We start from the raw sequence: 43,584 nt of genomic DNA on the forward strand, positions 1-43,584 counted from the left end.
ATCCGAGGTCTCCGCGCTCGAAGCTCCTCCGTGCTCATTCTCACCCATCTCAACACCTCCGTCGGCCCAAATTAAGCCGTCTGGGATGTCTCAAGAAACCCTGGGGCGGAGGACTTCGACCCGCATTTCCGGGGCGTACGCAAGGCGATCGACGATGGCACCCTCGGCGAGGTCGAGATGGTCACGATCGTCTCCCGCGATCCCGGCGCGCCGCCGATCTCCTATATCGAGCGTTCGGGCGGCATCTTCCGCGACATGACGATCCACGATTTCGACATGGCGCGCTTCCTGCTCGGCGAGGAGCCGGTGGCGGTGACGGCGCATGGCGCGGTCCTGACCGACAAGGCGATCGGCGAGGCGGGCGATTTCGACAGCGTGAACGTGCTCCTGGAGACCGCGAGCGGCAAGCAATGCGTGATCTCGAACTCGCGCCGTGCGACCTACGGCTATGACCAGCGCATCGAGGTGCTGGGCTCGAAGGGCATGGCCGCGGCCGAGAACCAGCGCGCGGTCTCGATCGAAGTCGCGACCGGCGATGGCTTCACCCGGCCGCCGCTGCTCGACTTCTTCATGGATCGCTACCCCCAGGCCTATTCCGCCGAGATCGCGAGCTTCATCGACGCGCTCGCGAGCGGCGAGCCGATGAGCCCGAGCGGCGAGGACGGCCTTCTCGCCCTCGCGCTCGCCGACGCGGCGGTGAAGTCGGTCGCGGAAGGCCGCAAAGTGAAGGTCGCCGAGATCACCGGCTGACCGGCCCGCCTGGCGGCACGTGAAACAGGGGCGGGCGCTCTACAAACCGCGCCCGCCTCTTTCCGATCTTCAGACCGCGGCGCCGGGAGCGGAACTCGCCGCGGGGGACTCGCTCGGCCCTTCATTCGGCGCCTCGTTCTCGACCTCGCCCGCCAGCGCCTTGCGCAGCGCATCCTCGCGGGTGTGGTCGAGCGAGGTCTGCAGCACGGTGCCACCGACGCCCCGCAGCGCGTCCAGCACCTTGTCCCCGGTCATCTTGCGGACCAGCACGAAGAGGACCGCCTGGCCCGCCTCGAGCTTCTGCTGGGCGAGGTCCTTCATGAACGCGTCGTCCACGCCGACATCGCTCAACGCGCCCGCGAGTGCGCCACTCGCGGCACCCGCCGCGACGCCGACCAGCGGATTGAGGAACAGGATCCCGATCAGCAGGCCCCAGAAACTGCCGCCGGCCGCTCCGACCGCGGTGGTGCTGATGAGCTGGTTGAGCTTCACATGGTCGGTCTCGGATTTCACGGCGATCACCGCGTCGCCGATCTCGATCAGATAATTCTTCTGAAGCTCGAAAAGCTTTTCGCGGACCTCCTCCGCCTGGGCTTCGGAGGGAAAGGTCACTGCGATCAGGTCGGCCATCGACTGTCTCCGTTCTGGGACATATTCGAGGGGGAGGCGGGAGCCCAGGCATCGGATCTGCCTTCGGATCTCGTCTCCCGCGCGGTTGTCAACGCGGGTATGGCGCGGTTCAGCGACAGGCCGGCAGTCGCGTTCCCGCCGCCGCGCCGGCGCCGGCGCCGACGGCCGTCGCAACCCGCTTGCCGGTGCCGCCGCCGATCTGGTTGCCGAGCACGCCGCCGATCGCCGCGCCGCCGAGAACGCCGCCCGCGCACTGGATCTGCCTGTTCGTCTGGGGATCGTTGGTACAGCCGGCGACGGCGAAGCCGGCCAGCGCGATCAGGATCAGGCTCGTCTTCATCAGGCACCTCACTGCGCTATCGAGGCCGGCCGTTTCCGGTCCCGATATCAAATGCGCGACGCCGCCTCATTGTTCCCCGAGGCGGCGTCGTCGCTCAGTCGAGCCGGCCGTCGCCGTTGCCGTCCGCCGCGTCGAAGTCGCTCATCGCCCCGGCGAGCAACTCGTTCTTCGACAGCCGCTCGTCACCGTTGGTGTCGGCATTCCTGAACTGCCCGAGCATGATCCAGACCCGTGCCTCTTCCCAGCTCAGGTAGGTATTGCCGTCGGTGTCGAGTTGGGTATGGGCGGCGTCGACCGCCGTGCCCATCTCCGGCTTGGTGACCGCGCCATCGCCGTCACGATCGACGATGGAAAGCTCCTGCTGGGTCAGTTGCTGGGCGAAGGCCGGCACGGTGGCGAGTGCCAGACCGGCCGCGATGATCAAAGGAAGGCGCATGGTGATCCTCCTCATCAGCGGCAGGCCAGGGTGCCGACCCCGGCCCCGATGCCGGCTCCGGCCGCGGTCATGAAGTCCTGACCCTTGCCGCCGCCGAACGCGTGGCCCGCGAGGCCGCCAATCAGGGCGCCCGTCAGCGTACCGGCCGCGCAACCGAGTTCGTGCTTCTGCTCGGGCGTGGTCGTCCCGCCGCAGCCCGCCAGCAGAAGCAGGGCTCCCGCCATGGCCGCGAAAGCTGTTCGCAACATCGGATCCTCCTTTCCAGTCGCCTCACGATCGGAGGCGCACAGGAAATTTACCCAAGGGCGACGTGTGGTTCCATGTTTTTCGACACCGCGATCCCGCGGCGATGCGCCTCGGCGATGACGCGCGAGGCGGCCTCCACCGCGCCCCGGCCATGCGCGATGGCGAGCGCGTCGAGCGCCGTTTCAACCGTGGCGAGTGTTCCGAGCAGCGTCGGCGGGTTCAGATGCCCCATATGCGCGATGCGGAACATGCTCGCCGGATCGCTGCCCGGCGCTTCGAGCCCGATGCCGAGCGTGACGCCCGCGATCTCCTCGCACCAGGTCCTGATCCGCGATGCGTCGCCCGGGCCGGTCCGGATCGTCGTGACCGCGCGGCTCCGGTGCGCCGGATCGGGAATGTTGAGCTCCAGCGCGCCCTCGGCCCCCCAGGCCTCGACCGCGGCCGCCACGGCGCCGGCGAAGACCTCGTGCCGGGCCCAGACCTTCGCGAGCCCTTCCTCGCGCAGGATCATGTCGAGCGCCTCGCGCAGGCCGTAGAGGTGATGGGTGGGCGCGGTGCCGTTGAAGAGTTCGTAGAAGCGGCTCGGGGCGACCCGGGGCTGCCAGTCCCAGTAGGGGCTCGCGCAGGGAACCGCCGCTTCGAGCGCGCGCGCGTTCTGGAAGGTGAAGGCGACGCCCGGCGGCGTCATCAGGCCCTTCTGGCAGGCGGAGATCATCACGTCGGCGCCCCAGGCGTCCATCTCGAAGCGGTCGCTCCCGAGGCTCGCCACACAGTCGATCGCGAGCAGCGCCGGATGCCCGGCGGCGTCCATCGCCGCGCGGAGCGCCGTCACATCGGTCAGCGCCGAGGAGGCGGTGTCGGTCTGGGTGCTGAGGACGGCGCGAATCCGGCGATCCCGGTCGGCGCGCAGCGCATCCTCGATCCGGCCCGGCTCCATCTCGCCCCGGAAGCCGAAGTCGAGCGTCTCGACCTCGATCCCCATGCGCCGCGCGGTCTCGGCCCAGCCGCGGCCGAACCGGCCGGAAAAGAGCGCCAGGACCCGGTCGCCCGGCCGGGCGATATTCGCGAGCGAGGCCTCCCACATCGCATGGCCATTGCCGATGTACATGGCGACCGAGCCGTCCGTCCGCGCCACCCGCCGGAGGTCGGCGCGGATCGAGTCCGTCATCTCGACCAGCTCGCCCTCGTAGATGTTCGGGGCGGCGCGGTGCATCGCATTGAGCACGCGGTCGGGGATCATCGAAGGTCCGGGAATAGCGCGGACCGCGCGCCCATACGAAAACGACATGCGAGAAAGCTCCATTGGCGCGACGAATCTAAGGGATCGCATCGGCGCGCGAAATGGCGAATCCGGTTTGTCGCAGGAGAACGCGCGTGGTACGCCTCCGGAATCTTCAGGGAACCGACATGCCAAGACGAAGACCCAAGCCGAGCGAGCCGCGGACCCGCCCATTCGCGAGGCTGTGGCGGGAATGGCTGCGCCCGAGCTGGAAGACCGCCGCCTTCGCTTTCGCGATGATGATCATCGTGGCGCTTGCTTCCGCCGGCTACACGAAGCTGATCCAGGAGGTGATGAACTCCTTCGAGGACAGCGACTTCTCCGTGATCTGGTGGGGGCCGCTCGGGGTCATCATCCTGACCGCGATGAAGGGTCTCGCCGACTATTACCGCGAGACCTCGTCCAACCGGTTCGTCACCCGGATGGAGGCGGATCTGCAGAAACAGATGTTCCGCCAACTGGTCGGGAGCGACCTCGCCCGCCTCGCGACCGAGGCGCCGGCGGGGCTCGCCGCGCGGTTCTCCTCCGACATCACGCTCATCAGCGGCGCGGTCCGGGGTGCGATGGGCGGGCTGTCGGGCATCCTGATCATGGTGTTTTCCTTCGCGGCCATGCTGACGATCGACGTGCCGCTCACCGTGGCGATGATCCTGATCTTCGGCATCGCCGTCCTGCCGGTGAACCTGATCGGCTCGCGGCTGAAGAAGCTCAGCCGCAAGACCCAGGCCGAGATCTCCTCGATGACGAGCGAGGTGACCGAGGGGCTCTCGGGGATACGCATGGCGCGGACCTATCAGCTGGAGGAACCGCTGTCGGAGAACGCGGCGAGCGTCTTCGAGCGGCTGTTCGGGCTCAAGAACAAGCAGAACCAGTGGAGCGCCCGCGTCTCGCCCCTGATGGAGACGCTGGCGGGCGGCGCGGTCGCGGTGCTCCTGCTCGTCGTCGGCATCCGGATGAGCCACGGCACGATCTCGATCGCCGATTTCACCGGACTCCTGACCGGGCTCGGCGTCGCCTCGGGGCCGGCGCGGCGCCTCGGCAGCACCTACGCGCAGATGCAGCAGGGCGCGGGCGCGCTCGAACGCGTCTTCATGCTCTTCGACGCGAAGAACACGATCGTGGACGGCTCGGAGACGATCGCGCGTGCGAAGGGCGGTATCCGCTTCGAGGATGTCCAGTTCGCCTATCCCAACGGCCATGTCGCGCTCAGCGACTTCACGCTCGACATCCCGGCCGGGACACGGACCGCCTTTGTCGGCCGCTCCGGCGCGGGCAAGTCCACGGTCTTCAACCTGCTTCCCCGTCTCTACGATCCGACCGGCGGCCGGGTGCTGCTCGACGGGCACGACCTGCGCGATCTGACCCTGACGTCGCTCCGCGAGCAGATCGCCGTGGTGAGCCAGGATTCGATCCTGCTCTCGGCGAGCGTGGCGCAGAACATCGGCTTCGGCCGGCGCTCCGCCTCGCGCGGGGAGATCGAGGCGGCGGCCCGGGACGCGGCGGCGGACGGGTTCATCTCGGCCCTGCCGGACGGCTACGAGACCCGCGTCAGCCCCTCGGCCGGCCAGTTCTCGGGCGGCGAGCGCCAGCGGCTCTCGATCGCGCGGGCGATTCTCCGCGACGCGCCGGTCCTCCTGCTCGACGAGCCGACCTCCGCGCTCGACGCCGAGAGCGAGGCGGCGATCAGGGGCGCGCTCGACCGGCTCGCGGCCGGGCGCACCACGCTCGTCATCGCGCACCGGCTTGCCACCATCCTCGACGCCGACCATATCGTCGTCATGGATCGCGGGCGTATCGTGGAGCAGGGGACGCATCGGGAGCTGCTGGAGCACGGCGGGCTCTACGCCGACCTCTACGCGCTTCAGTTCGCGGGTGCCTGAGGAGGAGAGATGACCGCTGGATTGCACGCGACCGACCGCGCGGTGCTGCGCGTCTCGGGCCCGGAGGCGCGGGAGTTCCTGCAGAACCTCGTCACAAACGACGTGGGCCGGCTCGGTCAGGGCGCGGTCTACGCGGCGCTGCTGACGCCGCAGGGCAAGTATCTGTTCGATTTCTTCCTCGTCGCCGATGGCGAGACGATCCTGATCGATGTCGCCGCCGACCGGGCGGAGGCGCTCGCGCGGCGGCTCGCGATGTACCGGCTGCGGGCGAAGGTCGATCTGGATGTGACCGATCTCGCCGTGGTGATCGGGATCGGTCCGTTGCCGGATGTGCCGCTCGTCTTCGCCGACCCGAGGCTCGCCGCGCTCGGCTGGCGGGCCTACGGGGCCGACGCCGGGAGCATTCTCGCCGGGATCAGGCCGCTCGACCAGGAGGAACTGACGGTGCTTCGGGTCGCCCATGTGGTGCCGGAGGCCGGCGTCGAACTGATCCCCGACGAGAGTTATATCCTCGAAATGGGCTTCGAGCGGCTTCACGGCGTCGACTTCCGCAAGGGCTGCTACGTCGGCCAGGAAGTGACCGCGCGCATGAAGCACAAGACCGAGCTTCGCAAGGGGCTGGTCCGCGTCGCCGTCGCGGGCGATGCCCCGGCGCCGGGCACGGAGATCCGGTCGGGCGAGAAAACGGTCGGAACGCTGCTCACCAGCGCGGGCGGCGCGGGCCTCGCCTATCTGCGTTTCGACCGCGCCGGCGGCGACCTCACCGCCGGGCACGCGCGGGTTCGGACCGAGACGTAGGACGGGCCAAGGTCCGCCCTGCGCGGTCCGGAGACCCGCCCTACGAGTCCCGCAGGATCGTGGTCAACTGCTCGAAGGCGGCGGTGTTCGCGGCGATCAGGTCACCGTCTTCGAGCAGGTCGGCGCCGTCGTCGAACGGCCCGACGAAACCGCCCGCCTCGCGCACGATGACGATCCCGGCCGCCATGTCCCAGGGCTTCAGCCCGTGCTGCCAGAACCCGTCATACCTTCCGGCCGCCACATACGAGAGATCGAGCGCGGCGGAGCCGGAGCGCCGGAAGCCCGCCACCCGCGGCACGACATTGGCAAGCTCGCGCAGGGTGCGCGGCAGGTGCCGCCCGCCGGAGGGCACCATCCCGGTCCCCACCACCATCTCGATCAGGTCGCGCCGCCCCGAGACGCGGATGCGGCGGTCGTTGAGGTAGGCGCCGGCGCCCTTCTCGGCGACGAACATCTCGTCCTTGGCGGGATCGTAGACCACGCCCGCGACGATCTCGCCCTTGTGCTCCAGCCCGATCGAGACCGCCCAGTGCGGGATGCCGTGCAGGAAGTTCGACGTGCCGTCGAGCGGATCGACGATCCAGCGGCGCGTGGGGTCCGCGCCCTTGACCTCCTCGCTCTCCTCGCCGAGCCAGCCGTAGTTCGGCCGCGCCTCGGTCAGTTCGTCGCGGATCACCTGCTCGGCCTTCATGTCGGCGCGGCTGACGAAATCGCCGGGGCCCTTGGCGGAGACCTGCAGGTTCTCGACCTCGCCGAAGTCGCGCAGGAGCCCGCGGGCGGCCTTGCGCGCGGCGCGGATCATCACGTTCACATTGGCCGAGGCCTGGGTCATCTGGTGCTACCTGAACTCTTGGAAGGGCGCCGTTCACCCGCCCGAAACGGAAGGCGGGCGTTCAGCGGCGCTGATAGGTGAAGGTGTAGAAGGCGTCGAGACCGGGCCATTCGCCCCGGTCGATGACACCGTCCTTGTTGGTGTCGAAGCGGTTGAAGCTCACTTCCTTCAGCTTCGGCATCACGAAGCGGGTTTCCTCGAAGGTCACCATGCCGTCGCGGCTCGCGTCGGCGCGACCGAAGGCGACGGCGCCGGCGCTTCCGGTGGAGGCGGCGACGATGCCAAGGGCGAGTGCGAGGCGGACGGGACGGTGAAGGGACATGGCGCGACCTCCGGATCTGATCGCGCGTCCCTAGCAGAGCCGGGGCGGAAGTTGAAGCCGGGCTCAGCCGAGCGTGACGAGCGCCTTGATCGGCAGGTGATCCGAGGCGCGGCGGGCGAGTGGGCTGTCGTGGGCCTCGACCGCGCCGAGGATGCCCGCCGGACGCGCGATCATCCGGTCGAGCGCGAGGATCGGATAATAGGCGGGGAAGCTCGGGACACCGACGCCGAGCGGCCCGAATCCGGCGGCGAAGCCCGCGAGCGCCGAGCGATGCTCCCGCCGCCATTCGTTCATGTCGCCCATCAGCACGGTCGGGCCGTCCGCGGCCTCGGCGGCATGTGCGAGCAGCGAGCCGACCTGCAGGAGCCGCGAATGCCGCAGCAGGCCGAGATGGACGCCCAGCACGCGCACGCCGCCCTGCGGCAGGCGGAGGTCGGCCATCAGCGCCCCGCGCGGTTCGAGCCCGGGCAGGGTGACCTGGCGGATCAGCCCCGCGTCGCCGCCACGATGCAGCAGCAGGTTGCCGTGCCAGCCGTGGCCCATATGCCCGTTCGCCACCGGAACCGGGCGGAGACCCGTGGCCTTTTCGAGCGCGGCGAGATCGATGAGCCCCCGGCGGTCGCCGAACCGGCGGTCGGCCTCCTGCAGCGCGATCACGTCCGGGTCGATCTCGGCGATCACCCGGATGATCCGCGCGGGATCGAAGCGCCGGTCGACACCGACGCATTTGTGAACGTTGTAGGAAGCGAAAAGCGCGGTCGCCGCCATCGCGTCGAATCTCCGGTCCCGTGTCCGAGGCTAGGCCGGCGGCCGCGCGCGCGGCAACCGGTCGTCGAAATCGCTCAGGAACTCCGTATGCGTGACGAGGCCGTCCGGTGTGAGCAGGTGAAGCTGAAAGCCCGGTGCCTGCCGGACGAGCGGCGCGCGGATCGCGGGCTCGAACAGCGGCACCGCCCAGGCGACCGAGGGGCAGACGCCGCAGACGGTCCCGGCGAAGGGCGCGGCGACCGCGCGATGCACATGCCCGCAACAGACGCGCAGCACGTTGGGGAAGGCGCGGATGATCGCGGCCAGGGGCTCGGGGTCCCGCAGGCGCCAGATGTCCATCGCTTCGATCCCGGTCACGATCGGCGGATGATGCATGAAGACGATCGCCGGGCGTCCCGCGGCCGCGTCGAGCCGCGCTGCGAGCCAGGAGAGGCGCTCGGGCGAAAGTTCGCCCGAGGGATCGCCCTCCAGCGCCAGAGTGTCGAGCCCGAGGATGAGGGCGGGCAGGTCCTCGACCGCGACCTGAAGCCCGAGCGACGGATCGCCGGCCATGCGGACGGGCGAATCGGACAGAGCCTCGGCGAAGGCGTCCCGGCGGTCGTGATTGCCGGGGATCGCCGCCATCGGCATGTCGAACCCGCCGACGAGGCCGAGGAAATGCGCGTATTCCTCCGGCCTGCCGTTCTCGGTCAGGTCGCCCGTGAAGAAAACGAGATCGGGGCGGGGATCGAGCCGCGCGATCCGGGTCAGGACGGCGGTCAGCGCCGCCGCCGGGTCGTAGCCGCCGAAGAGAATCGTCCCCGGCAGCGAGACATGTGGATCGGTGACCTGCGCGATCAGAATTCTACCTCCCCGGAGCGGTCAGGCGCCGCTCCGAGATCTTCGCGTGGTCCCGGCTCAGCCGATGAAGACCGAGCGCAGCGGCGGGAAGCCGTTGAAACCGACCGAGGAGTAGCTCGTCGTATAGGCGCCGGTGCAGAGGATACGCACCTTGTCGCCGTCTGTCAGGTCCAGCGGCAGCTGCACCGGGCGCTTCTCGTAGAGCACATCGGCCGAATCGCAGGACGGACCCGCGAGCACGCAGGGGCCGGTCTCGCAGTCGTCGCCATGGCGGGTCTCGAACTGGTAGCGGATCGCCTCGTCCATCGTCTCGGCGAGGCCGGAGAACTTGCCGATGTCGAGGAAGACCCAGCGCTGCAGGTCGTCCTGGTCCTTCTTCGAGACGAGCAGCACCTCGGCCACGATCACGCCGGCCTCGGCGACGAGGCCGCGGCCCGGTTCCGCCATCACTTCGACATCCTCGCCGAAGCGGACGCGGACCATCCGCATCACTTCCGCCGCGTAATCCTCGGTCGCGGGCAGCGGCGCGCCGTAGAAGGCCGGGAAACCGCCGCCGATGTTGAGGATGCGCAGATCATGGCCGTTCCCGAGCGCCTCGCTCCAGAGAGCGAGCGCGCCGTCGAGCGCGTCGGCCCACATGCGCGGCTCGCGCATCTGGCTGCCGGGGTGGAAGGAGATGCCGGCGACATCGAGGCCGAGGTAGCGGCCGAGATCCATCAGGCGCAGCGCCTCGCGGGGCGAGCAGCCGAACTTGCGGGTGAGCGGCCAGTCCGCGTCGCTGGATTCGACCAGCATGCGCACGATGACGCGGGCGCCGGGCGCATGCGCGGCGATCTTGCGAAGCTCGGGCTCGGCATCGACGGCGAACTGCTCCACGCCGACGGCATGGGCGTAGGCGATGTCCGAGGCGCGCTTGATTGTGTTGCCGAAGGCGATCTCGGAGGCGGGGATGCCCTGTTCGAGGCAGAGGTCGATCTCGCCCTTCGAGGCGCAGTCGAAGCGCGCGCCGCGGGCATGGAGCGCCGCGACGATCTCGGGGGCCGGGTTCGCCTTCACGGCGTAATGCACGGAGGCATCGCCAAGCCCCGCGACGAGCGCGTCATATTTCGCGCGCAGCATGTCGAGGTCGAAGATGACCGTCGGCTCGGCGAAGTCGTTCTCGCGGATGAATGCGTCCTGACGGGCACTGACCGCGCTCTTGGCGGGGTTCGGATCGACCAGGGATGCGGAGGTTTTGCCCAGACGGGCGGTGGCGTTCAACATGGTCATCTCCATCAGACCCGGGGGAATTAACCCCCTCGTTTCCAAAAGAGACGTTACCGTCGCTACATGAAACCACGTGTCAGTCGCGGCCGAGCAGAGGTGCGTGCGTTGGCGTCAGGGGCGGGATATGAGGCCGTTCGCCCCGCGGATCAAGCATTTTCTCACCTGACGGGCGAATAATTTCCGACCAATGCGCTTTGTGTGACGCCGCATGGCAAGGCATTAGGGAACCATGAATTTTTTGCGAAGTGCTTGACGCGGTTTTCGCTCGGGAATCACCCGCGGCCGGCCCGCCCGGCATGCGAGGAACTGTCGCAGGGGCACGGGAGGCCGGGCGCGCGTCCCGTCACGGCGGCGATCCGAAACGGTGATCCCGGCGGTTCGCGGCGCGGCGAACGCCCGTCAGGGGTTGCCCTTCGGCGGCCAAGGCTGATGTGATCCCGTGACCGGCCCCGTGACCATCCCCGTGGCCGGTTCGATGACGCCGAGAAACCGGAAGGCCTGACATGCCCCGCAACCGCACGGACGCCACGCGGCGCCTCGTTCCCGATCCCGCCGACCCGATCTCGGCGCGGATGGCGAGCCGGCCGGTCGAATTTCCGGCCATTCACGCGGACGGCAGGGTGACCTTCCGCCTCGACGCGCCCGAGGCGGCGGCCGTGACACTGCGTAACACCACCGGCGGTCTCGCTTCCGCCGCCTGGCCCGAGGGCGAATCGGTCGCGATGACGAAGGACGGCGCGGGCGTCTGGACGGTGACGATCGGCCCGGTCCCGCCGGAATTCTACACCTACGCCTTCTTCGTGGATGGTCTGAACGTGCTCGATCCGGAGAACCCGCTCGTCACCCGGGATGGCCCCGGATATCGCAGCCGCCTCGAGATCCCCGGCGAGCGGACGGTGAACTACGCCTATCGCGAGGTGCCGCACGGTACGCTGTCGCGGATCTATGTGCCCTACCCGAGCCTCGGGATCGAGAAGCGCACGCTGGTCTATACGCCGCCGGGCTATGAACATTCGGACGAGAGCTTCCCCGTGCTCTATCTCCAGCACGGCGGCGGCGGCGACGAGGAGGCCTGGACCGAGCTTGGCCGCGTGCCGGAGATCATGGACAACCTGATCGCCCAGGGGCTGGCGCGGCCGATGATCGTGGTGATGAGCAACATCTATTTCGATCAGGTCGCCGCGCGCGACTATATCCCGGTCGTTCCCGCGCCCGGCATCCCGCCCGATCCGATGATCTTTCCAAAGGCGCTGGTCGCGGATCTCGTTCCGCATGTCGAGGCGACCTACCGCGGGCGGGCGGACCCGGCGTATCGCGCGGTCGCGGGCCTGTCGCGGGGCGGAATCATGAGCTTCGCGGCCGCCTTCGACAATATCGACATGTTCGACTGGGTCGGAACCTTCGCCGCCGCCTGGTCGCTGATGCCGGGGCTGGGCCGCGACATCCCGCCCCCGCCGGACGCAGACGACCTGCGCGGCCCGGAGATCGGCCGCGGCGTCGATCGGGAAAGGATGGCCGCGGACTATCCTGCGATCGGGCCCGAGGCGAACGAGACGCTGCGCCTTCTCTACGTCGGCGTGGGGGAGAAGGACGGGCTTATCTCGGCGCATCGCGACGTGCGCGACCTCCTGAGGGCCAAGGGGGTCGAATTCGAATGCCTGGAACTGCCGGGCTTCGGCCACGAATGGCCCTACTGGCGCGTGGCCTTCCAGGATTTCGTCCGGCGGATCTTCCGGTGATCGCAGCGAGGGGCGGGCGCGGTAATGAGCATGGCCGGCGGCGCCGCGATCGTCTATGGCGGATATCCTGATCGGGCCGCGGCGGGGGAGGATCGATTGGCTGATCTCGTTTCCAGACTCAACGATGTGCGTGACCGGATCGCGCGGGCCGCGCTCGGGTCGGGTCGCGCGTCCGATGCCGTGCGCCTCGTTCTCGTCACCAAGACGGTCCCGGCGGAGCGCCTTCGCGACGTCATCCGCGCCGGGGCGACGGATCTCGGCGAGAACAAGGTCCAGGAGGGGCTGGCGAAGGCTCAGGCGCTCGAAGGGGTGGTGGAGGGAGGGCCCGTGCGCTGGTCGATGATCGGCCACCTGCAGAGCAACAAGGTCCGGGACGCGCTGCGTTTCGCGAGCGAGGTCCAGTCGCTCGACCGGCTTTCGCTGGCGCGCGAGCTCGAGAAACGGCTGCTGCGCGAGGGGCGGGGCCTCGACGTGCTGGTGCAGGTCAACACCTCCGGGGAGGCGAGCAAGTACGGCTTGGCGCCGGAGGATGTTCCGGGCTACCTGAGGGAATTGACCGCGTTCGACACGCTGCGGCCGAGGGGGTTCATGACGCTCGCCACCTTCACCTCCGACGAGGCCGAGGTCCGCCGCTGCTTCCGCCTCCTGCGCGACATCCGTGACCGGGCGATGAACGACGCACCGGGCGGGGAGGCGTTGACGGAGCTCTCCATGGGCATGTCCGGCGATTACGAATGGGCGATCGCCGAGGGCGCGACCATCGTGCGCGTCGGGCAGGCGGTGTTCGGCGCGCGGCCGCTGCCGGATTCCCACTACTGGCCCGGCGCGGCGGGGACGACCTGATGCTCATCATCTCGATCCAGAGCCAGGTCGTGCACGGCCATGTCGGCAACAGCGCCGCGGTCTTTCCCATGCAGGCCGAGGGCGTGAACGTGGCGGCGGTGCCCACGGCGCTCCTCTCCAATCACCCGCATTATCCGACGATGCGCGGCCGCATCCTCGACGCGGATCTCGTCGCCGACCTGCTGCTGGGCGTGGAGGAGCGCGGGCTGGTCGAACGGGCCTCGGTGCTCGTAACCGGCTATCTCGGCTCACCTGCGATCGGCGCGGCGGTGGCGGATTTCGTCGAGCGGGCGATGGGCCGCAACCCCGGTCTGATCTATCTCTGCGATCCGGTCATGGGGGACGACGATCTCGGTGTCTTCGTCGCCGATGGCATGGCGGAGGTCTTCGGCCAGCGGCTCGTCCCCATGGCCTCGCTGATCTCGCCGAACCAGTTCGAGCTCGAACTGCTCACGGGGGTGAAGGCGCGGGACGTGGCGGGGCTTCTCGCCGCCGCGGAGGCCATCGAGGGTCGCGGCTGCCCGGGCGTGATCGCGACGGGCTGTGAGCTCGCGGATACGCCGGAGGGGCAGGTGGAGACCATTTTCGTCACTGGCGGGGAGCTTGTCCGGTTCGCGACACCCCGGCTGCCGATCCGTCCCTGCGGCACCGGCGATCTGCTCACCGGCCTGGTCGCGGCGCATCTCGCCAAGGGTATCGCCCCGGACGAGGCGCTGCGGCGCGCGGTCGCGGGGACATTCGAGGTCCTGAAGCGGACCGAGGCCGCGGCGGCCGAGGAGATGCGCCTCGTGCGCTGAGCGGACCGCCCCGGCCGGTTCAAGGCGCCAGGGCGCTCCTCGCGGCGCCGCCGGGAGTGGCGTTGCCGGGCGTTTCTCCGAATGCACCCTCGAAGGCTTCCCGCCCGAACGCGCTCCCGAAGCCGCGCCGCAAGGCCTCGGGGCCGAGCGGCTCTATGATCGGCAGCCGGCCGAGAACCCTGACCCGCCCCATCCGGGCGATGATCGCCACCGTCTCGGGCTCGTCCTCGCCGATGAAGGCGACACCCAGGACCGGCACCGCGCGCCGCCGCAGCGCGTCGAGAGACAGGAGCGTGTGGTTGATCGTGCCGAGCCGCGTGCGGGCGCAGAGGATGGCGGGCGCGCGCCAGCGGGCGAAGACGTCGAGGTAGGTGAGGCTCGACGTGAGGGGCACCATCAGACCTCCGGCGCCCTCGATCACCAGCGTGCCGGGGAGGCGTGGAATAGCGAGTCGCTCGGGTTCGATCGCGATGCCGTCGATCCGCGCCGCCAGATGCGGCGACGCGGGCGTACGGAGGCGATAGGCTTCGGGCATCACGCGTCCCGCGGCAAGTCCGCCGAGCCGCGCCGCGGTTTCGCTGTCGGTTTCCTCACCGAGCCCGGCCTGCACCGGCTTCCAGTAGCTCGCGCCGAGCAGCGACGCGAGCCCGGCGGCGAAGACGGTCTTGCCCACGCCCGTATCCGTGCCGGTGACGACCAGCGCCCGCGTCATGGCGCCGCCGCTGCCTCGGCCGGGCAGGCACGCGGTGACACCTCGCCGCCGCTCCGGGGCCCCGCCGCGCGCATGCCGAGACGTGCGAGCAGGTCCGCGTCCCGGTCGCGTTCGGGATTGCCCGCGGTCAGCAGCGTGTCGCCGGTGAAGATCGAATTCGCCCCGGCGAGGAAGCAGAGCGCCTGCGCCTCGTCGCTCATCGCGTCGCGGCCGGCGGAGAGCCTGACGACGCTTCCGGGCATCAGGATTCGCGCCAGCGCGACCAGGCGGGCGAAAGCGATGGCATCGGCGGGCTCCGCCCTCTCCATCACCGGCGCGCCCTCGATCTCCGTCCACATGTTGAGCGGCACGCTCTCGGGATGCCGGTCGAGCGTCGCGAGCGTCACCAGCATCGAGATCCGGTCCTCCACCGTCTCGCCCATGCCGACGATGCCGCCGCAACAGACCTTGATGCCGCCCTCACGCACCTTCGCCAGCGTCTCCAGCCGGTCGTCCATCGTCCGCGTGGTGATGATCTCGGGATAGAAGTCCCGCGACGTGTCGATGTTGTGGTTGTAGTAGTCGAGCCCGGCTTCCGCGAGGCGGCTGACCTGCGGCGCGGTGAGCATCCCGAGCGTCACGCAGGTTTCCATGCCGAGCGCCTTCACCCCCTCGATCATCGCGCAGACCGCTGCCATGTCGCGGTCCTTGGGGCCGCGCCAGGCGGCGCCCATACAGAAGCGCGTAGCGCCTCCCGCCCTGGCGCGACGTGCCTCGGCGAGCACGCTCTCGACCTCCATCAGCTTCGTCGCCTTGACCCCGGTCGCCCAATGCGCGCTCTGCGAGCAGTAGCCGCAATCCTCGGGGCAGCCGCCGGTCTTGATCGAGAGCAGCGTCGCGGTCTCGATCTCGGCCGGGTCGAAATGCTGGCGATGGATGGCCTGCGCGCGGAACAGGAGCTCGGGGAAGGGCAGGGCGTGGATCTCCCGCGCCTCGCTTTCCGTCCAGTCGGTGCGGAGAGGGGCGGGTGCCCCCCGTTCGGCCCGCCCCTGTCCGTTCCGATCCCGGGACGAGTCGATCGTCGCGGCGCCGTCCATCATCGCCCGAGCTTCCCGAGGAAGCGGCTGGGCACCATCGCAGCGCCGAAGGCGACCATGGCGATGTTGATGAGGTCGCCAAGGATGAAGGGCGTGAAGCCGAGAGCTATGACCTGACCCGCCGGGACATAGATCGTGAGCCAGGCGAGGCCGAGCGCGTAGGTGACGCCGAGGCCCGCGAGCATCGCGATCACCCGTCCGATCGTGCCGCGGCCGAGCGCCAGCGCCCCGGACACCCAACTCGCGAGAAGGTAGCCGGCGAGGTAGCCGCCGGTCGGGCCGGCCATGTAGGCGAGGCCGATTCCGCGTTCCGGCGTTCCCGAGAAGACCGGCAGCCCGGCGGCCCCGACCGCGAGATAGGCGAGGAAGGTCGCCGTGGCGAGACGCGGCCCCACGGCGAGCGCGATTCCCATGACCGCGAGCGTGTGAAGCGTCATCGGCACCGGCCAGGACGGCACGCGCAGCTTGGCGCAAAGCGTGATCAGCGCGACGCCGAGCACCACGACGGCGGTGGTCCTCGCGGCGGCCTGAAGGCTGGGCCGCGAAACGGCGGAGTTCCAGTTCATGTCGGTTCCTTCTGTTTTATAGATAATTTTGTGCAGTATCTATCAAAATGCATAGATTGGAATCGATCCGCAGCGCAATATAGATAATTAGCCGAGAGCAAATCCGACGCGGCCGCCTGGCGCCTGCGCGCCGCGGTAACCGGCCCGCTGGACGTGGCGCGCGAGCGTCGCGCAGGCGGCTTCGGTATCGCCCTTGCGCAGGGCGGCGAGAATCGCCCGGTGGTCGTGATCGGTCCGGCGTTCCCAACCCGTCTGCCAGGCCGAGAACAGGAAACGCGCGCTGGCGGCGTGCAGGTCGTCGATGGTGGCGAGCAGGCGCGGCATGGCGCAGGGCTCGACGATCAGGCGGTGAAACCGCCGGTTCGCCTCTTCCCAGGCGCGAACCTCGTGCGATTCGTCGCCGGCCCGTGTCGCCTCCTCCGCGGCGTCGAGAACCGCCGAGGTCAGGTGCGGGGCCGCGTGGCGCAGGGCGAGCACTTCGAGCGCGGCGCGCATTTCGGCCACCTCCCGCAACTCCGAGGTGTCGAAGGCGGCCACGCGCACCCCGCGCCGCGGCTCGCTCACCGCCAGCCCCTGTGCTTCCAGCCGCCGGAAGGCTTCGCGCACCGGTACATGGCTGGCGCCGAATTCCTCGGCGATGTGATCCTGCCTCAGCCGCGCGCCGGGCAGGATCTCGCCCGCGATGATCCGGTCCGCGAGGACGCGGGCGATACGGGCCGTCAATGTTTCTTCCGATTTCGCGCGCATGTTTTGTAGATAATTCGTCGCGCGCGGATTGTCGAACCTGATCGGCGAGCTGGTCGCGGGGACTCGTCGCGCCGTCGCGCGAAGCCGGGGTGGCGTCAGAGCTGGTCCAGTTGCCGCCTTATATGCGCCGCCTCGGCCGGGGTGTTGGCGAGCGCGATGGCGCGGTTGAAGGCGTCGCGGGCTTCTTCGGCGCGGCGCAGGTCGCGCAGGATCGTGCCGCGCACGCCGTGGAAGTAGAAATAGCCGTCGAGGGGCGCCGCCAGCGGCTCGATCACTTCGAGCGCCGCCCCCGGACCCCGCAGCTTCGACACCGCGACCGCGCGGTTCAGCGTGATGACCGGCGAGGGCGTGCGCTGCTCCAGTGCCCGGTAGAGCGCCTCGATCCCGGCCCAGTCGGTCTCCTCGGGCCGGGCCGCCCGCGCGTGCAGCGCGGCGATGGCGGCCTGGATCTGATAGGGCCCGGGGCGGTGGCGCAGCATCGCCTTGTCGATCATCACCAACGCCTCGGCGATCATCCGGCGGTCCCAGAGGCCGCGGTCCTGGTCCTCCAGCAGGATCACCGCGCCCTCGCCGTCGAAACGCGCCTTGCGCCGCGAATGCTGGATGAGCATGAGCGCCAGCAGGCCCATCATCTCCGGCTCGGACGGGAACATCCGCAGGAGCAGCCGTGCCAGGCGGATCGCCTCGTCGCAGAGGCCCGCGCGTTCGCTGGTGGGCTCGGCGTCGGTATAGCCTTCGTTGAACACCAGATAGATCATGGCGGCGACGGCCTCGAACCGTTCCGCGCGCTCGACCGGGCCGGGCGTCTCGAAGGGAATGTCGGCGCTGGCGATCCGGGCCTTGGCGCGGGTGATGCGCTGCTCCATCGCCTTTTCCTTCACGAGGAAGGCGGCCGCGATCCGTGCGACCGGCAGGCCCGAGACGATCCTGAGCGCCAGCGCGATCTGCTGCGTCGCCGGAAGCTCGGGATGGCAGCAGACGAAGAGCAGCCTAAGGATGTCGTGGCGGTAGTCGGCGGCGTCCAGCCGCTCGGCCATGTCGGGTTCCTCCGCCTCGGCCTCGAAGGCGGCGTCGCCGGGTGGCAGATGCGTGAGGCGCCTCTGCCGGCGAACATGGTCGAGGCCCGCGTTCCGCCCGACCATGATGAGCCAGCCGGCCGCGTCCCGGGGCGGCCCCTTCTCGGGCCAGTTCCGGAGCGCCCGGAGGCAGGCTTCCTGAAACGCCTCCTCCGCGAGATCGAGATCGCGGAAATAGCGCAGGAGCGCCGCCACGACCCGCGGCCGCGCGCCGACCAGCCGGGCCTCGATCCAGCTCGGGTCAGGTGTCCGTGTCATCGGCGGCGGCCGCTCCATCGGGGCGATAGGTCATGATCGGGCGCAACTCGTAGGCGCCGCCCGGATTGGCCGCGGTCAGCTCGCGCGCGATCTCCAGTGCCTGGCCGAGCCCTGTGACATCGACGACGTAGAACCCGAGGAGCTGCTCCTTGGTCTCGGCGTAGGGGCCGTCCAGCACCACGCCATCGGTCTTGCGGAGCGTCGTCGCGGAGGAGGAGGGCATCAGCCGCGCGATCGGCCCGAACTGGTCCGCCCATCTGCCTTGCACCTGCCTGAGCCGCCCGATGACGGCGGCGTCGTGTTCGGCGGTCCAGTTCGAGGTCTCGGCTTCGTCGTGATAGCAGAGGATCGCGTAGAGCATCCGGCGGTCTCCTTCCCGGGAACTCCGCGCGATGGGAGCCGCCGGGGATAGTGCACGATCAGCTTTCGCCCGTCTTCTTGCCCGTCTTGTCTCGGGCCAGCCTGTCGCGGACGCCCTGGTGGATGGCCTCGGCCTCCGGCGTCAGGACCTCGCCGAAATCCTCCATCTCGTAGAGCGGGCGGATCTCCAGCTCGCTGGGGCCGGGCATCGGGTTCGGACATCGCTTCGCCCAGGCGATGGCCTCGTCCAGATCCTTGACGTTCCATAGCCAGTAGCCGGCGACAAGCTCCTTGGTCTCGGCGAAGGGACCGTCGATGACCAGCCGCGAGGGCCCGTCGAAGGCGATCCGCTTGCCCGCAGACGAGGGTTTCAGCCCGTCGCCGCTCACCATGATGCCGGCCTCGACCAGTTCCTCGTTGAATTTCCCCATCGCCTCCAGAAGCTCGGTCGAGGGCATCACGCCCTGCTCGCTGTCTTCCGTGGCCTTTACGAAAACGACGACACGCATGGTTTTCTCCGAAGTTGCTTCGGACCGGACCCGGCCCGCTCATCCAAGGACGTATGAGAACGGTGCGAGCCGACAGATGGTTCGATCTTTTTTCGGCGACGATCCGGCGATCCATGCGGGTATCGCCGTCCGCCTAGGTCGACTTGTCACGGATTGATCCGATGGTCCGCGAAAAAGATTCCGCGCCTCTGTCGGATAGGCTACCGCCCGTCCGTCCTATGTCCAGAACGCGACGCGGGCGCTGGCCGAGGCGAGCGCCACATGGAAGGAGGAATTGAGATGACAGAGATCGTGAACTGCCTCTGGTACCACGACCACCAGGCGAGGGCTGCGGCCGAATTCTATGCCGCGACCTTTCCGAACAGCCATGTCGACCGGGTGAACCTCGCCGCCGCCGATCACCCGAGCGGCAAGGAAGGCGATGAGATCACCGTGGAATTCACCGTGCTCGGCCGGCCGTTCCTCGGGTTGAACGGCGGCCCGATCTTCACCCCGAACGAGGCGGTCAGCTTCATCGTCCTGACGGAGGATCAGGAGGAAACCGACCGCTACTGGGACGCCATCGTCGGGAATGGCGGGACGGAGAGCGTCTGCGGCTGGTGCAAGGATCGCTGGGGCCATTCCTGGCAGATCACGCCCAGGCGGCTGATGGAACTCGCGACCGGCGCCGACCGCGGCGCGGCGAGGCGGGCGATGGAGGCGATGATGACGATGCGCAAGATCGACATCGCCGCGATCGAGGCCGCCGTCGCGTCGGCCTGAGGCCTGCCCGGATCAATCACGAAAGGAGAACATCATGCCCAGCACGGTAAATCTGCACCGCGTGCTCACAGCCAGGCCGGAAAAGGTCTTCCGCGCCTTCATCGAGCCCGACGCGATCGCGAGCTGGCTGCCGCCCTTCGGCTTTCTCTGCACGGTTCACGAGCTCGACCCCACGGTCGGCGGCAAGCACCGGATGTCGTTCCGCAACTTCACGACCGGCAAGAGTCACGCCTTCGGCGGCATCTACAAGGAGATCGTGCCGGGCGAGAGGCTGGTCTACACCGACAGTTTCGACGATCCGAACCTGCCGGGCGAGATCACGGTCACCGTGGTGCTGAAACCGGTGTCGGTCGGGACCGACATCCGGATCGAGCAGAGCGGGATCCCGGACCCCATCCCGGTCGAGGCCTGTTATCTCGGCTGGCAGAAATGTCTGCTCAAGCTCGCGAAGCTGGTGGAGCCTGAGATCAGCGAATAGCGCTGGCGCCACGGCGCTCGCCGCCTCCCGGACGTCAGGCGGGGGGCCTGAGTTCCCGCCTCGCCGTCGCGACCACCGCGCGCGTGAGCGCGGCGAGGCGGTCGGCGGCGAGGCGGCTGACCTGCCAGTAGAGCGGCCGGTCGAAGCGCGCGCCGGGCACGAGCTCGACCAGGCGCCCCGCCGTCAGATGCTCGCCGACGAGTTGTTCCGGGTTCAGCCCCCAGCCCATGCCAGCCAGCGCGCCCTCCACGAAACTCGTCGTCGAGGGCAGCCAGTGGGTCGGGAAGGCGATCTGCTCGCCGAAGGTGTGGAGGCACCAGTCGCGCTGCAGTCGGTCCTTCTGATTGAAGGTGAGCGCCGGCGCCTCCGCCATGGCGGCCGGGTTCACGCCCCCCGGGAAATGCCGCGCGACATAGTCGGGGCTGGCCGTCGCAACGTAGCGCAGACTGCCGAGCGCGCGCAGCTGGCACCCCTGCACGGGCTTGCCGAGCGCGGTCACCCCGGCGACGACCCGCCCCCGCCTGAGCCAGTCGGCGGTGTGTTCCTCGTCGTCGATCACGATGTCGAGCAGGTAGCGCGCGTCCCGGGTGAAGGACGCGGCGGCCCGAAGGAACCACGTGCCGAGACTGTCGGCATTGGTCGCGATGCTGAGCGTCACCCGCGCCGGCTCGGGGTCGCCGAGCCCGGGCAACCGCGCGAAGAGATCCTGTTCGAGCATCCCCACCTGCTCCATGTGTCGGCAGAGCAGGGCGCCCTTCTCGGTCGCGACGCAAGGGGCGCCGCGTTCGATCAGCACCGCGCCCAGCCGCTCCTCGATCTGGCGCACGCGCTGCGAGATCGCCGAGGGCGTCACGCCGAGCGCCCTCGCCGCGGCTTCGAAACTGCCGGTCCGCGCCACCATCGCGACGGCGCGCGCGGCGGGATAGTCGATCATGGATTAGCTGTCCTTAATCCGGCTAACACCCTTTAATTTGTCTAATCAGGCAGCGCCGGATACTGCAAGCCCATGAACGCTGGGAGGGCCGCGCATCCATGGATCTTGCGATTTTCGTCACCGGGCTGACCGTGGGGCTCAGCCTGATCGTCGCGATCGGCGCGCAGAACGCCTTCGTGCTGCGGCAGGGTCTGCGCGGCGAGCATGTCTTCGCGGTCAGCGCGACCTGCGCGGTCTCGGACGCGCTGCTGATCTTCGTCGGGGTTACGAGTTTCGCCCGGATCGCGGCGTCGCTGCCCTGGATCGAGCCCGCGATGCGCTATGGCGGGGCGCTGTTCCTGATCTGGTATGGGGCGAAGAGCCTCGCCGCCGCGGTCAGGTCGCACGGGGCGCTGGCGGTCGGCGAGGGGCGGCGGGTGGAGAGCCTTGCCCGGACGCTTCTGACCTGTCTCGCGCTGACCTGGCTCAACCCGCATGTCTATCTCGATACGCTCGCCCTGATCGGCGCGATCTCGACGCAGTTTCCCGGCGCCGAGGGGACCTTCGCCGCCGGCGCCATCACCGCGTCCCTGCTGTTCTTCTTCGCGCTCGGCTATGGCGCGCGCTGGCTGCGGCCGGTATTCGCGAGACCGTCGGCCTGGCGCGCGCTCGAAGCCGGAATCGCCCTTGTCATGTGGATGATCGCGGGCAAGCTGATCCTGAACGGCTGACGCGCACCGGCCCGCCGGAGGACCTGAAGATGTATCTGCCCGAACATTTCAGCGACGTGAGCGAGGCCGAGATCGCGGCCGTGATCGCCGCCGCGCCGCTCGCCTGCGTCGTCGCCCAGACGGCGCAGGGGCTCATCGCCAATCATCTGCCGCTCCTGCGCGGCCCCGATGGCACGCTGATCGGCCATGTGGCGCGGGCCAACGACATGCACCGGCTCATCGCGGAGGGGCAGGAGGTGCTCGCGATCTTCCGGGGCATGGACGGTTATGTCTCGCCCAATTTCTACCCCGGCAAGGCCGAGCATCACCGGGTTGTGCCGACCTGGAACTACGAGGTCGTGCATATCCACGGCGCCATCAGCTTCCAGCACGACGAGCGGACGAAGCGGGCGGCGGTCGGGCTGCTCACGCGCGAGCACGAGCGCCGGACGAACCGTGCCGCGGCCTGGCGGATGGCCGACGCGCCGGCGGATTTCATGACGGAGATGCTGGGGGGTATCGTCGCCTTCCGGATCGCGGTGAGCCGGGTGCTCGCCAAGGCGAAGCTGAGCCAGAACCGCGATGCGCGGGACTACCGCGGCGCCGTCGAAGGCCTGCGCGCGAAGGGCAATGGCGCGCTGGCCGATCGGATGGCGAAGGCGCCGGGGCGCGCGGGCTGACGGGGAAGGGGGCGGGCCGTCATTCCGCCCCGTCGGCGCGGCCCTGATACCAGGCGAGCACATGCAGCCGGATCGCCGAGGCGAGGCCGGTGTCGGGATCGCGGGCGGCGTCGATCTCGGCCGCGAGCGCGTTCAGCGCGCGGCCCTCGATCCGGGCGATCTCCCGGAAAGCGCGCCAGAACTCCGCCTCCAGGCTGACCGATGTGCGGTGGCCGCTCAGCGTCAGCGAGTGCTTGACCGGTCGCGCCAAGGAGAAGTCCTCGCGTCTCGGGGCCTCGGGCGGCCGTGCCGGAGGCCGGTCTCGTCAGTCCTCGACCTCGCGCCGATGCTGGTCGAGATGGGCGATGCCCCGCGCGCGCTCGGCCTCCTGCCGGCGGCGCTCCCCCTTGGTGAGCCCGTGGCGCGCGGCGTTCGCGTCCGCCTCCCGCCGCTCGGCATCGCGGCGGGCCTGCTTGCGGGCCTGACGGAGGTTCACGATCTCGCTCACGCCATGCCCCTTCAGAGGTTGTTGGTGTTGAAGGTGTCGCACTGGTCCGGATCGCCCGACTCGTAGCCCCGATGGAACCACTCCTGGCGCTGCTCCGAGGAGCCGTGCGTGAAGCTGTCGGGTACGACATATCCCTGCTGGCGCTGCTGGATCGCGTCGTCGCCGATCCGGGCCGCCGTGTCGAGGGCGGAGCGGATGTCGTCGTCGGTCAGGTTCAGCCGGTCGCGCGCCCCGTTCGCCCAGATCCCGGCGTAGCAGTCGGCCTGAAGCTCGATCCGGACGGAGAGCGCGTTCGACGCGGCCTCCGACACCTGCGCCCGCCGCGCGTTCACCTGTTCGAGGACGCCGAGCAGGTTCTGCACATGATGGGCGACCTCGTGCGAGACGACATAGGCGTTCGCGAATTCGCCCTGCGAGCCGAGCTGCTGGCGCATCACGTCGAAGAAGTCGGTGTCGAGATAGACCTGCTGATCGTTGGGGCAGTAGAACGGCCCCATCGCCGACTGCGCCGTGCCGCAGGCGGAACTGGTGACGCCGGAGAAGAGCACCAGCGTCGGGTCCTGGTAGTTGAGATTGGAGGCCTGGAAGATCCTGCCCCAGACCTCTTCCGTCTCGGCGAGCACGACGCCGACGAAGGACTTGTATTCCTCCGCCTGGGGGTCGCCCGGCGTGGAACTCGAGGAGGTGGGGCCGGTCTGCGGCCCCACGATGCCGGAAAGATCGACGCCGAAGAAGGCGCCGAGGAGGAGCACGACAACGAGGCCGAGGCCGCTCAGCTTGATCGGGGCGCCACCGCCCCGTCCGAACCGGCCCATCCCCCTGCCGCGGCGGTCTTCGACGTTCGAACTCTGACGGCGTCCACGCCAATCCATCGCGACTCCTCCCGGGCCTGCGGTCAGTCCTTGGGACCAAGCATATCCTTCGGCTGTACCACTCTGTCAAAGGTCTCGGCATCGACGAAGCCGAGATTGATCGCCTCCTCCTTCAAGGTGGTGCGGTTCTTGTGCGCCGTCTTTGCGACCTTGGTCGCATTGTCGTAGCCGATCGTGGGCGCGAGCGCCGTGACGAGCATCAGGCTCTCCCACATCAGCTTCGAGATGCGATCCTCGTCCGCCTCGATGCCCGCGACGCAGTTGTCGGTGAAGGCCGAGGCGGAATCGCCGATCAGCTGCATCGACTGCAGCACGTTGTAGGACATCATCGGCTTGTAGACGTTGAGCTCGAAATGGCCCTGGGAGCCGGCGAAACCCACCGCCGCGTCATTGCCCATGACATGCGCGCAGACCATGGTCAGCGCCTCGGCCTGGGTCGGGTTGACCTTGCCCGGCATGATCGAGGAGCCGGGCTCGTTCTCCGGCAGAACGAGCTCGCCAAGGCCGCAGCGCGGACCGGAGCCCAGCAGGCGGATGTCGTTGGCGATCTTGAAGAGCGAGGCCGCGACCGTCTTGAGCGCGCCCGACATCTCGACCAGCGCGTCATGGGCGGCGAGCGCCTCGAACTTGTTCGGCGCGGTGGTGAAGGGCAGGCCGGTGATCTCGGCGATCTTCGCCGCGACCGCCTCGGCGAAACCGGCCTTGGTGTTGAGCCCGGTTCCGACCGCCGTGCCGCCCTGCGCCAGGGGGTAGATGTTGTGCAGAGCCTGGGTCACGCGCTTGATGCCCTGCTCCACCTGGAAGGCATAGCCGCCGAATTCCTGGCCGAGCGTCAGCGGCGTCGCATCCTGCGTATGCGTGCGGCCGATCTTGATGATGTCGCGGAACGCCTCCGCCTTCTCCTGCAGCGCGGCGTGGAGCTTCTGCAGGCCGGGCAGCGTCACGTCGCGCGCGGTCATGGCGACGGCGACATGCATCGCGGTCGGGAAGGTGTCGTTCGACGACTGCGACATGTTCACATGGTCGTTCGGATGCACCGGCTTCTTCGAGCCGATCTCGCCGCCGAGGATCTCGATCGCCCGGTTCGAGATAACCTCGTTCGCGTTCATGTTCGACTGCGTGCCCGAGCCGGTCTGCCAGACGACCAGCGGGAAGTGATCGTCGAACCTGCCCGCCACGACCTCGGAGGCCGCCTGCGAGATCGCCTCGGCGAGCTTCGCGTCGAGCTTGCCCTCGGCGGCGTTCACCTCGGCCGCCGCCTGCTTGATGACGCCGAGCGCGCGGACGATCGCGACGGGCTGCTTCTCCCAGCCGATCGGGAAGTTCATGATCGACCTTTGGGTCTGGGCGCCCCAGTAGCGATCGCTGGCGACTTCCAGCGGTCCGAAACTGTCGGTCTCCGTGCGCGTCGCGGTCATCGGCGTCTCCTCGTTTCCGTGTAAGGGTCGGGGGCGGTATACCGTTGCATGAAACGCGCTCCAACCGGATTCGGCCGAAATCGCGGCGCGCGCCGCCCGGACTTTCGTGGGGCAGGCAGGGGGGGCATCCCGACGGCAGGGGGGCGGGATGCCGCCGACCGCTGGCGGTCGCGGCCATCCGGCGCTATGTTGAGCTCAGGTTCAATCAAGGCGCTACCGTGGAAGAAGAGATTTCGCTGAACCCCGAGTTCCTCCGCAGCCTTATCCTGAAGCTGCGCGCGCTGATGGCGCAGGAAGAGCTCGTCTCGCCGGATTCCGGCTCCAACCCCTCCGACGACGAGGCCGCCGCCGTCCTGCAGGACAGCCCGGACAACTGGACCCGCGAGGAGATCTCCGGGCAGATCGAGGATCTGGAGCCCGACCAGCAGGCCGAACTCGTGGCGCTGATGTGGATCGGCCGCGGCGATTTCGAAGCGGACGAATGGACGGAAGCGGTCGCCCTCGCGATCGACCGCCGCGATCGCCCGACCTCGGCCTACCTGCTCTCCCATCCGCAGGTCGCCGAGGACATGATCGAAGGCGTCGACAAGATCTTCGACGGCAGCGATCTGCTGGAAACCGGGGAATACTGAGCGCCGACCCGCCTCGGAGCGCCGCCGCCGGCCGTCCGTCCCGATGACGCGAGCACTATCACGACGGCGAAGACAACTCTCCACCCGACCGAATTCTTCGGGACGCCGCGGCGTGATGGAAGCTCGCGCGTTCCGCGCCGGGTCGTGAGGGGGGCGCTACCCTCCGGCGCGCGCCGTCACCGGTCTCGGCCAGGCGGAGATCTCCTCCGCGACGAGTTCCTGCAGGCGCCAGAGGTTGCGGTCGCGGATGCCCGCGGCTTCCAGGTCCCGCACCGTGTTGAAGAGGTATTCGGCCCCCGACCCGCCGTGGCCGCAGGCATGCGCGAGGCGGTGGGCGACCGCCGGGAGCGGCAGCCCGTGCTCGATCTGCGGCCCGGTCGGGCCCGTCCAGAAGACAAGCGCGGGCAGCCGGCCGTGCGCCGTCTCGATCTGCGACCAGCGCGCCATGTCGGCGCCCTCGCGGTGCGGGATCTCGCGCTTCACGAGCGTGAGCAGGATCTCGTCCTTCGCCGCCTCGGGCAGCCGGAGCAGCAGGCCCACGCAACTGCCGCCGCGCTCCAGCGCCATCATCAGCCCCGGCTTGGCGGGCGAGCCACGCCAGCGGGTGAGCTTGATGCAGAAGGACCGGTGCCAGCCGCGCAGCGTGCCGCGCAGGGTTTCGGTCACCTCGAAATCCGGTTTCCAGATCAGCGATCCATAGGCGAAGACATAGGCCGGCGCGTCCGGCCCCGGCGCTCCCGGCCGTGTGAGCAGCGACCGGACCAGGGCCGCGGATTCTTCCTCCGTCGCGGGGGTGAAGCCCGGCCCGGGCCCCGGGTCCGGCTCTTCCCGGAAGGCGCGGCGCACCATTTCCGACGTCAGCCGCATCGCACGGGCGCGGGGCGCGCTCGTCTTCGTGGTCAATGCTTGCCGCGGAACTTGGCGAGGCTCACCACTTCGCCCTCACCCTGCGGGGATGGCGAGGCCGGAGGTTCCGGGGGCGGTTCGTCGCCGCCATCCGGACCGCCATGGTCGCCGGCGCCCGGTTCGACCTCGTGCGGCTCGAACCGGAGACCGAATTCGACGCTCGGGTCGACGAAGGTCTTGATCGCCTCGAAGGGCACGACGATCGGCTCGGGCATGTTGCCGAAGTTCAGCGTCACGGTGAACCGGTCCTTCATGACCGCGAGGTCGGTGAACCATTCCTGCAGCACGATGGTCATTTCGGTGGGATAGCGCTGGCGCAGGAAGTCAGCCATGTCGACGCCCGGATGCGTGGTGTCGAAACTGATCAGGAAGTGATGCTTGCCGGGCAGGCCCTCCCGCGCGACCTGCGACAGGACCTCGGCCATCAGCTGGCGCAGGGCCTTGTGCATCAATTGCCCATAATTGATCCCTTTTGCCATGCGGCGCTCCCTGTCATCGCGGCGACCTTAAAGGTTTTTCACCGGCAGGGAAGGGCGAAATCGGCGCCACGCTCGATGGTTGTGCGCGCGCGAAGTACCGCGGCCGCGGGCCAGCGGGGCAAGCTCCCGGTCGGTGCCGGGCGTGAGGGAATTTGAGGGAAAGTGCAGGCTTCTGCCGAATTCGGCGGTTAGCTCGCAACTTCAAAAGGATGCGTTTTACAACGCGAGCCTGAACATCCGCGTACGGACCGGGAACGAACCGGCATCTTGTAAAGCGGATCAGAGGGATACGCAAAACGAAAACGCCGCTGCGGCTGGACCCCGCAACGGCGCTGAAATCGCATATGAAGCCGCTCAGCTTCCCGCGCAGGATACCGCATCGCTGGCGGCGCGTCACCCCATTATCGCTCTGCACTGGGGGATCGCGGCGTGAACGCGGAAGCGAACATCCCCCCGCGCCCCGGCTACCGCCTTGAGCGCGATCTTCCGAACTCTGGCGCCCTCGCCGGTCTCAAGCCGCTGCGCGGCTGGATGACCTGGGACTACGATTGGAGCGGCACCCGGTGGACCAAACCACCCCGGAGCGGTCACACGGGCAATAGGGCAGGCTCGACGGATGAAGCGGCCTGGGCGACTTACTATGTCGCCCGCGAGACGCAGGCTCGGCGCGGGCTGGCGGGCGTCGGATTCTCGCTGGACGCCGACCCTGACCTGATCGGGATCGACCTCGACCACTGCCTCGACGTTGAGGGGCAGCCCGAGGATTGGGTTTCGGAGATCCTCGACCTCGCCGAGACCTACGCCGAAGTCTCGCCGAGTGATCGCGGCTTGCGTCTCCTGGCCCGTGGGACGATCCCGGCGGCGATCAAGTGTGACCCCGCCAAAGTCGAGATCTACGCGTCCGGGCGCTACCTAACGCTGACCGCGAAGCACGTGGCCGGGACACCCAACGAGATTCGCCCGGCTCCGAAGACCCTAGCGAAGCTGATCGCGCGTGCCGAAGCGGCTAAGCAGAAATCGGGCGAGAAGAAGGCGGATCAGAACAAGCCCGGTACCGGCGGCGATTTCTTCACCAACGTGAAGTCCGCGGCGCTGGCGCATCTCGACCGCTGGGTGCCGGCCCTGTTCCCTCGCGCGGCCTTCCAGCCCGGTACCGGCGCTTGGCGCGTTACGTCCCTCAATCTCGCGCGCAACCTCGAAGAAGACCTGAGCTTCGCGCCGACCGGCATCAAGGATTGGGGCCGCGAGCGCGGTATGACGGCGCTCGACGTGGTGATGGAATTCGGCGGGGCCGGAACGCCGCGCGACGCCGCGCTCTGGCTGTGCGAGAAGATGGGGATCGCTCCCGCGTCGTTCGGCTACGCGGAACGCAATGAACCCCGGCGCCCCCGCGAGCGGCAAGCGACGAACAGCGCGGACCTCGCCGAGCTGACCGAGGACGGCGTGGCGCTGGCCTTCACGGCGCGGTTCCAGAACTCGCTGCGGTTCGATCATGACGCGGGCCGCTGGTACGAGTGGTCCGGCGACCGCTGGCGCACGGACACCACGAACCTCGCCTTTAGCTGGTGCCGCGAGGTGGCGCGCAATCTGTCGGACGGCGCGGAATTCAAGACGCAGGCGGCCGTACGCAAGCGGGCCTTCGCAGCGGGCGTCGAAGCGTTTGCGCGGGCGGATCGTGCCCATGCGGTCAATCAGGACTGCTGGGACCGCGACCCGTTCCTCCTGGGCTGTCCCGGCGGCGCGGTGGACCTGCGGAACGGCGCGGTTCTCCCGGCGCGGCCGGATACGGGGATCACGAAACACGCGGCCGTTGCCCCGTCGCCGAGGGCGGATTGCCCGCTGTGGCTGCAATTCCTGCTCGAAGCCACGCAGAACGACGCGGACATGGTCGAATTCCTGCAACGGTGGTGCGGCTACTGCCTGACCGGCGACACCCGCGAGCACGCGCTGATCTTCCTTTATGGCCCCGGTGGCAACGGCAAGTCCGTCTTCCTGAACACGGTTGCGGGCCTCATGGGCGACTACGCGACCGTCGCGAGCATGGACACGTTCACCGCGACCCGTGGCGACAAGCACCCGACCGAACTCGCGATGCTACGCGGGGCGCGGATGGTTTCGGCCTCGGAGACCGAGGAAGGCCGCGCCTGGGCGGAAAGCCGGATCAAGGCGATGACCGGCGGCGACCCGATCACCGCGCGGTTCATGCGGCAGGACTTCTTCACGTATCAGCCCGAATTCAAGCTCACCATCGTCGGGAACCACGCGCCCGCCCTGGTGAACGTGGATGACGCGGCCCGGCGGCGGTTCAACATCGTCCCGTTCACCGTGAAGCCGAAGAACCCCGACCGCGAACTCGAAGCGAAGCTGCGGGCCGAATGGCCGGGCATCCTGCGATGGATGATCGAGGGCGCGGTGGCTTGGCAGCGGAGCGGCTTGGCCCAGCCCGAGAGCGTCCGCGCCGCGACGGCCGAGTATTTCGGCGAACAGGACTTCACCGCGCAGTGGCTGGAAGAGACCTGCACCGTCGAGCCGGGGAACCCGCATCGCTGGGAGAACACGGCCGACCTGTTCGCGAGCTGGTCGGCCTTCGCCAAGGCGGCGGGCGAAGAAGCGGGATCGCAGCGCGGCATCGCGGCCCGGCTGCGGCGTAACGGCCTTCGCGACCACGCGAGGAAGATCGACGGCAAGACCTACCGGGGCTGGTCCGGCGTCACGATCAACCGGAAAGGGGCGGATCACCATGATTGAGAGCACACCGAGCGGTTACGGTTACGGATGGTTACGCGTAACCTGGATTATCGCTCATACGCGCGCGCATATGAGGGGGAATGCCGAGTTACGCGTAACTAAGCGTAACCGTAACCGGGGGATGGGCCGATGAGGTACATCCGTAACCCGTTCGCCGCGACGGCGCCTTTCGACCTCGCCGACCTCAAGCTCCATGCCCGCGTCGATGACGACGACGACGACGCGAACCTGACCCTGATGGGCTGGACGGCGGCGGGCGAGATCGAGGCGCGGACGGAACTGGCGCTCCTGGCGCAGTCCATCGCGGTCACGCTCGATTGCTGGGGCGATGCGATCCCCTTGCCTGTCGGCCCGTTCTACGCAGGAGGGCTCGCCGAGCATCCGGTGACGGTGCAGCTCGTGGATGGCGAGGGCAACGCGACCGCGCATCCGGCGGGCTGGTGGATCGAGCCGGGGCGACGGCCTGTCCTGCACCTGACGAGCAAGGGCGAGGGGCGCGCGCTGATCGTCACCTATCCGGCGGGCTATGGCGTGGCCGTGGCCGACATACCCCATGACCTGCGGCTTGCGGTCAACGACGAGGCGGCGCGGCTCTATGACATGCGAGGCGCGGCCGAAGGGCCGCAAGGCATGTCGCTCGCGGCGGCGCGGATCATCGGCCGATACAAGGCGGTGCGCGCATGACCGAGCAAGTCGTGAAGCGCCCGCGTGGCAGGCCGAGGAAGGACGGGCTACCGGCCGGATCTGGTCCCAATGCCTCGACTTCGAAGCACCCCGGAACCGGCGCCCCACCTGTTTGTTTCTCGCTCACGGAAAAAATCCGGGCCGAGGACATACCCGAGACGGCGATTGCCTTCCTCGAAACCCTGACGATCCCCGAGGGACCGAAGGCGGGAACGCCGCTCCGGCTCGCCGAATATCAGCGGAAGTTCGTGCGTGGCGCTCTGGCGCCTGACGTGATGATCGGCGTGCTGAGCATCGGCCGAGGCAACGCGAAGACCGCGCTCGCGGCCGGGATCGCGCTCGGCTCCGGGATGGGCGTCTGGGACGATCAGCCGAAGCGGGAAATCATCCTCGCGGCGCGGAACCGGGATCAGGCGAAGACGGCGTTCCAGTTTGTCGTCGGCTTCGTCCAAGGGCTCCCCGAGGGCGAACAGGAGCTGTTCAAGATCCGCCACGGCTACCGGATGGAAGTCGAATACGCGGCGAACGGCGGCGGGCTGATCCGGGTTATCCCGGCCGACGGCAAGTCCATCCTCGGCGGCGCTCCGACGCTGGCGCTGATGGACGAGCGCGCGGCTTGGGAACGCGAGAAGGGCGACAACCTGGAGAACGCGATCCTCTCCGGCCTCGGCAAGCGTGGCGGGCGGGCGCTCATCATCTCGACCTCGGCGCCCGATGACGCGAACACTTTTAGCCGTTGGCTCGATGAACCCCCGCCGGGCACCTTCGTTCAGGAGCATCGGCCTTCGCCTGGGCTCCCGGCGGATGACCTCGATAGCCTGCTGATCGCGAACCCCGGCTCGGCCGAGGGCATCGGCGCGACCCCGGAATGGCTGGTGGCGCAGGCGCGGCGGGCTATCGCGCGCGGCGGCTCGGCGCTGTCGAGCTTCCGCAACTTGAACCGAAACGAGCGCGTCTCGACCGAGGATCGCTCCGTCCTGGTGACGGTGGACGAATGGCTGGCGGCGGAAGTCGCTCCCGAGGATCTTCCCCCGCGTCGTGGCGAGTGCATCCTGGGCATTGACCTCGGCGGCTCGCGGAGCATGAGCGCGGCAGCGTTCTACTGGCCCCAGACGGGGCGGCTCGAAGCCTTGGGCACCTTCCCCGCCTTCCCGGCGTTGGCCGACCGTGGCGCGTCTGACGGCGTCTCCGGGCGCTATGTCGAGATGCAGGAGCGGGGCGAGCTTTCCGTGATGGGCGAGGCCACGGTTCCGCCCGGCCCGTGGCTCGCGGAGATCGCGCGACGGATCGACGGCGCCGAGGTGGCCTGCATCGTGGGCGACCGCTTCCGCCATGCCGAATTTACCGAGGCGATGCAGACGGGCGGGCTCGCGCGCGTCCCGTTCATCTGGCGCGGCTTCGGCTGGAAGGACGGCTCCGAGGACATAGAGCGGTTCCGCCGGGCGCTGTTCGACGGCGAGATCGCGGTGGCGCCGTCGCTCCTGCTGCGCTCCGCCTTCGCGGACGCGATCACGCTGATTGACCCGGCGGGCAACCACAAGCTCGCCAAGGCGCGGAGCCTCGGGCGGATCGACGCGGCGGCGGCGACGGTGCTCGCGGTGGCCGAGGGGATGCGCCGCAAGGCCGCGCCGACGCGGAAAGCGAGGGCGCTATGGGTCTGAGGCGCGACGACTTCACCCGGTTCTCCCGGCCCGTGCTGCGGACGCGACGCTGGCAGGTGCTGCGCCAGATCATCCTGGAGCGCGACGGCTGGCAATGCCGGTGCTGCGGCTCGAAGTGGATCACGTCGAGCCGGTTCGCAACGCGCCTGATCGCGCCTTCGATCCCGGCAATCTGCAAGTCCTGTGCGGTCCCTGCCACACGAAGAAGACCCGGATCGAGTGCGGCCACAAGCCGCCCGACCCGAAGCGCCAAGCCTGGCGCAAAGCCGTTGCCGAATTGGCTGCGGAAATCCCAACCCCGGCAATGGAGTGAACATGCTGGATTCTGTCAAAATCTCCCGGCGTCAGTCGGAAATCCGCCAGTCCCTCGCGGCGCTGGCGGGCAAGCCTGCCCCGACCGAGGACGAAACCCGTTCGATGGAAACCCTCGACTCGGAGTATCGGACCAATGAAACCCGCTACCGCGCGGCGCTGATCGCCGAGGACGGCGAGCGGCGCGAGGCGGGCGCCGAGCTGGAAACCCGCTCTGGCCGCGAATGGGCGGATCTGGTCGCGGCCTTCGAGCTTCGGCAGGTGGCGCTGCACCTGGACGAAGGGCGGGCGCTCTCGGGCAAGACGGCGGAAGTCGTGACCGAGCTTCGGAGCGCGGGCGGCTATCGCGGCACCCCGGTTCCGCTCCTGGCGCTGGAACAGCGCGCGGGCGAAACCATCGCCTCGGGCACCCCGGACCCGATCCAGACGCGGCCGATCATTGACCGGCTGTTCCCGGATTCGGTGGCGGCGAAGATGGGGGCGCAGCTCATCACCATCGGCTCCGGCGCGGTGGAATGGCCGGTGACGACCTCGGCGGTGACGGCGGGCTGGGCGAACGGCGAGCTGGCGAACGTCGCCGGACCGACTTCCTACGCCACGACCGACCGCGCGCTGAAGCCCGAACAGACGCTCGGGGTTCACATGCGGATCAGCCGCAAGTCGCTCCTTCAGTCGGGCGAGGCGCTGGAAGCCGCGATCCGGCGCGACATGAACGGCGCGATGGCCGCCGAGTTGGACAAGGCGATCTTCCTTGGGACCGGCTCGGCGGGCCAGCCGCTCGGCGTCGTCTCGGGCGCTGCGTCTTACGGCATCGCCGATACCGACCTCTCGGCGGAACCGGAGTATGCGAACTTCCTCGCCCAGATCGTCGCCTTCATGACCGCGAACGCGATCACGTCGCCCGGCGAGATCCGCGCGCTAATGCGGCCGGAACTGTTCGGCTACCTCGAAGGCAAGCTGAACACGGTGACGCAGTCGACCGAATATCACCGGCTGGCTTTCCTCCTGGCCGGGCGTTCGGTCACGGGTACTTTTCCTGCTGGCATCAATGTGACCTCCAACGCGCTCCCGGCTCCCTCGGGCAGCCCGGCGGAAACCTCGATGCTGTTCACCACGGCGAGCGGCGGCGTTGCCCCGGTCTTCGTCGGGCTCTGGGGCGCGGTGGACCTGATCCGCGATCCCTACTCGGACGCGCAGTCGGGCGGGCTCCGGCTCACGGCGCTGACGACCGCTGACGTGACCGTTGCCCGACCGGCGCAGCTCCGCGTCGTCTCCGGCATCCAGCTCGCGGCGTCCTGATGCTGTGGGGGGCGTCTCTCGGCGCGCTGGAACTCCGCAGCGAGGGCGGGGCGACCCGCCTTCGGGCGACGTTCCCCTATGGCGCGGAAACCGAACTGGCACCTGGGCGGCGCGAAGTCATCGCCGCGCGGGCCTTCGCTGACCGGATCGAGGCGGGCGGAGAAATCCACCTGCTCGCCGGGCACGACTACGAAAAGCCCCTCGCCTCTCGGGCGGCGGGCAGCTTGGACGTGACCGATACCGACGCGGCCTTGGTGATCGAGGCCACGATTTCCGAGACGATGCGGGGGATCACCTATGTACGAGATTTCCTTGGTGCTCACGGTGCTGGACTGGTTCGAGGTTTGTCTCCGGGCTTCCGCGTACCGGCGGGCGGCGAGCAGATCGAGCGGCGCGGCGACGGGCTCGTGAGGACCATCACGCGCGCGGATCTGTTCGAGCTCAGCGCGGTGACGCGGCCCGCCTATCCCTCGGCGCAGATCGAGGCGCGGGCCTGGGAAACGCACCAAGACCGTCTGCCCTATCGCGGCCCGGTGCATCCGCTGAATCGGTGGAGGGTCTGAAATGTGGCCTCTGGGCATATTTAACCGGCGCAAACCTGCGGAAACCCGATCGAGCGGCACGGGCTACTCGGCGCAGATCATGGCCGCGAGGCAGTCCTATATCTCCGGCGCCTCGGGCCTCGGCGAGCTGACCGCGACGGTACAGGCTTGCGTGAGCCTCTGGGAAAGCGGCCTGAGCCTCGCGGACGTGAAGGGCTCCAACCTCCTGACGCGGCGAGCCATGGCGCTCACGGCGCGCTCCCTGGCGCTCCGGGGCGAGGCGGTGTTCCTGATCGCGGACCGGCTGATTCCGGCGAGCGACTGGGATGTGACGACCCGGCACGGCGAGCCTCGGGCCTATCGCCTGCAAGTCTCGGAAGCCGGTGGCGGGCGCTCCGAAACCGCGCTCGCGGCCGAGGTGCTTCACTTCCGCATCGGCTCCGACGCGGTGACGCCTTGGACGGGGACGGCGCCGCTCCGGCGGGCACAGCTCTCGGCGCAACTGCTGCATGAACTGGAAACCGCGCTCCTGGCCGTGTTTCGGGACGCACCGCTGGGCTCTCAGATCGTGCCAGTTCCCGAGGGCGCGGCCGAGGACATGGAAGCTCTCCGGCTCGGCTTTCGGGGCCGACGCGGCGCGGCGCTGGTGATCGAGGGCGTGGCGCAGGCGACGGCGGCGGGCATGAACCCGAACCTCGGCAAAAGCCCGGATCAGCTCTCGCCCGATCTGCAAAGGACGCTCGCCGACAAGTTCCTGACCGAAGCCAAGTCCGGGATCTACGCGGCGTTCGGCGTCCTGCCCGGCCTCTTCGTGGAACAGGCGCAAGGGCCGCTGGTACGCGAGGCGCAGCGGCATCTGGCGCAGCTCGTCCTGCAACCGATGGCGCTCCTGATCGCCGAGGAAGCCTCCGCCAAGCTCGGCGGCTCCGTCCTGATCGACGTGGTTCGGCCGATGCAGGCATTCGACGCGGGCGGCAAGGCGCGGGCGCTGGCGACCATGGTTCAGGCGATGGCGCAGGCGAAGGAGGCCGGGTTGTCCGGCGCCGAGCTGACCGACGCGATGAGCTTCATCGACTGGGCGGAGTGACGAGATAGGGCTCGGATGCGCCCTGGTTTTCATCGAGCCGAAGCATCTGGGGTTAGACGGTGAGTGCCCGGTCATGGTCTTTGGCCACAAACCCCGTCAAGGCGCGGTGGGAGTACCTTTCCTCCCCACGCGGCGCGGATCGTCACGCCGGGAAGCGGGGGCGATCATTGGCAGCCCGCGTCCGGGCAACGCCGGGGCCGTTGCGTCTAGTTGGACGCAACGGCTTTCAACTCGCCTCTACGAAGGAATCGATGCGTTAGCAGTGCTGCCTAACGAGGCGAGCCACACCACAAGCTGTAAAGCTAGGTACAAGACCGTGCTCACGCCTACGACAAGGAGAGAGATGGCTAAGCGTCGAACCCACGCGGGCAGAATCCTTCGAGGTTGCATCGCGACGGGCTTCCCCGATCCCGATCGGTGCCGAACCGCTGATACCATCGGCAATTCCTGTCGGAATGTTTCGATCATCGACAGTCGTATGGAATCTCGAGCGGCTAGGTACGGGAACTCCAGCACAAGCTTTCCGTCCGCCGAAAATCGCTCAGAAAAATTGCGCGGATCCCAAACTTCAAAGTGCTGTGGCCGCCAGTTTAAAACTACCTCGACAGATTCTAGTGTCGATCCGCCCGCATTTTCAAACCATATTTGTTGTGTAATTACTGGAAAACTCCCATTGTTATCCAGTCTCGGCATAGAATAATAGTGCTGATGAGAAATTCCATATATTAAATTTCCTTTTGAGGTTGCAAACCGCGTTATAATTGTAGTTAAAATAAGAATGAATATTGACTGAAATAGGCTATTAGATGCAGTTCTCTCGATGAATTCGATCAACGCTCACACCTTAGATGAAAGTCGCTTCTCGGACGGTGCCTGATATGCGGCTGGCGATCAAGAGGTGGCGGGATTGGATTGAGAAAAGAGCAGACCGCCTTCGTCGGATGCGAGCAACCTCTTGAATTTTTCCGTAGGTTCGCTACCTTCTGGGAAATCTCAAGAGGTAGTCCTGATGACCGTTCCAAAGCTCACGACCAAGGCAGCCTGCCGAGTGGCGAAAATCGACCGCGACCGTCTCAACGAACACATCGCCGCCGGAGCGTATAATTGCGCGCCCGACACGACCCCCGGTCGGGCGCGCCTGTTCGATCCCGCCGATATGATCGGCCTTTGGCTCTTCCGCGAACTGATGGATGACGGGTTCGATGCGCGGACGGCGGGCAAGATTGCCTGCTCCGTCATGTTCGCCGCGCGCGAAACGCCGACGGCTCCCGCCATCGCCTATGTGCAGGACTATTTCGGGAAGCGAGGACACGCCATTCCAGCGGACATGGTTCCTCCGGCGTCCGACTGGGAGACGAATCTCTTCTGCCCCGGCGGCACGGATGCCCGGAAGGTGACGACCTTCAACGTCGCCAAGCTCCGCAAGATGATCGAGCACTACACCGAAGAAGAGCGCGCGATCATTGGTGAGGACGACTGAGACTTATGGCCAACCGCCGCGTCATCCTCGGAGACCGTCCGCCGTCCTTCGTCTCGAAGGCGACGCTCGCGGCGGAACTCGACATGAGCGAGTCGACGGTGGATGCCTACGTTCAGCGCGGCCTGCTTCCGAAGCCGATCCGGTTCGGTAGCTCTGTCCGGTGGACCTGGGCGGAGGTGATGGCTTGCCTCGGCTCGCGGTCCGGCGGCGAGGATGATCCGTTCATGACCGGAGTGGACAATGTCTAGCGTCTCGCTTCCGCGCCACGTGCATCGGGTTCTGTCCCGTGGCCGGGAATACTACTACTATCAGGAAGGTCGGGGGACACCGCACGCGGGCGAGCGGATAAAGCTCCCCAATGATCCCCAGACGCCCGAATTCTGGCAAGCGTATAGGCAAGCACGGGGCATATCTGGCCTTCCCGTCCCGAATACGATCAATGCTCTGATCGACACCTACGAGTTGGCATGGCCGACCTTGCAGCGAAAGCTGAGCAAGGGGACGCAGGAACAGTATCGGCGGAACCTGAAACCCATTCGGAAAGCTTGGGGGCATTTGCCCGCCAGTAGCCTTCGCCCGTCCCATGTGGACAAGCTGATCCGCAAGATCGGAGCGGAGCGACCGGGCGCGGCCAACAATGTGCTCGACGCGCTCAGGGCGATGTGCCGCTGGGCGAACGGGCCGGTGGAGCTTCTGAGCCATGACCCGACGCAGGGTGTCGCGCACTTCGCAAAGGGCGAGGGGCACGTGCCTTGGACGCAGGAGCAACTGGCGTTCGCCGAAAAGACGTTCACGGGGGCGCTGCGCCGGTTTTACTTCCTGAGCCGGTACACGGGCCAGCGGATCAGCGACGTGGTGAGGCTGGGACCGAATGACGAGGACGGCGGCGGATTCAGCCTTCGCCAGAAGAAGACCGGCGCGCGCCCGTGGTGCCCGATCTTCCCCGAGCTGGAAGCCGAGATCGCCACTTGGGAGCGGCGCCCTGGCCCGTACCTCATTCAGGAGGAAGGCAAGAGCGCGGGCAAGCCGTTCAGCGAGAATCAGATGTGGAAGGTCTTCGACCGGGAGCGGGCCAAGCACCCGGTTCTCGCGGGGGCCAAGCCGCACGGGCTCCGCGCCAACGCGGTGATCCGGCTCCGAGCCGCCGGTTACACGGCTCTCCAGATTTCCGACATGGTCGGGATGTCAGTCGAAATGGTCGAGCACTACTGCCGTCACGCGGACCGGAAGGCGAGCGGGCAGGCGATCCTGAAGGAGTACCGCGAACGAAACGAGACGCAGATTGTAAAACACTGGAAAAATGGAAAGCAGGAATGATGGAATATCAGTCGCTTAGCTCTCAGAAAAGAGAGTGCAGGCTTCTGTTGCCAGGTGCCTGCGAACCCCGCCCGAACTTGCTAGAGCACGGGACTTCAGAATTGGTCTTGCTTACCGCTTACGCGGCGAGCGCGACCGGAGCACGGTTGTCGTTGGCAACTATTGCTCTTGAGCCGGTAACGGTGGCATCCTGCCGAGTAAAAGCTAACACCTTTAGACGTCCGTCGATCCTGTTTCGGCCCCATTCGCCCCCAACGAGAGACTTTGGTGGAGCCGCCGGGTACCGCCCCCGGGTCCGATCCGCTTATTACGTGCGCGTTTATCACCATAGTCCGGTTGCCCGAACGGAATCGAATATAGGGCCGGGCTCGCAGGATTCAAAGGGGGAAACATCGGCGGAATGAACGCGGTGCGATGCCCGGCCGCGAATGGCCTCTCCAAAGCCGATGGCCGTGTTCCGAACTGGCAGGGTGCGAAGCGAGGCGATAGTCTCGGCCCGGCCCGCCGAGCCGGGCGGGATCGGCGGTGGGAGGCTGAGATCGATGACGATTCCGGATTTCGTGGCGACGATCGACATGAGCGGCGAGGCCGAGCCTTCCGACGCGGCGCCCGATCGCGTCGTCGCGGGTTCGGGCGTCGCGCGGCTCTGGAACGGGTTCTCCGATGCCTCGGGACGCTTTCACGCCGGGCACTGGCAGGCGGAGCCGGGGGTGCTCTCGGTCAATTACACGGAAACCGAGCTTTGCGTGCTTCTCGAAGGCCGGGTGCGGCTCACGGACGGGACCGGCGCGGTGGAATACGGGCCGGGCGACGCCTTCGTGATCGCGGCCGGGTTCCGGGGCACGTGGGAGTCGATCGGCCGCGTCACCAAGATCTACGCGATCCTGACACCCGAGGACGGGTAGCGCGCCGATCTCGGCTCCCGTCCTTCCGCCGGGCCGGGTCCGGTCCAGCGCCGGTCAGAGCCGGGGCGCGGGAGCCGGCGTGCCGAGCAGGCTGACCGCCGCGGGCCGCAGTTCCCGCTCCAGCTTGCGCTTCATCGCGGCCTCGAAATCCTCGTAGTCGCGCGCCCGCTCGACGAAGGCCCCGGGACCCCGGATCACGAAATTCTCGTAGTAGCGCCCGATCGTCTCGCCGTCGTCGCCGATGACGAGGCCGTTGATCACGATCGGCGCGTCGGGCGCGGCGAAGGGCGGGGGGACGCCATCGTTGTTGGTGCCATCGCCGGAGATGTCGAGCTTCAGTTCCGCGCAGGGCGGGGCGCTTGCGAGCGTCGCCGCGCCGTAGAGGATCGCATGGCCGAGCGCGGTCGGATATTGCTCGAAGCTCCGCCCCATGGTGGCGATCCGGCCCGCGACCGCGTCGAGATCGGCGGCGGAGCGGATCATGACCCAGTCCTGCCGCGTCTGCTGCTGCCGCCGGCCGCTCCATTCGTAGATGTTGAGCGCCACGACCTGGCCGGGCATCGAGAGAAAGGCCGCGCGCACCGACTCCGACATGAGCGCCGCCGCGAGCCCCTCGGTCTGGAACGCGTATTCGCCGCCATCGACCGACGAGGACACGTCGAGCCCGAGCGCGAGGGCGATCCGGCACTGCTCGGCGGCGGCGGGGCCGGGCAGCGCGACCGCGAGGGCGGCGAGCGCCAGTCTCGCGCCACGTCTCGCGCCGCGTACCAGGGCCCCGACCACCCGCCTCACCACACGCCGGTGTTCTCCATGCTCTTCCACGGCTCCGCCGGCTCCTTCGACTCGCCCTCCTGCAGCAATTCGATCGAGATCCCGTCCGGCGAGCGCACGAAGGCCATGTGCCCGTCGCGCGGCGGCCGGTTGATCGTCACCCCCGCCGCCTGGAGTTTCTCGCAGAGCGCGTAGATATCCTCGACCCGGTAGGCGAGATGGCCGAAGTTGCGGCCGCCCGCCTGCCGCTCGGATTCGTCCCAGTTGTGCGTGAGTTCGACCGCGGCGTTCTCCTGGCCCGGCGGCGAGAGGAAGACGAGAGTGAACCGCCCCTTCTCGTTCTCGACCCGCCGCGTCTCCTCGAGCCCGAGCAGGTCGCAATAGAAGCGTTTCGACTCCTCGATGTCCTTTACGCGGACCATGGTGTGGAGGTATGTAATCTTCATCTTGGGGTTTCCGTCGTCTGATACGCTAGATTTAGCTGAGAGGCGAATCCCCGCGACCGCCTGCGAGGATTGAGCATATGCCACTGACCGAGGAACAAAAGGCCGAGATCGAAGCCGCCCGCGCCGAGACGACGCCCACGCTCCGCGCGACCGCGCCGGGGATGGAGCAATGGCTCTACCGGCCCAGGGAGGTGCTCGACCACGGGCTCATCCGCGTCATCGACTACATGGGCGACGACGCGGCCATCGTCCAGGCGGCGCGCGTTTCCTACGGCCGGGGCACCAAGGCCGCGCGCGACGATGAAGGCCTCATCCGCTTCCTGATGCGACACTGGCACTCGACGCCCTTCGAAATGTGCGAGATCAAGCTCCACGTCAAGCTGCCCGTCTTCGTCGCGCGGCAGTGGATCCGCCACCGCACCGCCAATGTGAACGAGTATAGCGCGCGCTATTCGATCCTCGACCGCGAATTCTACATCCCCGCGCCGGAACATCTCTCGGCGCAGTCGGTCAGCAACCGCCAGGGCCGGGGCGCCGTGCTCGAAGGCGAGGAAGCGGCGCGCGTCCTCGACATCCTGCGCGCGGATTCCGGGCGGGCCTATGACCATTACGAGGAGATGCTGTCGCAGACGCGATCCGATGGCTCGGGCCAGCAGGGGCTGGCGCGCGAACTCGCGCGGATGAACCTGCCGGCGAATGTCTACACGCAATGGTACTGGAAGGTGGACCTGCACAACCTCTTCCACTTCCTGCGCCTGCGCGCCGACCCCCACGCGCAATACGAGATCCGCGTCTACGCGGAGGCCTTGTGCGAGATCGTCCGGGACTGGGTGCCCGCAGCCTACGGCGCCTTCGAGGACTACCGGCTCGGCGCGGTCCAGTTCTCGGCGAAGGGGATGGCGTGTCTTCGCCGGATGCTGGCGGGGGAGACGGTGACGCAGGAGACCAGCGGGATGAGCAAGGGGGAGTGGCGGGAGTTCGAGGGGGCGTTGAGCCGCTAGACATGCACAAGAATTTTCTTAATGGCTGTTTCGCTTTGGGAATCATGTTTGGAATATCCGTAGCGATATCGTTTTCAATGTTTCAGGATATACAATTCTATTTCTCGAGCGAGATGGGTGCATCCATTATAGGTGCAATTATTGGTGGTCTGATCGCACTTGCGGCACAGATGTGGGCGAGTAATGTCGAACGAGCGCGCGCTAGCGCCGAGAAACATGACGCAGAATGCTCTGTCGCGAGATCTTTGCTCATCCGATGTCTAGGGATACATAACAATATTCTGAACCTAGAAAAGCACTTGTCGGAGGACGTGTCGGCTTTCAACAAAGCGGGAAAGGGGGAACATCTGTTTTCTTGGGATCGGCCGTTAGGGTCAGATTTTTGTAAGTCAGAGATTCCCCAATCAGAGAAACTATGGGTAATGAGTTTTGATGATATTGATTTATTTAATAGAATTCGTATATGTGATAGTATTAACAATACATTGGTCGATTCTCTGGCTCGATACAGATCAGATAGGACGCAATGCTAGGCACAATGCTGAAATGGATGGTTTGGTGGGTCAGGTAGAACTCAAAAAAAGAAGATTGGCTTAAAATTGCGCCGAGCATCGCGGCACTGGATGATTCCCTAAAGCAAATAATCGAGCGGATTCCTAGAGATGTGCGAGAATCAGGTGATGTGCGTCAATGACGTTGCCAGACACGTCAACGAATTAACGGGTGCGAATATTATCTTTGACGAGGATGAATAGATTTGCCCCGGGGTGCCCGAAGAGTTTGGCGGGTCTTGCGATGGCGATCCCGGGTGGACTTGAACCACCGACCTACCGCTTAGGAGGTAGATGACTTATCAGATATCTCTGTATAAGTCATTGATTTCATTGTGGTTCGGAATCGTCATTTGTAGCTTGTAATCTTTTGTAGCAAGATGAGTGGCGATCCCGGCAGGACTTGAACCTGCGACCTACCGCTTAGGAGGCGGTCGCTCTATCCGCTGAGCTACGGGACCGATGTGGTTTGGATAGCCCTCGGAAGAGTCATGGTCAACCAGCGTGGGGGCACGCCTCATCGGTCACATCAATTAGCTCTTCATCATCTTCAAGACCGATAAAATTTCTCAGCTCATCTTGGATCGCCTTCTCCTTTGAGATGGCCTGTTCAATCGCCTTATGCAGATCAATTTCGTCGTTCATTCGATTGCCTCGTTCACGTTGATTTATAAAAAAGGGCGACGCCAATTCTGGCGTCGCCCCAACTCACCCTTGAAGGATTGAGCAAGTTCAATCAGGAATTCACAACATCCCTGCATCGACATGACTAAGGAAAATCGATGCAGAGAACCTGACCTTGATCGCTCGATCTATTTATCAGAATATGATTCTTCGCTTTACGCGAAGACACGGTAGGTCCTGCACGCTGGATAAATCTCATCGATAATTGACATACGTACCTTCGCGTCTACGACGCGAAGTGAGATGAACTCACGCTCACTATAAAACCTACGCTAAAACAACACGCTGTCGTATTGAATCAATTACAAAGCCGTATGTTTGTTATATCGATATAATATACTTATATCTAAGTCTACGATTTTGTCAAGAACAAAATGACGTATCGGCGCATCGATTTGATGTGATGGAATCGCAACATAAATAAAATTAAAGACAATGCAAACATTTAATCACTGCTGATCGGATTCTCAACGAGATCCAGATCGGACTTGTTTTCAAAACGGAGGAATTACAACATGGCTATTGAGCATGCACGACTTTGCCTAGATATTGTTGCCGACGATCATATGAAGGAGTGCTCTGCCCCCTGAGAACTGGGCCGTCCATTCCTGGAAAATTCGGGTACGGTTTGTCTGGCCGGGATAGGAGGCGATGGCATGAAGGCATCGAAGTTCACGGACGCTCAGAAG

The 43,584-nt window shown here is 67.2% G+C and carries 49 protein-coding genes, 2 tRNA genes, 1 other RNA gene and 1 pseudogene; 23 read left to right on the forward strand and 30 right to left on the reverse strand.

What is annotated here, in order from left to right; translation table 11 throughout:
- Positions 1 to 138 precede the first annotated feature (138 nt).
- Positions 139 to 750: pseudogene (locus tag ACLJK8_RS14010) on the forward strand (Gfo/Idh/MocA family oxidoreductase); the annotation flags it as partial.
- A 69-nt stretch (positions 751 to 819) separates the two neighbouring features.
- Here the strand turns inward: ACLJK8_RS14010 and ACLJK8_RS14015 are convergent.
- The 5 genes from ACLJK8_RS14015 to ACLJK8_RS14035 form a co-directional block, all read right to left on the reverse strand.
- On the reverse strand, positions 820 to 1,380 hold the full coding sequence (locus ACLJK8_RS14015; protein WP_413150922.1) for a DUF1269 domain-containing protein: 561 nt from the start codon (positions 1,378 to 1,380) through the stop codon (positions 820 to 822).
- A gap of 109 nt (positions 1,381 to 1,489) precedes the next feature.
- On the reverse strand, positions 1,490 to 1,720 hold the full coding sequence (locus ACLJK8_RS14020; protein WP_413150923.1) for a glycine zipper 2TM domain-containing protein: 231 nt from the start codon (positions 1,718 to 1,720) through the stop codon (positions 1,490 to 1,492).
- 94 nt (positions 1,721 to 1,814) lie between these two features.
- Positions 1,815 to 2,156 carry a hypothetical protein gene (locus ACLJK8_RS14025; RefSeq protein WP_413150924.1) on the reverse strand — a complete coding sequence of 114 codons (342 nt, stop codon included), beginning with the start codon at positions 2,154 to 2,156 and terminating at the stop codon, positions 1,815 to 1,817.
- 14 nt (positions 2,157 to 2,170) lie between these two features.
- Entirely contained in the window at positions 2,171 to 2,404 is a 234-nt protein-coding gene (locus ACLJK8_RS14030; protein ID WP_413150925.1) for a hypothetical protein, read from the reverse strand.
- A 47-nt stretch (positions 2,405 to 2,451) separates the two neighbouring features.
- On the reverse strand, positions 2,452 to 3,690 hold the full coding sequence (locus tag ACLJK8_RS14035; RefSeq protein WP_413150926.1) for a pyridoxal-phosphate-dependent aminotransferase family protein: 1,239 nt from the start codon (positions 3,688 to 3,690) through the stop codon (positions 2,452 to 2,454).
- Between the two features lie 119 nt (positions 3,691 to 3,809).
- Between ACLJK8_RS14035 and ACLJK8_RS14040 the strand changes: the two genes are divergently transcribed.
- On the forward strand, positions 3,810 to 5,561 hold the full coding sequence (locus ACLJK8_RS14040; RefSeq protein WP_413150928.1) for an ABC transporter ATP-binding protein: 1,752 nt from the start codon (positions 3,810 to 3,812) through the stop codon (positions 5,559 to 5,561).
- A 9-nt stretch (positions 5,562 to 5,570) separates the two neighbouring features.
- Positions 5,571 to 6,359 (forward strand): YgfZ/GcvT domain-containing protein, encoded by a 789-nt coding sequence (locus ACLJK8_RS14045; RefSeq protein ID WP_413150929.1) that lies wholly within the window; start codon positions 5,571 to 5,573, stop codon positions 6,357 to 6,359.
- A gap of 40 nt (positions 6,360 to 6,399) precedes the next feature.
- Here the strand turns inward: ACLJK8_RS14045 and ACLJK8_RS14050 are convergent, their stop codons facing one another.
- From ACLJK8_RS14050 to ACLJK8_RS14070, 5 genes are all read right to left on the reverse strand, one after another.
- On the reverse strand, positions 6,400 to 7,191 hold the full coding sequence (locus ACLJK8_RS14050) for an inositol monophosphatase family protein (RefSeq protein WP_413150930.1): 792 nt from the start codon (positions 7,189 to 7,191) through the stop codon (positions 6,400 to 6,402).
- Positions 7,192 to 7,252: 61 nt separating this feature from the next.
- On the reverse strand, positions 7,253 to 7,513 hold the full coding sequence (locus tag ACLJK8_RS14055; RefSeq protein ID WP_413150931.1) for a hypothetical protein: 261 nt from the start codon (positions 7,511 to 7,513) through the stop codon (positions 7,253 to 7,255).
- Positions 7,514 to 7,576: 63 nt separating this feature from the next.
- The gene (locus tag ACLJK8_RS14060) at positions 7,577 to 8,281 is read right to left on the reverse strand and encodes an endonuclease/exonuclease/phosphatase family protein (RefSeq protein ID WP_413150932.1); all 705 of its coding nucleotides are present in this window, start codon (positions 8,279 to 8,281) and stop codon (positions 7,577 to 7,579) included.
- 30 nt (positions 8,282 to 8,311) lie between these two features.
- Entirely contained in the window at positions 8,312 to 9,124 is an 813-nt protein-coding gene (locus ACLJK8_RS14065; RefSeq protein ID WP_413150972.1) for a phosphodiesterase, read from the reverse strand.
- Between the two features lie 54 nt (positions 9,125 to 9,178).
- A complete protein-coding gene (locus ACLJK8_RS14070) occupies positions 9,179 to 10,390 on the reverse strand; it encodes a type III PLP-dependent enzyme (RefSeq protein WP_413150933.1) in 1,212 nt (403 codons plus the stop codon).
- A gap of 500 nt (positions 10,391 to 10,890) precedes the next feature.
- Between ACLJK8_RS14070 and ACLJK8_RS14075 the strand changes: the two genes are divergently transcribed.
- The 3 genes from ACLJK8_RS14075 to pdxY all read left to right on the forward strand — a co-directional run bounded on the left by ACLJK8_RS14075 (position 10,891) and on the right by pdxY (position 13,766).
- Complete coding sequence (locus ACLJK8_RS14075; protein ID WP_413150934.1) at positions 10,891 to 12,126, forward strand: alpha/beta hydrolase-fold protein; 1,236 nt, start codon at positions 10,891 to 10,893, stop codon at positions 12,124 to 12,126.
- A 96-nt stretch (positions 12,127 to 12,222) separates the two neighbouring features.
- Positions 12,223 to 12,969, forward strand: a complete 747-nt coding sequence (locus ACLJK8_RS14080; protein WP_413150935.1) for a YggS family pyridoxal phosphate-dependent enzyme — start codon at positions 12,223 to 12,225, stop codon at positions 12,967 to 12,969.
- Positions 12,969 to 13,766, forward strand: coding sequence for a pyridoxal kinase (gene pdxY, locus ACLJK8_RS14085; protein ID WP_413150936.1), 798 nt, complete (start codon positions 12,969 to 12,971; stop codon positions 13,764 to 13,766). The genes ACLJK8_RS14080 and pdxY overlap by 1 nt, the downstream gene beginning before the upstream one ends.
- Positions 13,767 to 13,785: 19 nt before the next feature.
- On the opposite strand, the gene bioD is transcribed toward pdxY, so the two are convergent.
- The 7 genes from bioD to ACLJK8_RS14120 form a co-directional block, all read right to left on the reverse strand.
- Positions 13,786 to 14,478, reverse strand: coding sequence for a dethiobiotin synthase (gene bioD / locus ACLJK8_RS14090; protein WP_413150937.1), 693 nt, complete (start codon positions 14,476 to 14,478; stop codon positions 13,786 to 13,788).
- Positions 14,475 to 15,557: a biotin synthase BioB gene (gene bioB / locus ACLJK8_RS14095; RefSeq protein WP_413150938.1), complete on the reverse strand. Its 1,083-nt coding sequence runs from the start codon at positions 15,555 to 15,557 to the stop codon at positions 14,475 to 14,477. The genes bioD and bioB overlap by 4 nt, the downstream gene beginning before the upstream one ends.
- A complete protein-coding gene (locus tag ACLJK8_RS14100) occupies positions 15,554 to 16,120 on the reverse strand; it encodes a biotin transporter BioY (RefSeq protein ID WP_413150939.1) in 567 nt (188 codons plus the stop codon). Before ACLJK8_RS14100 ends, bioB begins: the two co-directional genes overlap by 4 nt.
- An 87-nt stretch (positions 16,121 to 16,207) precedes the next feature.
- Positions 16,208 to 16,867, reverse strand: a complete 660-nt coding sequence (locus ACLJK8_RS14105) for a GntR family transcriptional regulator (RefSeq protein WP_413150940.1) — start codon at positions 16,865 to 16,867, stop codon at positions 16,208 to 16,210.
- Between the two features lie 95 nt (positions 16,868 to 16,962).
- Positions 16,963 to 18,201 (reverse strand): RNA polymerase sigma factor, encoded by a 1,239-nt coding sequence (locus ACLJK8_RS14110; RefSeq protein ID WP_413150941.1) that lies wholly within the window; start codon positions 18,199 to 18,201, stop codon positions 16,963 to 16,965.
- Positions 18,185 to 18,562, reverse strand: a complete 378-nt coding sequence (locus ACLJK8_RS14115) for a YciI family protein (RefSeq protein WP_413150942.1) — start codon at positions 18,560 to 18,562, stop codon at positions 18,185 to 18,187. The genes ACLJK8_RS14110 and ACLJK8_RS14115 overlap by 17 nt, the downstream gene beginning before the upstream one ends.
- 58 nt (positions 18,563 to 18,620) lie before the next feature.
- Complete coding sequence (locus tag ACLJK8_RS14120; protein WP_413150943.1) at positions 18,621 to 19,070, reverse strand: YciI family protein; 450 nt, start codon at positions 19,068 to 19,070, stop codon at positions 18,621 to 18,623.
- A gap of 279 nt (positions 19,071 to 19,349) precedes the next feature.
- Here ACLJK8_RS14120 and ACLJK8_RS14125 point away from each other — a divergent pair, with 279 nt between their 5' ends.
- Both ACLJK8_RS14125 and ACLJK8_RS14130 read left to right on the forward strand, forming a co-directional pair.
- Positions 19,350 to 19,832 carry a VOC family protein gene (locus ACLJK8_RS14125; protein WP_413150944.1) on the forward strand — a complete coding sequence of 161 codons (483 nt, stop codon included), beginning with the start codon at positions 19,350 to 19,352 and terminating at the stop codon, positions 19,830 to 19,832.
- Positions 19,833 to 19,866: 34 nt separating this feature from the next.
- Positions 19,867 to 20,310: an SRPBCC family protein gene (locus ACLJK8_RS14130; RefSeq protein ID WP_413150945.1), complete on the forward strand. Its 444-nt coding sequence runs from the start codon at positions 19,867 to 19,869 to the stop codon at positions 20,308 to 20,310.
- Between the two features lie 34 nt (positions 20,311 to 20,344).
- Here the strand turns inward: ACLJK8_RS14130 and ACLJK8_RS14135 are convergent, their stop codons facing one another.
- Positions 20,345 to 21,244 (reverse strand): LysR family transcriptional regulator ArgP, encoded by a 900-nt coding sequence (locus ACLJK8_RS14135; protein WP_413150946.1) that lies wholly within the window; start codon positions 21,242 to 21,244, stop codon positions 20,345 to 20,347.
- 98 nt (positions 21,245 to 21,342) lie between these two features.
- On the opposite strand from ACLJK8_RS14135, the gene ACLJK8_RS14140 reads away from it, so the two are divergent.
- Together ACLJK8_RS14140 and ACLJK8_RS14145 are read left to right on the forward strand one after the other, a co-directional pair.
- Entirely contained in the window at positions 21,343 to 21,954 is a 612-nt protein-coding gene (locus ACLJK8_RS14140; RefSeq protein ID WP_413150947.1) for a LysE/ArgO family amino acid transporter, read from the forward strand.
- A 29-nt stretch (positions 21,955 to 21,983) separates the two neighbouring features.
- Positions 21,984 to 22,613 (forward strand): FMN-binding negative transcriptional regulator, encoded by a 630-nt coding sequence (locus ACLJK8_RS14145; protein WP_413150948.1) that lies wholly within the window; start codon positions 21,984 to 21,986, stop codon positions 22,611 to 22,613.
- Between the two features lie 19 nt (positions 22,614 to 22,632).
- On the opposite strand, the gene ACLJK8_RS14150 is transcribed toward ACLJK8_RS14145, so the two are convergent.
- From ACLJK8_RS14150 to fumC, 4 genes are read right to left on the reverse strand one after another with little or no spacing between them, the layout of a single operon-like run.
- Positions 22,633 to 22,863, reverse strand: coding sequence for a ribbon-helix-helix domain-containing protein (locus ACLJK8_RS14150; RefSeq protein WP_413150949.1), 231 nt, complete (start codon positions 22,861 to 22,863; stop codon positions 22,633 to 22,635).
- A 54-nt stretch (positions 22,864 to 22,917) separates the two neighbouring features.
- Positions 22,918 to 23,100 carry a DUF4169 family protein gene (locus tag ACLJK8_RS14155; protein WP_413150951.1) on the reverse strand — a complete coding sequence of 61 codons (183 nt, stop codon included), beginning with the start codon at positions 23,098 to 23,100 and terminating at the stop codon, positions 22,918 to 22,920.
- An 11-nt stretch (positions 23,101 to 23,111) separates the two neighbouring features.
- Entirely contained in the window at positions 23,112 to 23,972 is an 861-nt protein-coding gene (locus tag ACLJK8_RS14160) for a neutral zinc metallopeptidase (protein ID WP_413150952.1), read from the reverse strand.
- A 23-nt stretch (positions 23,973 to 23,995) separates the two neighbouring features.
- Positions 23,996 to 25,390: a class II fumarate hydratase gene (fumC, locus tag ACLJK8_RS14165; protein ID WP_413150953.1), complete on the reverse strand. Its 1,395-nt coding sequence runs from the start codon at positions 25,388 to 25,390 to the stop codon at positions 23,996 to 23,998.
- A 218-nt stretch (positions 25,391 to 25,608) separates the two neighbouring features.
- Between fumC and ACLJK8_RS14170 the strand changes: the two genes are divergently transcribed.
- Positions 25,609 to 26,022: a DUF3775 domain-containing protein gene (locus ACLJK8_RS14170; protein ID WP_413150954.1), complete on the forward strand. Its 414-nt coding sequence runs from the start codon at positions 25,609 to 25,611 to the stop codon at positions 26,020 to 26,022.
- A gap of 156 nt (positions 26,023 to 26,178) precedes the next feature.
- Here the strand turns inward: ACLJK8_RS14170 and ACLJK8_RS14175 are convergent, their stop codons facing one another.
- Positions 26,179 to 26,925 carry a gamma-glutamylcyclotransferase gene (locus ACLJK8_RS14175; RefSeq protein ID WP_413150955.1) on the reverse strand — a complete coding sequence of 249 codons (747 nt, stop codon included), beginning with the start codon at positions 26,923 to 26,925 and terminating at the stop codon, positions 26,179 to 26,181.
- Entirely contained in the window at positions 26,922 to 27,407 is a 486-nt protein-coding gene (locus tag ACLJK8_RS14180) for an SspB family protein (RefSeq protein ID WP_413150956.1), read from the reverse strand. The genes ACLJK8_RS14175 and ACLJK8_RS14180 overlap by 4 nt, the downstream gene beginning before the upstream one ends.
- A gap of 429 nt (positions 27,408 to 27,836) precedes the next feature.
- On the opposite strand from ACLJK8_RS14180, the gene ACLJK8_RS14185 reads away from it, so the two are divergent.
- From ACLJK8_RS14185 to ACLJK8_RS14230, 10 genes are all read left to right on the forward strand, one after another.
- Complete coding sequence (locus ACLJK8_RS14185; RefSeq protein WP_413150957.1) at positions 27,837 to 30,155, forward strand: phage/plasmid primase, P4 family; 2,319 nt, start codon at positions 27,837 to 27,839, stop codon at positions 30,153 to 30,155.
- A 129-nt stretch (positions 30,156 to 30,284) separates the two neighbouring features.
- Complete coding sequence (locus tag ACLJK8_RS14190) at positions 30,285 to 30,839, forward strand: hypothetical protein (RefSeq protein WP_413150958.1); 555 nt, start codon at positions 30,285 to 30,287, stop codon at positions 30,837 to 30,839.
- A complete protein-coding gene (locus ACLJK8_RS14195; RefSeq protein ID WP_413150959.1) occupies positions 30,836 to 32,500 on the forward strand; it encodes a terminase large subunit domain-containing protein in 1,665 nt (554 codons plus the stop codon). The genes ACLJK8_RS14190 and ACLJK8_RS14195 overlap by 4 nt, the downstream gene beginning before the upstream one ends.
- A 94-nt stretch (positions 32,501 to 32,594) precedes the next feature.
- Positions 32,595 to 32,813, forward strand: a complete 219-nt coding sequence (locus tag ACLJK8_RS14200; RefSeq protein WP_413150960.1) for an HNH endonuclease signature motif containing protein — start codon at positions 32,595 to 32,597, stop codon at positions 32,811 to 32,813.
- 2 nt (positions 32,814 to 32,815) lie between these two features.
- Positions 32,816 to 34,111 carry a phage major capsid protein gene (locus ACLJK8_RS14205; RefSeq protein ID WP_413150961.1) on the forward strand — a complete coding sequence of 432 codons (1,296 nt, stop codon included), beginning with the start codon at positions 32,816 to 32,818 and terminating at the stop codon, positions 34,109 to 34,111.
- The gene (locus ACLJK8_RS14210; protein ID WP_413150962.1) at positions 34,111 to 34,674 is read left to right on the forward strand and encodes an HK97 family phage prohead protease; all 564 of its coding nucleotides are present in this window, start codon (positions 34,111 to 34,113) and stop codon (positions 34,672 to 34,674) included. The genes ACLJK8_RS14205 and ACLJK8_RS14210 overlap by 1 nt, the downstream gene beginning before the upstream one ends.
- Positions 34,675 to 34,753: 79 nt before the next feature.
- Positions 34,754 to 35,740 carry a hypothetical protein gene (locus ACLJK8_RS14215; protein ID WP_413150963.1) on the forward strand — a complete coding sequence of 329 codons (987 nt, stop codon included), beginning with the start codon at positions 34,754 to 34,756 and terminating at the stop codon, positions 35,738 to 35,740.
- A gap of 955 nt (positions 35,741 to 36,695) precedes the next feature.
- Entirely contained in the window at positions 36,696 to 37,220 is a 525-nt protein-coding gene (locus ACLJK8_RS14220; RefSeq protein ID WP_413150964.1) for a hypothetical protein, read from the forward strand.
- A gap of 5 nt (positions 37,221 to 37,225) precedes the next feature.
- Positions 37,226 to 37,468 carry a helix-turn-helix transcriptional regulator gene (locus ACLJK8_RS14225; RefSeq protein ID WP_413150965.1) on the forward strand — a complete coding sequence of 81 codons (243 nt, stop codon included), beginning with the start codon at positions 37,226 to 37,228 and terminating at the stop codon, positions 37,466 to 37,468.
- Positions 37,461 to 38,537, forward strand: a complete 1,077-nt coding sequence (locus tag ACLJK8_RS14230; protein ID WP_413150966.1) for a tyrosine-type recombinase/integrase — start codon at positions 37,461 to 37,463, stop codon at positions 38,535 to 38,537. The genes ACLJK8_RS14225 and ACLJK8_RS14230 overlap by 8 nt, the downstream gene beginning before the upstream one ends.
- Positions 38,538 to 38,570: 33 nt before the next feature.
- Here the strand turns inward: ACLJK8_RS14230 and ssrA are convergent.
- Positions 38,571 to 38,923: a transfer-messenger RNA gene (gene ssrA / locus ACLJK8_RS14235) on the reverse strand.
- 156 nt (positions 38,924 to 39,079) lie between these two features.
- Between ssrA and ACLJK8_RS14240 the strand changes: the two genes are divergently transcribed.
- A complete protein-coding gene (locus ACLJK8_RS14240) occupies positions 39,080 to 39,442 on the forward strand; it encodes a cupin domain-containing protein (RefSeq protein WP_413150967.1) in 363 nt (120 codons plus the stop codon).
- A gap of 54 nt (positions 39,443 to 39,496) precedes the next feature.
- Here ACLJK8_RS14240 and ACLJK8_RS14245 read toward each other — a convergent pair whose 3' ends face one another.
- Entirely contained in the window at positions 39,497 to 40,225 is a 729-nt protein-coding gene (locus ACLJK8_RS14245) for a DUF1194 domain-containing protein (RefSeq protein ID WP_413150968.1), read from the reverse strand.
- A gap of 5 nt (positions 40,226 to 40,230) precedes the next feature.
- Positions 40,231 to 40,659, reverse strand: coding sequence for a VOC family protein (locus tag ACLJK8_RS14250; RefSeq protein WP_413150969.1), 429 nt, complete (start codon positions 40,657 to 40,659; stop codon positions 40,231 to 40,233).
- 77 nt (positions 40,660 to 40,736) lie between these two features.
- Here ACLJK8_RS14250 and thyX point away from each other — a divergent pair, with 77 nt between their 5' ends.
- Complete coding sequence (gene thyX, locus ACLJK8_RS14255) at positions 40,737 to 41,660, forward strand: FAD-dependent thymidylate synthase (protein ID WP_413150970.1); 924 nt, start codon at positions 40,737 to 40,739, stop codon at positions 41,658 to 41,660.
- A 796-nt stretch (positions 41,661 to 42,456) separates the two neighbouring features.
- Here thyX and ACLJK8_RS14260 read toward each other — a convergent pair.
- From ACLJK8_RS14260 to ACLJK8_RS14270, 3 genes are all read right to left on the reverse strand, one after another.
- Positions 42,457 to 42,523: transfer RNA gene (locus tag ACLJK8_RS14260), tRNA-Arg, on the reverse strand.
- Between the two features lie 73 nt (positions 42,524 to 42,596).
- Positions 42,597 to 42,672 (reverse strand) — tRNA-Arg (locus ACLJK8_RS14265).
- A gap of 34 nt (positions 42,673 to 42,706) precedes the next feature.
- The gene (locus tag ACLJK8_RS14270; protein WP_413150971.1) at positions 42,707 to 42,856 is read right to left on the reverse strand and encodes a hypothetical protein; all 150 of its coding nucleotides are present in this window, start codon (positions 42,854 to 42,856) and stop codon (positions 42,707 to 42,709) included.
- Positions 42,857 to 43,584: the final 728 nt, after the last annotated feature.

The organism is Amaricoccus sp. W119, assembly GCF_047275745.1.
Lineage (GTDB): Bacteria > Pseudomonadota > Alphaproteobacteria > Rhodobacterales > Rhodobacteraceae > Amaricoccus.

Bases quoted from the DNA above. Each gene is read 5' to 3' on its own strand.
- ACLJK8_RS14015 (WP_413150922.1), bottom strand. From the start codon at position 1,380: ATGGCCGACCTGATCGCAGTGACCTTTCCCTCCGAAGCCCAGGCGGAG.
- ACLJK8_RS14020 (WP_413150923.1), bottom strand. From the start codon at position 1,720: ATGAAGACGAGCCTGATCCTGATCGCGCTGGCCGGCTTCGCCGTCGCC.
- ACLJK8_RS14025 (WP_413150924.1), bottom strand. From the start codon at position 2,156: ATGCGCCTTCCTTTGATCATCGCGGCCGGTCTGGCACTCGCCACCGTG.
- ACLJK8_RS14030 (WP_413150925.1), bottom strand. From the start codon at position 2,404: ATGTTGCGAACAGCTTTCGCGGCCATGGCGGGAGCCCTGCTTCTGCTG.
- ACLJK8_RS14035 (WP_413150926.1), bottom strand. From the start codon at position 3,690: ATGTCGTTTTCGTATGGGCGCGCGGTCCGCGCTATTCCCGGACCTTCG.
- ACLJK8_RS14040 (WP_413150928.1), top strand. From the start codon at position 3,810: ATGCCAAGACGAAGACCCAAGCCGAGCGAGCCGCGGACCCGCCCATTC.
- ACLJK8_RS14045 (WP_413150929.1), top strand. From the start codon at position 5,571: ATGACCGCTGGATTGCACGCGACCGACCGCGCGGTGCTGCGCGTCTCG.
- ACLJK8_RS14050 (WP_413150930.1), bottom strand. From the start codon at position 7,191: ATGACCCAGGCCTCGGCCAATGTGAACGTGATGATCCGCGCCGCGCGC.
- ACLJK8_RS14055 (WP_413150931.1), bottom strand. From the start codon at position 7,513: ATGTCCCTTCACCGTCCCGTCCGCCTCGCACTCGCCCTTGGCATCGTC.
- ACLJK8_RS14060 (WP_413150932.1), bottom strand. From the start codon at position 8,281: ATGGCGGCGACCGCGCTTTTCGCTTCCTACAACGTTCACAAATGCGTC.
- ACLJK8_RS14070 (WP_413150933.1), bottom strand. From the start codon at position 10,390: ATGACCATGTTGAACGCCACCGCCCGTCTGGGCAAAACCTCCGCATCC.
- ACLJK8_RS14075 (WP_413150934.1), top strand. From the start codon at position 10,891: ATGCCCCGCAACCGCACGGACGCCACGCGGCGCCTCGTTCCCGATCCC.
- pdxY (WP_413150936.1), top strand. From the start codon at position 12,969: ATGCTCATCATCTCGATCCAGAGCCAGGTCGTGCACGGCCATGTCGGC.
- bioD (WP_413150937.1), bottom strand. From the start codon at position 14,478: ATGACGCGGGCGCTGGTCGTCACCGGCACGGATACGGGCGTGGGCAAG.
- bioB (WP_413150938.1), bottom strand. From the start codon at position 15,557: ATGATGGACGGCGCCGCGACGATCGACTCGTCCCGGGATCGGAACGGA.
- ACLJK8_RS14100 (WP_413150939.1), bottom strand. From the start codon at position 16,120: ATGAACTGGAACTCCGCCGTTTCGCGGCCCAGCCTTCAGGCCGCCGCG.
- ACLJK8_RS14105 (WP_413150940.1), bottom strand. From the start codon at position 16,867: ATGCGCGCGAAATCGGAAGAAACATTGACGGCCCGTATCGCCCGCGTC.
- ACLJK8_RS14110 (WP_413150941.1), bottom strand. From the start codon at position 18,201: ATGACACGGACACCTGACCCGAGCTGGATCGAGGCCCGGCTGGTCGGC.
- ACLJK8_RS14115 (WP_413150942.1), bottom strand. From the start codon at position 18,562: ATGCTCTACGCGATCCTCTGCTATCACGACGAAGCCGAGACCTCGAAC.
- ACLJK8_RS14120 (WP_413150943.1), bottom strand. From the start codon at position 19,070: ATGCGTGTCGTCGTTTTCGTAAAGGCCACGGAAGACAGCGAGCAGGGC.
- ACLJK8_RS14125 (WP_413150944.1), top strand. From the start codon at position 19,350: ATGACAGAGATCGTGAACTGCCTCTGGTACCACGACCACCAGGCGAGG.
- ACLJK8_RS14130 (WP_413150945.1), top strand. From the start codon at position 19,867: ATGCCCAGCACGGTAAATCTGCACCGCGTGCTCACAGCCAGGCCGGAA.
- ACLJK8_RS14135 (WP_413150946.1), bottom strand. From the start codon at position 21,244: ATGATCGACTATCCCGCCGCGCGCGCCGTCGCGATGGTGGCGCGGACC.
- ACLJK8_RS14140 (WP_413150947.1), top strand. From the start codon at position 21,343: ATGGATCTTGCGATTTTCGTCACCGGGCTGACCGTGGGGCTCAGCCTG.
- ACLJK8_RS14145 (WP_413150948.1), top strand. From the start codon at position 21,984: ATGTATCTGCCCGAACATTTCAGCGACGTGAGCGAGGCCGAGATCGCG.
- ACLJK8_RS14160 (WP_413150952.1), bottom strand. From the start codon at position 23,972: ATGGATTGGCGTGGACGCCGTCAGAGTTCGAACGTCGAAGACCGCCGC.
- fumC (WP_413150953.1), bottom strand. From the start codon at position 25,390: ATGACCGCGACGCGCACGGAGACCGACAGTTTCGGACCGCTGGAAGTC.
- ACLJK8_RS14180 (WP_413150956.1), bottom strand. From the start codon at position 27,407: ATGGCAAAAGGGATCAATTATGGGCAATTGATGCACAAGGCCCTGCGC.
- ACLJK8_RS14190 (WP_413150958.1), top strand. From the start codon at position 30,285: ATGAGGTACATCCGTAACCCGTTCGCCGCGACGGCGCCTTTCGACCTC.
- ACLJK8_RS14195 (WP_413150959.1), top strand. From the start codon at position 30,836: ATGACCGAGCAAGTCGTGAAGCGCCCGCGTGGCAGGCCGAGGAAGGAC.
- ACLJK8_RS14200 (WP_413150960.1), top strand. From the start codon at position 32,595: ATGCCGGTGCTGCGGCTCGAAGTGGATCACGTCGAGCCGGTTCGCAAC.
- ACLJK8_RS14205 (WP_413150961.1), top strand. From the start codon at position 32,816: ATGCTGGATTCTGTCAAAATCTCCCGGCGTCAGTCGGAAATCCGCCAG.
- ACLJK8_RS14210 (WP_413150962.1), top strand. From the start codon at position 34,111: ATGCTGTGGGGGGCGTCTCTCGGCGCGCTGGAACTCCGCAGCGAGGGC.
- ACLJK8_RS14215 (WP_413150963.1), top strand. From the start codon at position 34,754: ATGGCCGCGAGGCAGTCCTATATCTCCGGCGCCTCGGGCCTCGGCGAG.
- ACLJK8_RS14225 (WP_413150965.1), top strand. From the start codon at position 37,226: ATGGCCAACCGCCGCGTCATCCTCGGAGACCGTCCGCCGTCCTTCGTC.
- ACLJK8_RS14230 (WP_413150966.1), top strand. From the start codon at position 37,461: ATGTCTAGCGTCTCGCTTCCGCGCCACGTGCATCGGGTTCTGTCCCGT.
- ACLJK8_RS14240 (WP_413150967.1), top strand. From the start codon at position 39,080: ATGACGATTCCGGATTTCGTGGCGACGATCGACATGAGCGGCGAGGCC.
- ACLJK8_RS14250 (WP_413150969.1), bottom strand. From the start codon at position 40,659: ATGAAGATTACATACCTCCACACCATGGTCCGCGTAAAGGACATCGAG.
- thyX (WP_413150970.1), top strand. From the start codon at position 40,737: ATGCCACTGACCGAGGAACAAAAGGCCGAGATCGAAGCCGCCCGCGCC.
- ACLJK8_RS14270 (WP_413150971.1), bottom strand. From the start codon at position 42,856: ATGAACGACGAAATTGATCTGCATAAGGCGATTGAACAGGCCATCTCA.